The sequence below is a fragment of the Pseudomonas sp. MS01C9 genome (assembly GCF_058202755.1).
In genome coordinates this window covers 2,426,928-2,483,821 of the sequence record NZ_CM177073.1, presented here as the reverse complement: position 1 = coordinate 2,483,821, position 56,894 = coordinate 2,426,928, and the positions used below count along the sequence as shown (strand labels likewise).

Here is a 56,894-nt window from a genome sequence, read left to right as displayed (position 1 = left end):
CTTCCAGTTGCGGGGCGAGGAGGCCAAGGTCGCGCAGGGGGGAGGTCTGCAGCAGGTCATTGGCATGGGTATTCATGTCGCCCATCAGTACCTGATGCTTGTAGCCACTGATCAACTCACGAATGTAGGCCAATTGCATCGTTCGGGTCCGAGCCCCGAGGGCCAGGTGCATCATCACCACCACCAGCGCCTCCGGACCTTCACCGAAACGCGCCAGGATCGCCCCGCGCCCCTTGGGCCCCGGTAGCGGATGATCTTCGATGGCCCAGGGCCGCAGGCGACTCAACACACCGTTGCTGTGTTGGCCGAGACGACCGAGATTGCGATTGAGTTGCTGGTACCAATAAGGAAAGGCGCCCAGTTGAGCGAGGTGTTCGACCTGATTGACGTAGCCGGAGCGCAGGCTACCGCCGTCGGCCTCCTGCAGGGCCACCAGGTCGAAATCCTTGAGCAGCTCACCGATCTTCTGCAGGTTGTCGGCCCGTCCGGTGTGAGGCAGCAAATGCTGCCAGCCCCGGGTCAGGTAGTGCCGGTAGCGCTCGGTGCTGATGCCCACCTGGATATTGAAGCTGAGCAGCCGCAGACGATTGTCAGCGGGCAGGCCCGTAGACGCGATGTGATGCTCGTTGACCCGCGGCTCATGCAGGCCAACGATGCGTTCGGTGCTCCAGCGGGCCATGGGGGTGGGGCCGCGCTTAGTTGGCGGCAGCCTTGGTGGCCGCTCGCTCTTTGGCGATCAGTTGGTCGGCCAGTTGAAGTGCTTGTTCGGCACCGCCAGCGGAGCCGATATCAAAGCGGTACTTGCCGTTGACGATCATGGTCGGTACGCCGGTGATCTCGTACTTCTTCGCCAGATCCTTGGCCTTGACGATCTGACCCTTGATGGCGAATGAATTGAAGGTCGCCAGGAACTTGTCCTTGTCGACGCCTTGTGTGGCAAGGAACTCGGCCATTTCCTCAGGATTGGTCAGGCGCTTTTTTTCATTCTGGATCGCGTTGAACACTGCGGCGTGAACCTTGTGCTCGACGCCCATGGATTCCAGGGTCAGGAACATCTGGCCGTGGGCATCCCAGGGGCCGCCGAACATGGCAGGGATACGCACGAAGTTGACGTCAGACGGCAGTTTCTCGACCCATGGGTTGATCACCGGTTCGAAAGCGTAGCAATGCGGGCAGCCATACCAGAACAGCTCCACCACTTCGATCTTGCCAGGCGCCGCCACCGGAACGGGGTTGGCCAGTTCGACATAAGGTGCGGCTGGCTTTTCAGCCGCTTGGGCAGTCATGCCGAACAGGCTGGCGACGACGAGCGCGGCGCTGATGATCAGATTACGCATGCTTTACTCCTGGACAATAAGTGGCCTCGCGAGGCGTGTTTTTCAGACAGGCCGTGGCGGGTTCAAGTTCGTAGTGTAACGGCAGCGGCCACAAAAAAGGGCGGCCAAAGCCACCCTTTTGATGTTTGCATCGACAGATTAATCGAGCGTTAACGTTGCGAGGGCCAGGCGCCCTCGCAACGCAGGAAAATGCACTCAGTGCAGGCCCTGGATGTAGCTGGCTACTGCCGCGATGTCTTCGTCGCTCAGTTTGCGGGCGATGGTGCGCATGGTCATCGCATCGCCGTCGTTGGCGCGGCCGCCTTCTTCCTTGCGGAAATCGGTCAATTGCTTGGTCACGTACTGGGCATGCTGGCCGCCCAGGTGCGGGAAGCCGGCAGCGGCGTTGCCCTTGCCGTCAGGGGAGTGGCAGCCAGTGCAGGCTGGCAGACCTTTGCTCAGGTTGCCACCACGGAACAGCGCTTCACCCCGTGCCACGAGCTTTGGATCGGCAGCACCCACGCTACCTTTCTGGCTGGCGAAATAAGCCGCGATGTCCGCCAGGTCCTGATCGCTCAGGTTGTTCAGCAGGCCGGTCATTTCCAGCACGACACGCTTGCCGTCCTTGATGTCCTTCAACTGCTTGGTCAGGTAACGCTCGCCCTGGCCCGCCAGTTTCGGAAAGTTAGGCGCCATGCTGTTGCCATCCGGGCCATGGCAGGCTCCGCATACGGCGGCTTTCGCCTGGCCGGCGGCGGCATCGCCAGCGGCATGGGCTATACCGGATATCCCCAAGGTCAACAGCAGACTCACGATCAGTTTGTTCATCAGCTAATCCAACTACGGCTAAGGGTTGAAGAGTTATGGACCGGGTTCACTCGCTCATCCACTGGATGATGGCTCGGTAATCCTCGGCACTGCAGTCCATGCACAAACCACGCGGCGGCATCGCCTTGAAACCCTGGGTCACGTGTTGCACCAGCGTCTCCATACCTTTCGCCAACCTCGGCGTCCAAGCTTCCTGATCACCCTTGCGGGGTGCCATGGGGAGTTGGCCGGAATGACAGGCACCACAAACACGGTTGTACACAGCTTCCGGATCCTGTGTAGCCTGAGCGCTGTAAAGCGGTATCAGGACACCGGCAGCTAGCAGCCATTTCGTCATAAAACGACCTTTTCAGGGTTGAGAGCGAGCTGCGTTCTGATGCGCAACTTCAGTCTATCGCTCTCGTGAGCCTCATCCTACGCTGGGACAAAGCGCACACAAAATCTGCGGCATTATATACTGGCGTCACTGAAACGGAAACGACACAGCTTGCCGCGTCCATTCCCGACGCCGCTCACATCGGAAATCCCATGCAACTGAAGAACCCCATCCTTGGCCTGTGCCAACAGTCCACCTTCATGCTCAGCGCCGCCAAAGTCGATCAATGCCCTGACGACGAAGGCTACGAGGTGGCTTTTGCCGGGCGTTCCAACGCTGGCAAATCCAGCGCGCTGAACACCCTGACCCATGCCAGCCTGGCGCGAACCTCCAAGACGCCGGGTCGCACGCAGCTATTGAACTTCTTCAAGCTAGACGATGAACGCCGTTTGGTCGACCTGCCTGGCTACGGCTATGCCAAAGTACCGATTCCCCTCAAGCAGCATTGGCAGCGCCACCTGGAAGCCTACCTGGGCAGCCGCGAGAGCCTCAAAGGCCTGATTCTGATGATGGATATCCGCCATCCGATGACTGACTTCGATACCCTGATGCTCGATTGGGCCGTTGCCAGCGGCATGCCGATGCACATCCTGCTGACCAAGGCCGACAAACTCACCTACGGCGCGGCAAAGAACACCTTGCTCAAGGTGCAGTCGCAGATCCGCAAGGGCTGGGGCGAGGCGATCACGATCCAATTGTTCTCGGCGCCCAAGCGCATGGGCCTGGAAGAAGCCTACGGCGTTCTGGCCAACTGGATGGAACTGGCGGACAAGGGCAGCGAAACGGCCGAATAGCCGAATCGCAGGCAAAAAAAACCCCGGACTTCGTATGGGGAGGGGGAAGTTCGGGGTCCAAGTTCCGGACCGCTAGGGCGGGGTCCAGATATCTGCCAACACTTAACACAACATAGGAGCATTGAAGGGCTTCACCAGCCATTCAGAATCTCTGAGTAGCAATTCACGGGTTTAGTTCAGATTATTTTTGGAAATAACCTTAGGAATTTTCCGAACTAACCCGGATTCTCACGTGGCGAGGGGATTTATCCCGTTGGGCTGCAGAGCAGCCCAGGTGCCTGCGGGACATGCCCGGCGGTGGCGGAACACTGATTTGGGGCCGCTGTGCCCAATGGGGATCAATCTCCTCGCCAAGGGGGTGATTGCTGGGCTCAGTGCGCCTCGTCCCAGTTGTTCCCCACGCCCACTTCCACCAGCAGCGGTACGTCCAGTGTGGCGGCGGCACTCATGTGCCGGCGGATGTCCTCGCGCACTTGATCCACCAGATCCTCGCGCACCTCCAGTACCAGTTCGTCGTGAACCTGCAGGATGACCTTGGCATCCAGCCCCGAGGCAGTCAGCCAGCGATCCACGGCCACCATCGCTTTCTTGATGATATCGGCCGCCGTGCCTTGCATCGGCGCGTTGATCGCCGTGCGCTCGGCGCCCTTGCGCAGCGCGGGGTTCTTCGCGTTGATGTCCGGCAGGTACAGCCGGCGGCCGAAGATGGTTTCGACGAAGCCTTGCTCGGCGGCCTGGGTGCGGGTGCGCTCCATGTAGGCCAGTACGCCTGGGTAGCGGGCGAAATAACGATCGATGTAGGCCTGGGATTGCTTGCGATCGACGCCGATCTGCTTGGCCAGGCCAAACGCGCTCATGCCGTAGATCAAGCCGAAGTTGATCGCCTTGGCGCTACGGCGCTGGTCATGGGTAACCGCGTCCAAGTCGACGCCGAACACCTCGGCGGCCGTGGCCCGGTGCACGTCCAGATCATTACGAAACGCGTGAAGCAACCCTTCGTCCTTGGCCAGGTGCGCCATGATCCGCAGTTCGATTTGCGAATAGTCCGCCGCCAGCAGCTTGTAGCCTTTCGGCGCGACGAACGCCTGGCGGATGCGTCGGCCTTCGGCCGTGCGAATCGGGATGTTCTGCAGGTTCGGATCGATGGACGACAGACGACCGGTCGCGGCGACGGCCTGCTGATAATTGGTATGGACCCGGCCTGTGCGACTGTTGATCTGCTCCGGCAGGCGATCGGTGTAGGTGCTCTTTAGCTTGCTAAGGGAGCGGTACTGCATCAGCACCTTGGGCAGTGGATAATCCTGCTCCGCCAGCTCGGCCAGCACCGCTTCGGCGGTGGACGCCTGGCCCTTGGCGGTCTTGCTGAGCACCGGCAAGCCGAGTTTTTCGTACAGGATCACGCCCAGTTGCTTGGGCGAGCCCAGGTTGAATTCCTCGCCAGCGATGGCAAAGGCCTCACGCTCAAGGGCCACCAGCTTCTCGCCCAATTCGACGCTTTGCACCCCCAGCAGGTTGGCGTCGACCAGCGCCCCCTGACGTTCGATACGCGCCAGGACCGGCATCAGCGGCATTTCAATTTCAGTGAGCACCTTGTTCAGGCTCGGGATCGCCACCAGTCTTTCCTGCAAGGCCTGATGCAGGCGGAACGTCACGTCCGCGTCTTCGGCTGCGTAGGGACCGGCCAGTTCCAGGGCGATCTGGTCGAAGCTCAGCTGCTTGACCCCTTTGCCGGCAATGTCCTGGAGATCGGTCTTGCTCTGCCCCAGGTACTTGAGCGCCAGGCTGTCCATATCGTGACGGGTCGCCGTGGAATCCAGTACATAGGATTCGAGCATGGTGTCGAACGCGATGCCCTGCACCATGATGCCGTTGCCCTGATCTCCACCGATTGCACAGTTGGCCAGGATGTTGGTCTCGAACTTGGCGTGCTGGCCGACCTTGGGTTTGTCCGGGTTTTCCAACAGCGGCTTGAGAGCCTTGAGCACTGTGTCGCGGTCCAGTTGCTCGGGCACGCCCATGTAGGAGTGGGTCAGCGGGATGTAGGCGGCTTCGAAGGCTGCGACGGAAAACGACAGCCCCACCAGTTGCGCCTGCTGGGCGTCGCCGCCATTGGTTTGCGTGACGAAAGCGAACAGCGGCGCCTGATCGAGCTTGGCCAGCCAGGCATCGAAACGCGCCTGGTCGAGAATGACCTCGTACTTCGCTTCGGCGCCAGCGGGCTGTTCGTCAGCGATTTCGACGATCTCCTGGCCGGCGCGCTTGGCGTCACGCTGGTTTTCCTCGAACCAGCTCTTGAACTCCAGCAGCGTATACAGCTCAGCCAGCTTCTCGTGATCCGGTGCGCCCATCTGCAGGTCGTCGAGGCCGATATCCAGCGGGACATCGGTCTTGATGGTGGCCAGTTCGTAGGAAAGAAACGCCATTTCCTTGTGCTCTTCGAGCTTGGCCGGCAGGGTCTTGGCGCCTCGTATCGGCAGCGTGGGCACGATATCCAGTTGCGCATACAGCTCGGTGAGGCCGCCGTTGACGCCCACCAGCAAGCCGGCCGCGGTCTTCGGACCGATACCCGGCACGCCGGGGATGTTGTCGGAGGAATCGCCCATCAACGCCAGGTAATCGATGATCTGCTCCGGAGCGACACCAAATTTCTCCTTCACGCCAGCCACGTCCAGCGAGCTACCGGTCATGGTATTGACCAAGGTAATGTGCCCGTCGACCAACTGCGCCATATCCTTGTCGCCAGTGGAGATCACCACCGGGCGATCGGCCGCGGCGCTGCTGCGGGCCAGGGTGCCGATTACGTCATCGGCCTCGACGTTGTCTACGCACAGCAGCGGGAAACCCAGGGCCTTGACGCTGGCATGCAGCGGCTCGATCTGCACGCGCATGTCGTCGGGCATGCTCGGGCGGTTAGCCTTGTATTCGGCGTACAGCGCATCGCGAAAAGTCCCACCCTTGGCGTCGAACACCACGGCGAACGGGCTGTCCGGATACTGCTTGCGCAGGCTCTTGAGCATGTTCAACACGCCCTTGACCGCGCCAGTCGGCAGGCCTTTGGACGTGGTCAGCGGTGGCAGCGCATGAAAGGCGCGGTACAGATAAGAAGAACCGTCCACCAGGACGAGGGGGGCTTGGCTCATGAGCAGGATCAACCTTTTCGGCGGGTCCGGGGCTAGAATAGCGGGACCGTTGACGACAAAGGGACAAGGTTATCATGCGTACACTAAATCGCCTGTTACTGGCTGGCTTGTTTGCAATGACACCGCTGGCCATCATGGCGGCGGACGAAGCACCTTCGGCGGACCCGGACGTGACCATTCGCACGGAAGGCGACAAGACGATCCAGGAGTATCGGCAAAACGGCTTTCTGTACGCGATCAAGGTCACGCCCAAGAACGGCAAGCCTTATTTCCTGGTGCGTGCCGATGGCAGTGATGCAAACTTCATCCGCTCGGATCAGCCGGATATGCTGATTCCGTCGTGGAAAATCTTCGAGTGGTGATGCCGCTCCCGACTTCAACAACCGGCGCCCACTGAAGGGCGCCCGTACTGGCAGTTTTTAACCATGTCTGTGTTCACGCCCCTGGCTCGGCCCGAGCTGGAAACCTTTCTTGCCCCTTATGGGCTCGGCCGCCTGCTTGATTTCCAGGGGATCGCCGCCGGCAGCGAAAACACCAATTTCTTCATCAGCCTGGAGCAGGGCGAATTCGTCCTGACCCTGGTCGAGCGCGGTCCGGTGCAGGAGATGCCGTTCTTCATCGAACTGCTGGACGTTTTGCACGAAGCCGACCTGCCCGTGCCCTACGCCTTGCGCACCAGCGACGGCATCGCCCTGCGCGAGCTGGCCGGCAAGCCGGCGCTGCTGCAGCCCCGCCTGGCAGGCAAGCACATCAAGCAGGCCAACGCACAGCACTGTGCCCAGGTCGGCGAGCTGCTGGCGCACCTGCACGTGGCCACGAAGGACAACATGATCAAGCGCAAGACCGATCGTGGCCTGGACTGGATGCAGGAAGAGGGCACGAAACTGCTGTCACATCTCGATGCGCAGCCGCGTCGGTTGCTTGAGGCAGCACTGGCGGAAATTTCAGCGCAGAAAACAGGCATCCTGGCATTGCCGAGGGCCAACATCCACGCGGACCTGTTCCGCGACAACGCAATGTTCGAAGGCACCCACCTGACTGGCCTGATCGACTTCTACAACGCCTGCTCCGGGCCGATGTTGTATGACGTTGCCATTGCCTTGAATGACTGGTGCTCGGATGACGACGGCGTGCTCGATGGCCCTCGGGCGCGGGCGCTGCTGGGGGCCTACGCGGCTCTGCGGCCCTTCACCGCCGCCGAGGCGCAGCTATGGCCGACCATGCTGCGCGTGGCGTGCGTGCGGTTCTGGCTGTCGCGACTGATCGCCGCCGAATCGTTTGCCGGGCAGGATGTGTTGATTCACGACCCGATGGAATTCCAGCAGCGCCTGGCGCAGCGGCAGAAGGTCAGCACGTTGCTGCCCTTCGCCCTGTAACAGCAGACAAGCCGAACTGGTTTCTCTTGTGGCGAGGGGATTTATCCCCATTGGGGCGCGCAGCGGCCCCCAAGAAATATCTGCCGCCACGGTCCCTCAGATCGAAAGCATGGGCTGCTTCGCAGCCCAACGGGGATAAACCCCCTCGTCACAGGTTTGTGCATCGACGACGTTATAGCGACTCCAGGCACCCCGCCAGATCATTCCCCAATTTCTCCAGCAGTTGCTCGTATCCCTGTGCCGTCGCCGGGGTATAACCGCCAAGTGCGTCCAGTTCTGCCAACTTCACCGGCAAGCCGGCCACCAGGGTTTCAGCCAGGCGCGGGCGCAAAGGCGGTTCGCTGAACACGCAGGTCTTGCCCACGGCCTGCAATCGCGTGCGCATCGCCGCCACATGCTGGGCCCCCGGCTGCACCTCGGCGGCCACGGCGAAGACTCCGGCGTGCTTGAGGCCGTAAGTGTCCTCGAAATAGTCGAACGCTTCGTGGAAGACGAAATATGGCTTGTCCGCGATACCGGCCAGACGCGACTTCAGGCGGGCGTCCAAGGCGTCGAGACGCTGGTTGAATCCCTTGAGATTGCTCTGGTAGCGGGCGGCATTGGCAGGATCGGCACTGCTCAGGTCCGCCGCCATCCTGGCGGCGATCACCCGCGCATTGGTCGGCGAAAGCCACAAGTGAGCATCGATCGTGCCGGGGCGATGGTCGTGGTCGTGCTCGTCGTCATGATCGCCTTCGGCGTGGGAATGGCTGTCTTCGCCGAAGTGCCGAAGCTTGAGGCCCGGCAGTTCCTGCACCGCCACGGAGGGCAGCGTACGACCGTTCAGCACACGGGGCAGGAAACCTTCCATGTCCGGGCCGATCCAGTAGAGCAGGTCTACTGATTGCACTTTCCGTACGTCGGATGGGCGCAAGGCGTAGTGGTGGGGCGATGCACCGGGCGGCAACAGCACCTCCGGGACGGCCACGCCGTCCTGCACCGCGGCGGCAATCAGCTGCAGCGGCTTGATGCTGGCAAGGACTTTCACTTCGGCCTGGGCTGGACCGATCAGCAGAAAACTTGCGACAAAAGCGACAAAGATCGAAAAAAGTCGGGACACGATGACCACTCAATGAGGCGAGAACGGGTAACATAATAACGTCTCTCACTAAACTCGTCGCTGCCCATGCCTATTACACCCCTTGCCAGTCGCCCCCACGATCACTCTCATTGCGTGCACAGCGCGCTGTCCGAGGCCGACGCCATCTGCGCACGCCAAGGGTTGCGCCTGACCGCCTTGCGTCGGCGCGTGCTGGAACTGGTCTGGCAAAGCCACAAGCCACTGGGTGCCTATGACATCCTGGCGGTACTCAGCGAGCAGGACGGCCGTCGCGCCGCGCCACCCACGGTTTACCGAGCCCTGGATTTCCTCTTGGAAAACGGCCTGGTGCATCGCATCTCCTCCTTGAATGCCTTTATCGGTTGCAACCATCCGGAGCACGCCCACCAAGGCCAGTTCCTGATCTGCCGCGAATGTCACACCGCCATCGAGCTGGAGCAGAAGTCCATCAGCGATGCCATCGTGACCAGCGCCGAGGAAGTCGGCTTCCAGGTCGATGGCCAGACCGTCGAAGTGGTCGGCCTCTGCTCCGGTTGCCGGGAGGCCTGATGAGCAACGCGTTGATCCGCCTCGAGCAGGTGGCCGTGACGTTCGCCGGGCAGAGCGTGCTGGACAATATCCATCTGAGCGTCGAACCAGGACAGATCGTCACCCTGATCGGCCCCAACGGCGCCGGCAAGACCACCCTGGTGCGCGCCGTGCTGGGGTTGCTCAAGCCGGACAGCGGCAGTGTCTGGCGCAAGCCCAAGCTGCGGGTCGGCTATATGCCGCAGAAGCTGCATGTCGACCCGACCTTGCCGCTGTCGGTGTTGCGCTTCCTGCGCCTGGTGCCCGGCGTGGATCGCGGGCGGGCCTTGGCGGCACTCAATGAAGTGGGTGCCGAACAGGTCATCGACAGCCCGGTGCAGAGCATTTCCGGTGGTGAAATGCAGCGTGTGCTGTTGGCCCGGGCCCTGCTGCGCGAACCGGAGCTGCTGGTACTCGACGAGCCGGTGCAGGGCGTCGATGTGGCCGGCCAGGCCGAGCTGTACAGCCTGATCACTCGTCTGCGCAACCGTCATGGCTGCGGCGTACTGATGGTGTCCCATGACCTTCACCTGGTCATGAGCACCACCGATCAGGTGGTCTGCCTCAATCGTCACGTCTGCTGTTCCGGGCATCCGGAGCAAGTCAGCGGCGACCCGGCGTTCGTCGAATTGTTCGGCAAGAACGCCCCCAGCCTGGCGATCTACCACCACCATCACGATCACGCCCACGACCTGCACGGTTCGGTGGTCGTGGATCCTTCCGCTTCTACCCATGTGCATGGAGACGGCTGCAAGCATGGCTGATTTTCTGTTGTATGCCCTGCTCGCAGGCCTGGCCCTCGCGCTGGTGGCCGGTCCCCTGGGCTCGTTCGTGGTCTGGCGCCGCATGGCCTATTTTGGCGATACCCTGTCCCACGCGGCGTTGCTCGGCGTGGCCCTGGGGTTCCTGCTGGATATCAGCCCCACGGTGGCGGTGACCGTCGGCTGCCTGCTGCTGGCGGTGGTGCTGGTGACCTTGCAACAGCGCCAGCCACTGGCGTCCGATACGCTGCTGGGGATCCTCGCACCCAGTACCCTGTCCCTCGGACTGGTGGTGCTGAGCTTCATGCACGACGTGCGAGTCGACCTGATGGCCTACCTGTTCGGCGACCTGCTGGCGATCAGCCCGATGGACCTGTCGTGGATCCTGGGCGGCAGCGCCGCGGTCCTGTTGTTGCTGGTTGCACTTTGGCGTCCATTGCTGGCCGTCACTGTGCACGAGGAACTGGCGCGGGTCGAAGGCCTGCCCGTGGTGGGCCTGCGGCTGGCGTTGATGCTGCTGATCGCGGTGGTGATCGCCGTGGCGATGAAGATCGTCGGTGTGCTGCTGATCACCTCGCTACTGATCATCCCGGCAGCCGCGGCCCAACGTCACGCCCGCTCTCCGGAGCAAATGGCCCTGGGCGCCAGCCTGCTGGGCATGCTCGCGGTGTGTGGCGGGCTGGCGCTGTCGTGGTTCAAGGACACCCCGGCCGGCCCGTCGATCGTGGTCAGCGCCGCCGCGTTGTTTCTGCTGAGTTTTGTCCTGCCCCGCCGAGGGGTGTAGACTTGCTCGCTTTTTGCGCAAATAGAGAGTCGCAGGAATGAAGCCGTTCGCCTCCCGTTATCTGCTCCTTGTCGCATTTTCATTGTTGCTGGGCGCATGCAAGAGTTCGCCGCCGGTGACCCAGGCCCCCGATACACGGGGTCCGGCCATCGCGCAGCTGGAACAAAGCCTGGCCAGCAACGAACTGGCCACCGCTGAAGACCAATTGGCTGCCTTGCAGGCCGGTACCCCCGCGGATCCGGCGCTGGAACCCTATCAACGGCAACTGGCCGAGGCCTACCTGCGCCGCAGCCAGATCGATCTGCAAAAAGGTGACGTAAACGCCGCCGCCACTGCCCTGAGCCGTGCCCGTGCGCTGATGCCCAAGGCGCCAGCCCTGACCGGTGAGGTCAACAGCGCGATCGCCGAGGCCCGCAAGGCCGAGCTGGAAAAAGCCGAGGCCGACCTCAAGGCCGCCGAAGCCAAACCGGTGGCCAAGGTGCTGGATCTCAGCGCCGCAAGCACGACGGTGACGCTTAACCTCGGGGATATGCAGCAGATGCGTCGGCAATTGGATGCCATTGCCGCCGATACTGTTAATTTCAATTGCGACGTCAGCATCCAGGCACCGCGCACCGACGATTACCCGTGGTTGGCGACATTGCTGACCAAGCGGGTCAGGAAACTCGATCCGGACTTCGATTTGAAGGTGCAGAAGCAGATCCTGCGCAGTGTGCCGGCGCAGGTGGTGCTGACTCCGCGTAACCCCTAGCAGCATCGCAAGCCAGCTCGCCTCCACAGAAAAATGGCATTACTGTGGGATCGAACCGGCTCGCGATAGCGTCCTCCAGGCTTGCGCTTAGGCCGGAATCGCCTTGGCCTTGGGCTCCCGCGCCCACACCCGATGCTGGGCAATCGCATCGAAGAACGCCTTGAACTTGCCGGCATCCACATCCGCGATCAACCCCGCATCCGCCTCCAGCTTCAACAACACCAGCAATTGCCGGGCTTCGCCGTTAAGGGCGATGGCCTTCAGGTGCTTGTAGGCTTCCAGTATGTAATGCAAGGCCACGCCGTCGCTGCTCAGGGCCTTGATCGATTGCGCTCCGCCCGGGACGAACACCGCGTCGAAGGCGATCGATGGCATCCCCTCCATGGAAGCATCCACCGCCAGGGTTTTCCCATCGAGGGTGGTGACCGGCGCGCTGGTCGGTCCAAGAATCTTCGCATGGGCGCCGTTGGCCTCAAGCTCCTGTTTGAGCGCATCGATGATTGTCCCATCGACACCGTCGGCCACCAATACCGCAACCTTGCGAGTCTTGATGTCGCCGGAGAGCAGGTTCGCCTGGCTCAAGGCCGGGGATTTCTCCAGGGATGGGGTAGGTACATCGACGGTGCCGCAGGTCGGTGCCGGCAGACCGAGGTTTTTCGCCACCCGGGCGGCCAGTTCCAGATCGATATTGGCAAGGATCTCGTTGACCTGCCGCGCCCTGATGAACTCACGTTCCACCTTGCCCAGCTCGAAGCTGTAGGCCGCAATGATGTGCTCCTGCTCGTGGGCGCTCATGCTGCGATAGAACAGCCGTGCCTGGGAGAAGTGATCGCCGAACGAATCGCTGCGCTGGCGGATCTTGCAGGCATCGATGCGTTCCGGGTAGCTCTCGAAACCGCCGTCCTGCGGGCCGGAAGGGGTTTCCTTGGGCCACCCGCCATCGATGGAATTGGGCTCGTAGGACGTACGCCCCTTGTCGATGGTGGTGCGGTGCATGCCATCACGCTGGCCGTTGTGCACCGGCGTGATGGCGCGGTTGATGGGCAACTCATGAAAATTCGGTCCGCCGAGTCGGCTGATTTGCGTATCGGTGTAGGAAAAGAGTCGGCCTTGCAGCAGCGGATCGTTGCTGAAATCGATACCCGGCACGATGTGCCCCGGGCAAAACGCGACTTGCTCGACCTCGGCAAAGAAATTGTCCGGGTTGCGATTGAGCACCATCTTGCCCAGCGGCGTAACGGGTACCAGTTCTTCCGGGATGATCTTGGTTGGGTCGAGCAGGTCGAAGTCGAACTTGTGTTCGTCTTCCTCGGCGACAATCTGTACGCCAAGTTCCCATTCGGGGTAGTCCCCCATCTCGATCGACTCCCAGAGATCGCGACGGTGATAGTCCGTATCTTTCCCGGCCAGTTTCTGCGCTTCGTCCCAGACCAGCGAACAGGTGCCGGCCGTTGGGTGCCAATGGAACTTGACGAAACTGCTCCTGCCCTCGGCGTTGATCATGCGGAAGGTATGCACGCCGAAACCCTGCATGGTGCGCAGGCTTTTGGGGATGGCCCGGTCGGACATCGCCCAGATCACCATGTGGGCCGATTCGGGCACCAGGGAGACGAAGTCCCAGAAGGTATCGTGGGCCGAACCGCCGGTGGGAATCTCGTTGTGGGGCTCGGGCTTCACCGCGTGGACGAAGTCAGGAAACTTCACCGCATCCTGAATGAAGAACACCGGCATGTTATTGCCCACCAGGTCGAAATTGCCTTCTTCGGTGAAAAACTTCACCGCGAAGCCCCGTACGTCCCGTACCGTGTCGCCAGAGCCGCGTGGCCCTTGGACGGTAGAAAAACGCACGAATACCGGCGTTTTCTTGCTCGGGTCCTGTAGGAAACCCGCTTTGGTCAGCGCTGAATGCGCCTCATAGGCTTGAAAATAGCCATGAGCACCGGTACCGCGGGCGTGAACGATACGCTCGGGGATACGCTCATGGTCAAAGTGCGTGATTTTTTCACGCATGATGAAATCTTCCAGCAGCGAAGGCCCGCGGGCCCCGACGCGGAGGGTGTTCTGGTTGTCGGCGATCTTCACGCCCTGGTTGGTGCGCAGCGCCTGCTCGGTAGCGTCGGAACGAAACGGCTCCAGGCTTTCAAGCTTGTCGTTGGTGTTGCCGCGGTCCAGGGTGTCGGTCCCGGCCAGTTGGCTCTTGTTGACCGGTGGCTTGTTGGTACTCATCAGATAACTCCTCGTTTCGGTCCTTTCCAGACAGAGGCCTCCAGACGGGCTAGCGCCAGGCGGTGGCATCCAGGCATTGGGAGTGGCTTTTGCAATGGCTTATGTAGTGACTGATGAGGGTCCGAGCCGTTCCATCGCAACGCTCACGGATTTTCAAGGACGGCGCCAACCGCCCCATGATCGATACCGGGCATGGGGCGGCAGGGCGAGGGCGGGGGGATCAGATGCCATCTCGCAGGATTTCGATGCGCCACCTCTGACGGGTGTCCACGCCTTGGTACCTCTCGACCCATTCCGGGCTGATCTGCGGCGAATTGCCCAGGTGGTTAGGCATCACATCGTGCAAGGACGGCGCTCGCGGATAGCTGGCCCAGGGAATGTTCAACGGGTTGAACACGTTCTTGGGCGTGTCCTGAAAGTGCATGGAATCATCCGGAATGACTTTCAGGCGGCTGTTTTCGGAATACAGGCGCCAGTCACGGTTGTACAGCGAATGGAGACGGTCTGCCTGCCATTCCCATTGCTGGCGGTTATCCAGGGCACAGGTCTGGGTGACCAGGGCGCCGTCCGTTTCGCGCACACTCAGGCATCGCTGCGACGCCCTGTTGACGTAACGGTTCTCGGAATCCAGGCCCCATAGCTGACTGGCATTCGAGGCCGCGCATGATTGGAGGGAAACATGAGCATCGGCCCCTTCGGCCATGCACTTGCCAACGCCCTCGGCAGAACGAATCAGCACGGTCATCTCCCGAGTCAGGAACGGGCTGTTCAAGTCCAGCGTGTACTGTTCAGCGGCTTCGTAGAGATCGGTCACCTGGCGAGATCGCACCTGAGTCCTGTCCCACCACCATTCCCGACGGTTCAGGTCGTAACCGCCGCCGATACTGACGGTTGCCTGGCCTGTGTAGTTGCCAGGCAATTCCCACAATGTGTAGGACTCCAACGGCGCCGAGCGCATCATCGGCGTCATGCGCTCTTCGGACAGAATGGGCATGCCAGCGGTAAACCGATCCACCAGGATGCCCTTGAGCTTGGGATCGATTGGCGCGTTCCAGGTCAGCTTCGAACCATTCTGGGAAGTGATCAGAGAGTAATCCTTGAAGTCATAACTCAGCGACTTGGAATGCGAATAGTTGAGGCCGAAGTTGACATTGAACGGTGACTTGGCGGCATAGGTGATGTTTTCCGCTTTCGTCGCACCAAACTCGCTGCCCAATGTTCCGCCGATGGCCAGCCCGTTGGTTTTAGTTTCGCTGAACTTGAACTCGGTTCTTGAATCACTGGCGGGTGCCGAGTTGACCAATACCGGAACAATCTGTTGCGCGCTCAGCTGATGAGTAAACCGATAGGCATGGGGCAGGTAGGCGCCCCATAGATTTTCTCCGGTGCCACCGGGCCCGGATCCGCCAATGGTGATTCCGTTTTTCATGGAGCGAACAGTGGTCGGTGAAGTCTTTATGGAAACGAATTTCTTGTCCTGACTACGCTCCGCACTGCGAATGACATCGATATTCACCACGGACGTCATTTCCTGGCTCGGGCTCTGAAGGTTGATGTTGTAAGTCAACTTTGGCAGCCCGATGAACTCGCTTTCATCCTTCAACGACCTGCTCTGCACCTGCAACTGGGTAATCAACTGCCGCACGGCATCCAGGATGGCCTCGTCCTCATAGCCCTCCAGGCGGTAGACGTTGATCTGGGAACCGTTCGCCCGATGGAACAAGGCATAGTCGAACGCACCGGAAATCCCAAACATACTGCCGACTTTTTCCATGGCTTCAGGGGTTTGCTTGCCCATTTTCAACAATACCGGCCTGCCCGAGCGAAAGATGTCCGTGGCTTTCTCGATCGCTGATTCGTCTTGCCCTGTCGCAGCAATGTCCAGATAAGCCATGGACGAAAAAGCGTCATTGGCCAGCAGTTCATTGAACGCTTCCCTGGACAGATTGGATATCGACATTTCCTTGAACTGAGAAGACTCAGGATGTTTGCCAGGAAGTTGGCCGAACGTCATCAGCGTGTTAAAAAATACAGAACTTTCAGCCATTGCACTGGCCGTTAGGCTCAGCGCAAACAATCCTGCAAAAACAGCGTTATGCCTTTTCACATTTAATTCCCTTTAATAGTTATCCATCAGCAACGTGTTAGTTGCACTTTACTGCCGTTGTCAGCGACGGGCCGTAAACTACCAGATTGCATTTCCCGTGCAATTGGAAGTGCGCCTCAAAAATGAAACCGGTTATGTGGTTATATTCAACAACACACTTTCATTATTTGGAAAAGCGCAGGGGGACGGGAGCCTGCCAAATATCCTTGGGCGTCAGTTCGGATCATTCGCTGGCTGGATGCGGCCCCAACGGTCCCTCACAGCCTGGCCACCTTCCATCGCCTTATTGCCAAAAGGCAGCGTCGCCGTGAAATTAATGCTAATGCCCTCTATACAGACAGGCTAAAATGCGCGGCCGGCTAACCGCTGATTCTTTTCCAACGCGCCCCACAAGGTTCGCTACGTGATCGAGTTTCAAAACGTCCATAAAACCTACCGCGTCGCCGGTAGGGACATCCCCGCGCTGCACCCGACCAGTCTGACGATAGAGAACGGTCAGGTCTTTGGTCTGATCGGCCACTCCGGTGCGGGAAAAAGTACCCTGCTACGTCTGATCAATCGCCTGGAAGACTCCAGCGGCGGCAAGATCATCGTCGATGGCGAGGAAGTCACCGCCCTGGACGCCAGCGGCCTGCGGCGGTTCCGCCAACAGGTCGGGATGATTTTCCAGCACTTCAACCTGCTGGCATCCAAGACCGTGGCCGACAATGTGGCTTTGCCGCTGACATTGGCCGGGGAATTGTCCCGCAGCGAAATCGACCAGCGTGTCGCCGAATTGCTGGCGCGGGTGGGCCTGTCCGACCACGCCAGGAAATACCCGGCGCAGTTGTCTGGAGGCCAGAAGCAGCGCGTCGGCATCGCCCGCGCCCTGGCCACCAAGCCCAAGATCCTGCTGTGTGACGAAGCGACCAGTGCGTTGGATCCGCAAACCACGGCATCGGTGCTGCAGTTGCTGGCGGAAATCAACCGCGAGCTGAAGCTGACCATCGTGCTGATCACCCATGAAATGGACGTGATCCGCCGGGTCTGCGACGAAGTCGCGGTGATGGACGCCGGTGTCATCGTCGAGCAGGGGCCGGTGGCCGAAGTTTTCCTGCACCCCAAGCATCCGACTACCAAGCGCTTCGTCCAGGAAGACGAGCAGATCGACGAGAGCGAGCAGCGCGACGACTTCGCCCATGTACCGGGGCGCATCGTGCGTCTGACGTTCCAGGGCGAAGCGACCTACGCGCCATTGCTAGGCACCGTCGCCCGCGAAACCGGCGTGGACTACAGCATTCTGGCCGGCCGCATCGACCGCATCAAAGACACCCCCTACGGACAATTGACCCTCGCCATCACCGGCGGTGACCTGGAGGCGGCATTTGCCCGCTTCACCGCGGCCGATGTCCACATGGAGGTGCTGCGCTGATGGAACTGTTGACTGCTTTTTTTGCAAATATCGACTGGCTGGAAATCTGGCTGGCGACCGGCGACACCCTGTTGATGCTGTTCGGCTCGTTGCTGTTCACCGTATTGCTCGGCCTGCCACTGGGCGTGCTGCTGTTCCTGTGCAGCCCCCGGCAACTGCTCGAGGCCCGCGGTGTGTATGCGCTGCTGTCGTTGATCGTGAACATCCTGCGCTCGCTGCCGTTCATCATCCTGCTGATCGTGATGATTCCGTTCACCGTATTGATCACCGGCACCTCCCTGGGCGTGGCCGGGGCGATCCCGCCACTGGTGGTAGGGGCAACGCCGTTCTTCGCACGGTTGGTGGAAACCGCCCTGCGCGAAGTCGATCGCGGCATCATCGAAGCGACCCAGGCCATGGGCGCGACGACCCGGCAGATCATCGTCAACGCCTTGCTGCCGGAAGCCCGTCCGGGCATTTTTGCGGCAATTACGGTGACAGCGATTACGCTGGTTTCCTACACGGCCATGGCCGGTGTGGTGGGAGCCGGTGGTCTGGGCGACCTGGCGATCCGTTTCGGTTACCAGCGTTTCCAGACCGATGTGATGGTGGTCACGGTGGTGTTGCTGCTGGTGCTGGTCCAGGTGCTGCAAACCGTGGGTGACAAGCTGGTTGTGCATTTCTCTAGAAAATAAGGCCTCGCGCCAATAAACCATGAGCCAGCCATTCGCTGGCAGGCGCCGAGAGCGGGCGCCTCACAAGGAGTTAGCTGAATGAAGAAACTACTGGTTGCCTTTGCTGCCGCTGCAGCTTTTTCCGCCCATGCCGCCGACACCCTGACCGTCGCGGCCACACCGGTCCCGCACGCGGAAATCCTCGAATTCGTCAAACCGGCATTGGCCAAGGAAGGCGTAGACCTCAAGGTCAAGGTCTTCACCGACTACATCCAGCCGAACGTGCAGGTTGCGGAAAAGCGCCTGGACGCCAACTTCTTCCAGCACCAGCCGTACCTGGATGAATTCAACAAAGCCAAGGGCACCCACCTGGTGAGCGTGGCCGGTGTGCACCTGGAGCCTCTGGGCGCGTACTCCAGCAAGTACAAGGCACTTACAGAACTGCCAGGCGGCGCCAACGTGGTGATCCCGAACGACGCCACCAACGGCGGCCGTGCGTTGTTGCTGCTGGCTAAGGCTGGGGTGATCAAGCTGAACGATCCGGCCAATATCCTGTCGACAACCAAAGACATCACCGAGAACACCAAGGATCTGAAGTTCCGTGAACTGGAAGCCGCGACCATTCCTCGTGTGCTGACCCAGGTGGACCTGGCCTTGATCAACACCAACTATGCATTGGAAGCCAAGCTCGATCCCTCCAAGGATGCCCTGGTGATCGAAGGCAATGATTCGCCGTATGTGAACATCCTGGTGGCCCGCGAGGAAGACAAGGACAGCGACGCGATGAAGAAGCTGGCGGCGGCCTTGCACACTCCGGAAGTGAAGGCTTTCATCTTGGAGAAGTACAAAGGGGCGGTTCTGCCGGCGTTTTGATTTGACCAGGTGGTGAAAAAACGGGGCTGCATCGAAGTGCAGGCCCGTTTTTTTTGCTCGCCATAAATGACCTGTCTCCTCGTCACAGGATCTGCTTCATAGTTCTACGAGCCCCATGCTAAATTCTTCGCCGCAACCTCTAATGAGTAGAGGGCATTCAGGGAGAGAAGTGTGTGATCAAGTCTTTGTTGGTTGGGGCATTGCTGGCAATGGCATCAGCATCGGCATCTGCGATGAGTTGCGATAACCCTAGAAACGCCTATGACAGAACATATTGCGCATCGCTGAAAATGGTTCAGTCGGATCAGGAAATCAATGATCAATACAAAAAGACCATGAGTGCCCTGAACCCGGATCAAAAGAAGACAGTGAAAGCGGCTCAAATCCAGTGGATCAAGATTCGTGACAACGCCTGTTCCAACGATGGCCTGCTCTACCTGGACTGTGCCAACGAGAAGACCGAGGCACGCATCGTCATACTCAAAGCGATCGAGCGCGAATGCCGTGCTGCCGGTTGCGACGATGCCAAGCTGTCGCAAGTCGAGTAACCCGTAAACAACGTCGGGCTTGCAGGCGTATCCCACGAAAACCCGACGTAAAGCGCCGGGTTTTTCTTTGGTGGGTTCATCCGTTACCCAATCCGATTCACCAGCAACGACCCCAACACACCCTTGCCCCTTCTTTCAGCCTGGCGCAGGTAAGTCATGATCGGTGCTGCGCAGCGCCACGCTCGACCATGGCACGCCATGCCTGGACGCTGGGGCGCTCCTGCATCCTGGCATGCCAGGCTCGAAGCGCCACGCACTCTTCAGGTACCGGAAGCTGCACCAGTGAGGCGAAGATCATGCCGCCCAGTACCGCAATGTCAGCCATCGAAAACTTCTCGCCCGCCACAAAGGGCTGGTCGTTGAGAAGTCTGTCGAAATAACGCATGCCTCTGATCGCCTTATCGCGCATCCGGGCGCCCCACTCGGCGTTCTGGTACAGCTCGACATCTGGGCCGAGTCCTGGCGTGGCATGGTGGAAGTACACACTGACGGCATCGAGAAACTCGATTTCGGCACGTTTGGTCATCATATGGATGATGCCTTTTTCAACAGGCGTTTGCCCCGTCAGCGTCGGGTGTCCGTCCAGGCTATCCAGGTATTGGGTAATCGCCGTGCACTCAGCGATCTGAGTCCCGTCTCTAAGCTCAAGCACGGGGAGCGTGCCGGAGTAATTGATGGCCAGGAATTCAGGTTGCTTGTGCTCACCGGCCCAGAGATTGACCGATACGAATTCAACGTTCGACAGCAAACCCTTTTCCGCCAGCGCGATGCGCACCCGGGCAGGGTAGGGTCCGTTGAACCAATCGTAGATTTTCAGTGTGGAAGTCGTTGGAACAGCGTCGCTGCGTTCCTGTGGAAAGGTCATGAGCCGATACCTGCCTGTCAGTTGGTAGGTAAAGACTGGATCGTTTTTTTCTCATCGTCAACTCCCTACCTGACAATTGGCAGGTAGCCAGTCGTACGCGTAGAATCCATGCCCCTGATCCATTTGGTCTCGAAGCGAGGGTGGCAACGTGAACGAAAATGCTCGAGAAGCCATTTTGGCAGCGGCCAGATCCGCAGCCCAACTGCATGGTTACAGCGGTATCAATTTCCGAAGCATTGCTGAAGAAGTGGGCATCAAGAATGCGAGCATCTACTACCACTTTCCGAGCAAGGCGGCCCTGGGCGCTGCGGTCGCCGAACGTTATTGGCAAGAAGCGCAGCGGGCGCTTGAAGCGATACGTGAGGCCAACCCTGACCCGAATCGGTGTCTGCAGCTTTATCCATCGATTTTTCGAAAGTCTCTCCAGGATGGCAACAGACTCTGTCTGTCCAGCTTCATGGCGGCCGAGTACGAAGACCTTCCCGAGGAAGTCATGTGTGAGGTCAAGGCGTTTGCGGACCTCAACGTGATGTGGCTCGCCCAGATGCTGGCGAATGCCAGCACAGGCAGCACCGAGAAATGTGAACGTCGGGCCCTCGCCATCTACACCGCAGTAGCGGGCGCCCAGTTGATTGCGCGAACCCGGATGGACATCAACCTGTTCGACGATCTGATAGAGAGCTATAAAGAGGCGGGATTGATTCCAGCCTGACTGTGTACGCCGCTTTTCTTCTCAAACCGGGCCGTTCTCCAAAGCTTCACGAAGGCCAAGCTTAATCTGGGTTGTGAGCGTTGCTGGCAGGGTGCCACAATCGTTCCTTTAGTTGCATCACGATCAGGTGGATCACATGCATGGCCAAGGATCTCGGAATGATCAGGATTTTTTCATAGCCGAGCAGGTGCGAACCGACCGACTGCAGCAACTGTTTCGCCAATCGATCACGGCGGTATTTGGTAGCTATCTCGCGGCCGTCATGTTGTGTTGGCTGTGCTGGGACCGCTTTGAACACAGCGTCGTCCTTGTGTGGCTAGCCTTACTGACGGGATCGACGCTTTTACGCATCGCGTTGTTCGTTGCCTATGTCCGCAGCGATGAAAGCAAGCGCACACCTCAACGCTGGGAGCGCAAGTACTGGATCACGTTGGTGTTGTCCGCCAGCATCTGGGGGGGAGGTGCCCTGGCGGTCATGCCGGCGGACGATCTTCTGTCCCAGGCACTGGTCATGCTTTTTACTGTGGGGATGTCCGTCAGCGCGGTGTCCTGCTACTCGGCCTACCGCGATATGACGCTCGTCTCCATTGGCCTGGTCCTGTTGCCCTGCACCGCCTGGCTGCTGTTGCAACCATCGCAGCTTCAGGTCGGCATGGCGTTCTGCATCCTGGTGTTCGCGGCGTTCGTAGCCCGCGCAACACACAAAATGTCCCAGGCACTGGAAACCGCCTTCAGGCTCACCCGTGAAATGGAGCAGGCTAACAGCATTTCAACCCGTGCCGCGCAAACCGATGAACTGACCGGCCTCAAAAGCCGGCGCGCTTTCTTCGAACATGCCCAGCAGCTCTATAACGAGTGCAGAACCAATCGGTTGGAACTGTGTGCCGTCATGTTGGACATGGATCATTTCAAGCACATCAACGACACCTACGGCCATCAAGTGGGCGACCAGGTTCTGCGGCAGATGGGCATGGTCATCAATTCATCCTTTCGCGCCACGGATATCCACGGCCGGTTAGGCGGAGAAGAATTTGCCATTCTGCTTCCCAACACCTCGATCGAGGTCGCAACCGAGATTGCCGAAGAGCTTATCCAGACCATCGGCGGATTGATGATCGAGCCCGTCAACTGCGTGACGGCCAGCCTTGGCGTGGCGTCCACGCAGGCGGGACACAAGGATCTGCATGGCCTGATGAATAACGCTGACCAGGCGCTGTATAGGGCCAAGGCGTTGGGGCGCAATCAAGTCGCGGTTGCCCGATAGCGCGGCTCCTGGTTGAACATATCCTCCTTGGTGGCCGTCTTTGCGACAAGCAGATATCCAGCTGGATTCGATGCGGTTTCCAGACTTGTCGACGCAGCTCGCTTCGCCCTGTAGCCATCGCCCGCCTTTGACTTTCCCTCTCTGCGAAAGCCTGTGTTGCTTGGCTGATCCCCTCATGCCTTGCGCGTCCCCGGCTGAGGCGGGGAGATATCTCGCAGATAAGGAAATAAATTTCCTTATCTATCAATCTCTTAGCAATAAAGCAGAGAATTTTTAAAAAATTATCTTGCGCACAAAGTATTTGAGCGTTAACTTTATCTCAACTGGTTAGCGCACAAACATTTGGCGCATACCAAACTAAGACTCGATCAGCCCATTCAGCAAGAGGAAACATCATGAACGTTCTCTATACCGCAGTCGCAACCTCCACCGGTGGCCGTGATGGCCGTGCTGTTTCCAGCGACAAGATTCTCGACGTGAAACTGGCCACCCCAAAAGCCCTAGGCGGTACCGGTGGTGAAGCCACCAACCCTGAGCAACTGTTCGCAGCCGGCTACTCGGCCTGCTTCATCGGCGCACTGAAGTTTGTCGCCAGCCAGAGCAAACGCAGCATTCCTGCCGATGCCTCGATCACCGCACACGTCGGCATCGGCCAGATCCCTGGCGGTTTCGGTCTGGACATCGACCTGCACATCAACCTGCCAGGTCTGGATCAAGCCGATGCCCAAGCGCTGGTCGACGCGGCTCACCAGGTTTGCCCGTACTCCAACGCGACTCGCGGCAACGTCGACGTCCGCTTGCACGTCACCGTCTAACTCACTTCATCTACGAATAAAAAGGATCAGGACATGAACACTTTCCGCAAAACGCTCGTTGGCTCGCTTCTGGCTCTGTCCCTCGGCAACGCGTTCGCAACTTCTTTTGTTCAACCTGCGTTCGCTGAGGGTGGTTCGGATCGACTGATCGAAAACCGTGTAGCCGAAGGCGGCTCGGACCGACTCATCGAAAACCGGGTAGCCGAAGGTGGCTCGGATCGACTGATCGAAAATCGTGTGGCCGAAGGCGGCTCGGACCGACTCATCGAAAACCGCGTGGCCGAAGGCGGCTCGGATCGACTCATCGAAAACCGCGTGGCCGAAGGCGGCTCGGATCGACTCATCGAAAACCGCGTGGCCGAAGGCGGCTCGGATCGACTCATCGAAAACCGCGTGGCCGAAGGCGGCTCGGATCGACTCATCGAAAACCGTGTGGCCGAAGGTGGCTCGGATCGACGGATGGAAAACAGAGTGGGCTGAAAAAACCCTTCACCACTTCAAAGCCGGTCGAATCACCCCATGTTGCTTCCAAAACAAAAGACGCCGCTTATCTCTCACGAGGAAGCGGCGTTTTTTTGCAACGTGTCATAGGCATCCTAAACGATGCTATCCACCACACCACCATCGACACGCAGCGCCGCTCCAGTGGTGGCCGAGGCCTGCTCCGAACTGGCATAGATAATCATGTTGGCAACCTCCTCGACGCGTGCCGCGCGCTGGATGATCGAGGTGCTGCGGTGCTGGTTGACGAAGTCTGCCGCGACCTTTTCCAGGCTTTCCCCAGTGCGCTCGACGTCTGCCTTGAGCATCTGGGCAACCCCTTCGGAAAGCGTCGGCCCGGGCAATACCGAGTTCACCGTCACGCCCGTACCAGCGAGGCGCTTGGCCAGGCCGCGAGCGATGGACAGTTGGGCGGTCTTGGTGAAGCCGTAGTGGATCATGTCGGCAGGAATGTTCACGCCCGATTCCGACGAGACAAACACGATCCGTCCCCAACCACGCTCGACCATGCCCTGCGCGTAGGCCCTGGAAACACGCACACCCGACATGACGTTGGTTTCGAAGAAGCGTTGCCATTCGCTGTCCGGCGTTTCGAAAAAATCTTCCTGTTTGAAGATGCCCAGGTTGTTGATGACGATATCGAAGCTGGGGTGCTTGGCTATCAGTGCCTGGCAGCCCGTCGAGTTGCTGAGATCGCCCACAAAGCCGGTCGCCCTTGAGGCAAGCGCGCCCAAGCGCTGCAGCGCGTCCGCCACGCTGCTCTCGCTTCGACCGTTGATGACCACGTGAGCACCGGCTTCGAGAAAGCCTTTGGCGGTAGCGAAACCGATACCGCTGGTGGATCCGGTGACCAGGACCTGACGTCCGGTGAAATCGATGTTCATGAGGGGGACTCCTTGATTAATGAACCAGAGGAAGTGCGATATTTCTGACTGGACGGTAGTCCGACGGATTTGCAGATGGCTTTGCCATTCCAACGTCGCCGATATCGCAGGTCCTTAATCATGGACACGATTGAGGCTTTGCGCCTCCTCTTGGTCAATCAACCATCAGGAAGCCGGCCGCACCGCCAGTTCATAGTCGGTCCTGGGGGAGCAAGCGTCCTCGCCACGAGACTCGGTAGACCCGGCTTTCAGGCCTGCGCGCTGAATCGCTGCGCAGCACGCCGTTCAAGCATCGCGGCTTCCGTTTCTTGGGTCGCCAGTTCGCCTTTGTGCGCCAGTTGGTTGAAAAACAGCCCGTCCGAAAATTCCTGGGGCGGCACCGAGCCGGCGCGCTTGAGCAGCGGTGCCAGGTCGATGGTGCTGGCGAAGTTTTCCTTGGTCAGATTGTAGCGGCCCAGGTAGCTGCCAGACCAAGGCGAGTCGGCATCCACCATGTCGATGGAGGCGTCGCGCAAGGCGCTGGCTGCGGCTTTCAAATCAGTGGATTCATTGAGCAGATCGGTGAGGCGCTGGGTCTGCGAGGTGCTGAGCTGCCCGGCGGTGTTGAGCACTTTCAACTTGCCATCGGCCTCGACGGTGAAGCCGTATTTCTTGCTGGCCAGATCCGGGTCGGTTGCCGACAGCGTTGACTGGAATGCCTCGAAGGAGGTTTTCAAGGTGTTTTTCGCGCTCTCGGTGATCGCGACATAGCGAGGAAAATCTGGCGATTGGGATCGACCGACCCAGGTGGTAATGGCCACCAGTGGTTGCTCCACGGTCTGGGTTTCTTCACTGGGGTGGTAGATGGCTGCTGGGCCAGCGCTTGCCAGTTCCTTTACAGAGCCTGTTGGAGGATGAGTGACCAACTTCTGATCGGAGCGGGTGAGGTGGGTGTTGGGGGGTGCAATAGAGGCAGCGCTAAGAGAGAGTTCCATTTCATCGGTCCATGATTGGCGGATACATCGGGTTATCGACAGCCGCGGACCGAGCTTTAGGAAGTGAGAGGACATGGGGTGAGGTCAATTAGTCATGTGGCGGCTGTTAGGGCGCTATCGCGAGCAAGCTCGCTCCCACAGGAATTCATGATGGGCGCAATGTCTGTAAACAGCCCGGAAAAAACGGTGGAAGCGAGCTTGCTCGCGATAGCGTTGGGCCTGCTTGCATCGATGTTGAGTGTGCCGCCGTCGTCGCGAGCAAGGGCTCCCACATAGGGACTTGGGTGTTCACAGATCCTGCATTCACCACCAGATCCCCGCTTATATGAAGCAACAGATCTTCAATACCACCGCGCCTCACCCGGCGGGCGCTTCTTGAAGCGTTTCATGCTCCACATGTACTGGCTGGGATAGGCCCGTACGTAGCGTTCCACCACCTGGCTCATGGCCGCGCAGGCGGTTTCGGTGTCGGTGCTGTACATGGCTTCGGGCGCGGCTTCGAGGATAACCTTGTAGCCGGAGCCGTCCGGCAGGCGCAGGGCGTGGAGGAAGACGCCGACCGCCTTGCCGCCGGCGAGCATGTTCGGTACGAACTTGCTGGTCAGGGCCTGAGTGGCGAAGAAGGGCACGAAGATGCCAGCGGATTCGGCCGGTTCCGGGTCGGCGGGGATGCCCACCTGGCCGCCCTTGCGCACTTCCTTGATGACACTGAGGATGCCTTCCTTGGTGGACGCCGCGACTTTGTTGCCCAACTGCACCCGCTGCTTCTGCAGCAGTTCATCCACCGCCTTGAGCTTGGGCGGCCGATAGAAAATGATCGGTTTGCACTGGCTGCAATAGAAGTGGTTGAGCACCTCCCAGTTGCCCAGGTGGCTGGTGATGCCCACCACGCCCTTGCCCGAGGCCAGCGCCTCCTTCAACACCTCCAGGCCCTCGACTTCGCGCACCAGTTCGATGGAACGCTGGGCCGGCCAGATCCAGGCGCAGGCACTTTCGGTCAAGGATTTGCCGATGTCCTTGAGGCTCTGGCCCACCAGGCGTTCGCGCTCGGCCGGGTCCATCTCGGGAAAGCACTTGGCGAGGTTGATCCGCACCACGTCGCGGGAGCGATTGGGAAATTTCCACATGAGCCAGCCAATGGCAGAGCCCACCGCCTGCACCGCCCGCCAAGGCAGCAGCGCAAACAACCGCAGAGCGCCGACCAGCAAGGCGCCTTTCAACTTATCCACAGGTCACTCCTGAATTCTTCGGTCGTGTTGCGAGCCGGCTATTCTAACCACCGTTTGCCAGCTCAGCGTAGCGGTCGCAATCCCTTGTGTGGTCCATCACCATGCCCGAGGCCTGCATGAAGGCGTAGCAAATGGTGGGGCCGACGAACGTGAAGCCGGCTTTTTTCAGACCCTTGCTCATTTCGATGGCCTGGGGGGTGATGGCCGGTACTTCGGTGCGGTCCCTGAAGTGGTTGATGACGGGTTTATCACCCACGAACGACCACAGGAACTCCACCGGGTCTTCCAGCGCCAACCAGGCCTGGGCATTGCGACGGGCGGCCTTGAGCTTGAGGCGGTTGCGGATGATGCCAGGGTCGAGCATCAGATCATCGATTTCGGCATCGCTCATCTGCGCCACCCGCTGCACATCGAAGCCATAGAGCACCTTGCGGTAATGTTCACGCTTGCGCAGCACGGTGATCCAGGACAACCCGGCCTGGAACCCTTCGAGCAAAAGCAACTCGAACAAACCCTGCGCATCGCGCAGCGGCGTCCCCCACTCCTGATCGTGATAAGCCATGTACAACGGATCGTCAGAACACCAAAAGCAGCGTGGCATAAGGCTCCAGGGGGCGTGCGCACGAACGAATCGGGTATACTCCCGCTCTTTAAATCGCAGCCCAAGAAACAGGTGAATTTCGTGAGCCAGCCTACGCCAGCCGTGCGTACCTTCCAAGACTTGATCCTCGCCCTCCAGCAATACTGGGCCGAGCAAGGTTGCGTGGTACTTCAGCCCTACGATATGGAAGTAGGCGCCGGCACTTTCCACACTGCCACGTTCCTGCGTGCCATCGGCCCGGAAACCTGGAACGCCGCCTACGTACAGCCCAGCCGCCGCCCGACTGACGGCCGCTACGGTGAGAACCCGAACCGCCTGCAGCATTACTATCAGTTCCAGGTGGTCCTGAAGCCCAACCCGGACAATTTCCAGGAGCTGTACCTGGGATCGCTCAAGCACGTGGGCCTCGACCCGTTGGTGCATGACATCCGTTTCGTCGAAGACAACTGGGAGTCGCCGACCCTGGGCGCCTGGGGCCTGGGCTGGGAGGTCTGGCTCAACGGCATGGAAGTGACCCAATTCACCTACTTCCAGCAGGCGGGCGGCATCGAGTGCTACCCGGTGACCGGCGAAATCACTTACGGTCTGGAACGCCTGGCCATGTACCTGCAAGGCGTGGATTCGGTCTACGACCTGGTGTGGGCCGACGGTCCGTTCGGCAAGGTGACCTACGGCGACGTGTTCCACCAGAACGAAGTGGAGCAGTCGACCTACAACTTCGAACACGCCAATGTCGAGAAGCTGTTCGAACTGTTCGATTTCTATGAAAGCGAGGCCAAGCGCCTGATCGAGCTGGACCAGCCGTTGCCGTTGCCGAGCTATGAAATGGTGTTGAAGGCCTCCCATACCTTCAACCTGCTGGACGCACGCCGGGCGATTTCGGTGACCGCGCGTCAGCAATACATCCTGCGTGTGCGCACCCTGGCGCGTTCCGTCGCGCAAGCCTACCTGATGGCCCGTGCCAAGCTGGGCTTCCCGATGGCGACCCCGGACCTGCGTGATGAAGTGTTGGCTAAGCTGGAGGCTGCACAATGAGTGCTCAAGATTTTCTGGTTGAACTGGGCACCGAAGAACTGCCACCCAAAGCCCTGAATACCCTGGCCGATGCGTTCCTGGCCGGTATCGACAAAGGCCTGCAAGCCGCCGGACTGAACTTCGAGACCAAGCACGTCTACGCCGCGCCGCGTCGTCTGGCCGTGCTGATCACCGGCCTGGCGACCCAGCAGCCGGATCGCAGCATCAACCTCGACGGCCCGCCACGCCAGGCCGCATTCGATGCAGACGGCAACCCGACCCAGGCTGCCCTGGGCTTCGCCAAGAAGTGCGGCGTGGACCTGAGCGAAATCGACCAGAACGGTCCGAAGCTGCGCTACAGCCAGAGCATCAAGGGCAAGCCGACCGCCAGCCTGCTGCCGACCATCGTCGAAGACTCCCTCAATGACTTGCCGATCCCCAAGCGCATGCGCTGGGCCGCGCGCAAGGAAGAGTTCGTGCGTCCGACCCAATGGCTGGTGATGCTGCTCGGTGACCAGGTCATCGACTGCACCATCCTGGCCCAGAAGGCCGGTCGCGATTCCCGCGGCCATCGTTTCCACCATCCACAGAGCGTGCGCATCACTTCGCCGGCCAACTACCTGGCCGACCTGCGTGCCGCCTATGTGCTGGCCGATGCCAACGAGCGTCGCGAGCTGATCAGCAAGCGCACCGAAGAGCTGGCGACCCGCCAGGAAGGCACCGCCATCGTGCCGCCGGACCTGCTGGACGAAGTGACTGCCCTGGTGGAATGGCCAGTGCCGCTGGTGTGCTCGTTCGAGGAACGTTTCCTGGAAGTGCCGCAGGAAGCGCTGATCACCACCATGCAGGACAACCAGAAGTACTTCTGCCTGCTGGACGCCGAAGGCAAGTTGCTGCCGCGCTTCATCACGGTCGCCAACATCGAGAGCAAGGACCCGCAGCAGATCGTCGCAGGTAACGAAAAAGTCGTTCGCCCGCGCCTGACCGATGCCGAGTTCTTCTTCAAGCAAGACAAGAAGCAGCCGCTGGAAAGTTTCAACGAGCGCCTGCAGAACGTGGTGTTCCAGGAAAAACTCGGCAGCGTCTACGACAAGGCCGAGCGGGTTTCGAAGCTGGCCGCGTTCATCGCTCCGCGTATCGGCGGCGATGCCCAGCGCGCAGCCCGCGCCGGCATCCTGTCCAAGTGCGACCTGTCCACCGAGATGGTCGGTGAGTTCCCGGAGATGCAAGGCGTCGCCGGCTACTACTACGCCCTCAACGACGGCGAGCCACAAGACGTTGCCCTGGCCCTGAACGAGCAATACATGCCTCGCGGTGCCGGTGCTGAACTGCCGACTACCCTGACCGGCGCGGCCGTGGCCATCGCCGACAAACTCGACACCCTGGTCGGCATCTTCGGCATCGGCATGCTGCCCACCGGCAGCAAGGACCCGTATGCCCTGCGTCGTGCGGCACTGGGGGTGTTGCGTATCCTGATCGAGAAGCAACTGGACCTGAACCTGAACGACGCCGTGGCCTTCGCCGTCAACGCGTTCGGCAGCAAGGTCAAGTCTGCCGGCCTGGCCGATGCGGTGCTGGAATTCATCTTCGACCGCCTGCGTGCGCGTTATGAGGACGAAGGCGTCGATGTGGCGACCTACCTGTCGGTGCGAGCCCTCAAGCCAGGTTCCGCACTGGACTTCGACCAGCGCGTACAAGCCGTACAGGCCTTCCGCAAACTGCCGGAAGCCGCTGCGCTGGCCGCTGTGAACAAGCGCGTGTCGAACCTGCTGTCCAAGGCCGAGCCGACGGTCAATGCGCCTGAAGCCCGCTACTTCGATAACGCCGTGGAATTTTCGCTCAACTCGGCGATTCAACAGGCCTATGCGTCGGTGCAACCGCTGATGGAAAAACGCGAATACGCCGAAGCGCTGGCGCGCCTGGCGGCATTGCGCGAGCCTGTCGATGCGTTCTTTGACGCCGTGATGGTGAATGCGGACAACGAAGACGTGCGCAGGAACCGCTATGCATTGCTGGCCCGCCTGCGCGGGCTGTTCCTCAACATCGCCGATATTTCCGTGCTGGGTTGAGGAGCCGCTGTTGAAACTGCTGATTCTCGATCGGGATGGGGTGATCAATCACGACTCCGACGCTTACATCAAATCGGTGGAGGAGTGGTTGCCGATCCCCGGCTCGATCGAAGCCATCGCGCAGTTGAGCAAGGCCGGCTGGACGGTGGCGGTCGCCACCAACCAGTCGGGCATTGCCCGCGGTTATTATGACCTCGCGGTACTGCATGCCATGCATGAGCGCTTGCGCGACCTGGTGGCCGGGCAGGGCGGCGAAGTCGGCCTGATCGTCTACTGCCCCCACGGGCCGGATGACGGTTGCGATTGCCGCAAGCCCAAGCCAGGCATGCTCAAGGCCATAGCAGCGCATTACGACGTGCCGCTTGCGGGCGTGTGGTTCGTTGGCGACAGCCTCGGTGACCTGGAGGCGGCCAAGGCCGTCGATTGTCAGCCAGTTTTGGTAAAGACCGGGAAAGGCGAAAAGACTCTGGGCAAGACCCTACCGGTGGGCACTTTGATTTTTGACGATTTGGCGGCGATTGCCGCTGAACTTATCCACAACTAGGGCTCCCAAGACATCCTGATCAAGGATTGTTCGGGAAGCGCTTGAACAGGCGGGCACCGCCCCGCAACGGTAAATGCCGCCATGTCGATATTGCAGGCCATCAGAACCTTTCTCTTTTACCTGCTACTGGGCACCAGCTCCCTGCTGTGGTGCACCCTGAGTTTCTTTATCGCGCCGTTCATGTCGTTCCGGGCGCGCTACCGTTTCATCAATGTGTACTGGTGCCGCTGCGCGCTGTGGCTGAGCAAGGTATTCCTGGGCATCCGCTACGAAGTGAAGGGTGCCGAGAACGTGCCTGACAGGCCCTGTGTGATCCAGTCCAACCACCAGAGCACTTGGGAAACCTTCTTCCTGTCGGCTTATTTCGAGCCGTTGAGCCAGGTACTCAAGCGCGAATTGCTGTTCGTGCCGTTCTTTGGCTGGGCCATGGCGATGCTCCGTCCGATCGCCATCGACCGCGACAATCCCAAGGCCGCGCTCAAGCACGTGGCGAAGAAGGGCGACGAGTTGCTCAAGGACAATGTCTGGGTATTGATCTTCCCTGAAGGCACCCGTGTTCCCTATGGAACCATCGGCAAGTTCTCCCGCGGCGGTACCGCATTGGCGGTCAATGCCAACCTTCCTGTATTGCCGATTGCACACAATGCCGGCAAATTCTGGCCCAAGGCGGGCTGGGTCAGGAAGCCAGGCTTGATCACCGTAGTGATTGGCCCCCCCCTGTACGCCGAAGGTAGCGGGCCTCGGGCTATCGCCGACCTCAACGACCGTGTCCAAGCCTGGAATGAACAGGCACAACGGGAAATGGGTTCACTTCCTCCGGCACCGGCAGCCCCCATTGCTTCGGACCAGATCGCTGTCTGATTTCTGTGGATAAGCTGTGTACCGATTTTTCTGAAAGCCTTTCCAGTTTCATATAACTATTTGTTTTTTATACATATTTCATAAACACATAAAACCTCGGGAAAGGTGCATAAGTTTTTTATAGCACCACCGAAGGTTGTGCCTTTTCAGTGTCTAGCAAGGCCAAACCAAAACTGAACGTCGTGCCTTCACCGACCACACTACGGCATTCGATCTGTCCGCCGTGACGGTCCACAACCGCCTTGACCATGGACAACCCCAGGCCTACGCCGTCTACACCATGAGCCGATGAGAACCGTCGATACTGACTGAACAGATCCGGCAGCTCCCCAGCCTCGATGCCTTTGCCCTGGTCCACGAGATCGCAGGTCAAACGCCCCTCGGCGCAACGAACCCGCACCACGATGCGGGTGGCGGGTGGGCTGTACTTGATGGCGTTCTCCAGTAGATTGAACAAGGCGCGGGTCAACAAGGCCTGGTCGGCACTCACCATCGCTTCTTCGTCGTCGATGTCATGGGCGATCTGGATATGCTTGGCCTGGGCCAGAGGCAGGGCTTGGTCGAGCACGTCCAGGACCAGCATGGCGAACAGTGTCGGTCGGAACTGATAGACCTCCGATTCGGCCCGCGCCAGTTGCACGAAGCCGTCTGTCAACGCCAGGGCACGCCGCACCTGACGTTCGATCTGGTCGAATACAGGATCGGTCGTACCTGCCTGGTGCCGCTGCACGTCGAGCAGCGCCAGGATCGCAGAATGTGGGGCGCGCAGGTCGTGGGACAGGAAACGCAGCATGATATTGCGCTGCTCTTCAGCCTCCCGCTCCGCGCTCAGGTCAGTCAGGCTCAGCAACCAACCCACGGGCACATCACCATCGGCCGGCAACAGGGAGGCCCGTTCCAGGCGCAGGCTGCGGTCCCGGACATCGCGAAACTCCAGCAACGGCAATGTGGATAACCGGTGCGGGCAGCCGGGTACCAACCCCGGATAACCCAGCTGTGCGAGGTGTTCCACCACATCTTCACCGGCCAGGCCATGACCGAAGAGCTCCCGCGCCTTACGGTTACCGAGCAAGACCTTGCCATGGGGATCGCTGATCATGGTCGCCACCGGCAGGTATTCCAGGCCATCGGCTATGAAGCGCCGGGTATCCCGCGTGCGACTCATGGCCTGTTCAAGAGCCATGACCTGGCCTTGCAAGCGATCGCTGCCGGTGTAGGGCGCGCGACGACGCTCCGGGAACACCTTCGGCTCCGCGTCCAGGCGGGCCAGCTCCCAACCGAAATACGCCAGCACGACGCTCAGCCGTCGCCAGTTCCAGATCAGGTAGCCAAACAACATGCCCAGCACACTGGCCAGGGGAGACCACCACCAGCCCTGCGCGCCCAGCACGGCGCTGAGGGTCAGTGCCAGGCCCATTCCACCCACTGTCGTCCATAACGCCAGACGCGGACGCAGGAGCAGCAACCCCAGCACACAGGCCACCAGACACACCGACAACAGTGCAGCAGGCCCGTTGCGTGTCGGTTGGGCGCTGAACGACAACAGAGCCGTCAGGGGCAGCAACAACAGACTTATCCACAACCATTCGCGCACCAATTGTCGAAACAGGCGTTGGGCTTGGGTCGGTTCACGGCTTTCACGGCGGCGCTGATGACTCATAAGGTCCTTGTACGAGCAAAAGGGCAGAAGGGATTGTTCATTTGATAGGCGACGAACCCACGAGCTGGGCAGCTCGAGACTATAGCGGACTCGATAGGCGGCGTGCTGCTGCCTTTCCCTCCACGGCTTGAGCCGGTATTGTCGCAGCCTGCGACAGCAAGCCTCGCCGCTAGCCAGCCAAGGCTGGACCGTTTGGGTGGCCTGCTGATGATGTTCGTTACTTTCGAGATCAAGGAATCGCGTCCCATGCGTGTCGCCATACTGGATGACGAACCGGCCGAGCTGCGCCGGGTGGAGCAGACATTGCAACAGATCCCCGGCCGGGGTGAGCAAGCCTGGACCCTGCACAGTTTCGAGCGCGGCGAAGACCTGCTGCGGCAACTGCGTCGGGAAACCTTCGACCTGTTGATACTCGACTGGCAGTTGCCCGGTATCAGTGGCCTGTCGCTGCTGCGCTGGACACGCGAACACATGGACTCGCCTCCGGCCGCCATCATGCTCACCAGCCGCGACGGCGAGCAGGATATCGTCCAGGCCCTCAATGCCGGCGCCGACGATTACGTGAGCAAACCCTTCCGACCCAACGAGCTCAAGGCCAGGGTCAGCGCCGTGCTACGCCGGCACAACCTGCAACGTGCTCCGGCCAGCGATGTACGAGTCTTCAATGACCTGGCGTTCGACGATGCCGAACTGACGGTCACCCGCGCCGGCGTGCCCATCAACCTGACCGAGCGGGAATACCGACTGGCCCGCTGCCTGTTCGCCAATCTGGGGCGTCCATTGTCCCGGGAATATTTCTACGAACGTTTCTGGACCCACGAGGAAATGACCTCGTCCCGCCCCCTCGACACCCACATCTATCGCCTGCGCAACAAGCTTGGCCTGACGGCTGATCGAGGTTGGCAGTTATTGACTATCTATGGGTATGGGTATCGCCTGGAAAGCGTATCGGCGGACAGCGAAACGTCGGTAGCGAGTTGAGCCAGGCAAGCTCCGCGTCCCGAAAGCGAACGCGGAGCTTGTGTTGAAGCGTCCCACGCGTGGCGTGGGAAGCATGACTAGTTGGCCATCTGCAGTGCTTTGCCAGCCTTCCCGACCCGACGACGCTGCACCAGCAACCCGGACGCGACCACCAGCAGGCTGAGCAGCCCCGTGGCGAGGATCTCCACCCGGTGGGCTTCCTGGAACAGCATGATCGTCAGGGCACCGATGATGAATACGATTACCAGGTACGTCAGGCCCGGGAACACCCACATGCTGAAGGCAATCTTTTCCCCACGAGCCATGCGCTGCTTACGCATGCGCAGCTGCGAGAATGCGATCACCAGGTAAACAAGCAGTGCGATGGCGCCGGAGCTGGCGAGCAGGAATTCGAACACGGCAGCCGGGGCCACGTAGTTGGCGAACACCGCCAGGAAAGCGGCTGCGGTGGACAGCATCACAGCCCAGTAAGGGGTGCCGCTCTTGTTGGTACGCTGGGAAACCGCCGGCGCATCGCCACGCTTGCCCAATGAGAACATCATGCGCGAGGCGGTGTAGAGCGCGGAGTTGAGGCAGCTTGTCACCGCGACCAGCACGACGATATCGACAATCAGCTTGGCATTGGGGATACCCATGCGCTCCAGCACGGTCTGGTAGGAACCCACGCTGGCCAGCAGCGGATCGTTCCATGGCACCAGGGCCACGACGATAAAGATGGAAACCAGGTAGAACAGGCCGATCCGCCAGATCACCGAGTTGGTCGCCTTGGAGATCTGTTGGCCTGGGTTCTTCGACTCAGCGGCCGCGATGGTCACGATCTCGGTGCCCATGAACGAAAACATGGTGGTCAGGATCGCTCCCAGTACCGCGCCCATGCCGTTGGGCAAAAAACCCTGAGTGTCGAATAGATGGGAAACACCGCTGACCTGGCTGCTGGGCAGCCAACCGGAAATTGCCAGGATCCCAAGGACGATGAAACCGATGATCGCCACCACCTTGACCAGGGCAAACCAGAACTCGAATTCACCATAGTTCTTCACACTGAACAGATTGGTGGCCGTCAGCAGCAGGGTGATGACCAGGGTGAACGCCCAGATCGCCACGTCCGGGAACCAGGCGTGCAATATGGTCGCTGCAGCGTTGGCCTCCAACGGGATTACCAGCACCCAGAACCACCAGTAGAGCCAACCGATCGTGAAGCCAGCCCAGCGCCCGATCGCCCGATCAGCGTAAGTGGAAAAGGAACCGGTGTCCGGAGACGCGACCGCCATTTCGCCCAGCATACGCATCACCAACACCACCAGCGCGCCGGCGGCGGCGTAGGCCAACAGCACGGCCGGGCCTGCCGCTGCGATAGCGTGGCCGGAGCCAACGAAAAGGCCGGCGCCGATCACACCAGCGATAGAGAGCATCGTCACATGTCGTGACTTGAGCCCTTGTTCCAGGTTGTTGGAAGTTTGCGTACCGCTCATTGAGACTACCCTTGGTATTTAGATTTATTCATTCCATCTCGGACTGTCGCTTCTTTTGTAAAAATAAAAAAACGACATGTAATTTATTTAACACGCAAGATCTGCGCCAGGCTTCCTGTGGTCCCCGTATTCCGGGGGCCAAGCAGATATTCCAAGTCCTTGAGATTAAAAGCTTTTGCCTGAGGTGTTACTGGGTTACACGCTTTCTGACCCATAGGTCTGGTAGGAAACAGGCTGAACTGGGGGTGTAAAAAAAGGCCAACGCTTGCGCGTTGGCCTTTTTTTTGGAGGGGTGTTCTGCTTGGTATCAGAAGTCCAGGTTGGACACCGCCAGGGCGTTGCTCTCGATGAAGTCACGACGAGGTTCAACCGCATCACCCATCAGGGTGTTGAAGATCTGGTCCGCACCAATGGCGTCTTCGATGGTGACCTTCAGCATCCGACGCGAGCCCGGGTCCATGGTGGTTTCCCACAGCTGATCCGGGTTCATTTCCCCCAGCCCCTTGTATCGCTGGATGGTGTGGCGTTTGGTGCTTTCTGCCATCAACCACTCAAGGGCTTCCTTGAACTCGGTCACGGACTTCTTGCGCTCGCCCCGCTGGATATAGGCACCTTCATCCAGCAGCGTGCTCAACTGTGCACCGAGAGAGACCACAGTCTTGTAGTCGTTGCTGCTGAAGAAGTCGCGGTTGAAGGTGACGTAGTTCGACAGGCCATGGGAAATCAACTCGACTTCCGGCAGCCAGACGTTACGTTCACGGTCTTCGCGCAGGCTGGCCTTGTAGACCAGGCCAGACTTCTCGACAGTGCGCAGGCGGACTTCGTACTGGGCCAGCCAATCCTGCATCGCTGCGTGGTCGGACAGTTGCTCCATGCTGACGGCCGGCAGGTAGATGAAGTGCTCGGTCAACTCCTGTGGGTAAAGTCGCGACAGGCGCTTGAGCGTCTTCATCACCAGGCGGAAGTCGTTGACCAGGCGCTCGAGAGCTTCCCCGGAAATGCCTGGGGCGTCTTCGTTCAGGTGCAGGCTGGCATCTTCCAGGGCCGACTGCGTCATGTATTCTTCCATGGCGTCGTCGTCCTTGATGTACTGCTCCTGCTTGCCTTTCTTGACCTTGTACAGCGGCGGCTGGGCGATGTAGATGTAGCCGCGCTCGATCAGCTCGGGCAACTGACGGAAGAAGAACGTCAGCAGCAGGGTACGGATGTGCGAACCGTCGACGTCAGCATCGGTCATGATGATGATGTTGTGATACCGCAGCTTGTCGATGTTGTACTCTTCACGACCGATGCCGCAGCCCAGGGCGGTGATGAGGGTGCCGACTTCCTGGGACGAGATCATCTTGTCGAAACGTGCCTTCTCGACGTTCAGGATCTTGCCCTTGAGCGGCAGGATGGCCTGGGTCCGGCGGTTACGGCCTTGCTTGGCAGAACCACCGGCGGAGTCACCTTCCACGAGGTACAGCTCGGACAGGGCAGGGTCCTTTTCCTGGCAGTCAGCCAGCTTGCCTGGCAGGCCAGCGATGTCCAGCGCGCCTTTGCGGCGTGTCATCTCGCGGGCCTTGCGCGCGGCCTCACGGGCACGGGCGGCGTCAATCATCTTGCCGACCACCAGCTTGGCTTCGTTCGGGTTCTCCAACAGGAAGTCGGAAAAATACTTGCCCATCTCCTGTTCGACCGCGGTCTTCACTTCGGAAGACACCAGCTTGTCTTTGGTCTGGGAGCTGAACTTCGGATCAGGCACCTTCACCGAAATGATCGCCGTAAGGCCTTCGCGGGCATCGTCACCCGTGGTGGCGACCTTGTGCTTCTTCGCCAGGCCTTCCTGCTCGATGTAGTTGTTCAGGTTACGGGTCAGCGCCGAACGGAAGCCCACCAGGTGAGTACCGCCGTCGCGTTGCGGAATGTTGTTGGTGAAGCACAACAGGTTCTCGTTGAAGCTGTCGTTCCACTGCAGGGCGATTTCCACGCCGATGCCATCTTCACGCTGGACATTGAAGTGGAACACCTGGTTGACCGCGGTCTTGTTGGTGTTCAGGTATTCAACGAACGCACGCAGGCCACCTTCGTACTTGAACAGCTCTTCCTTGCCGCTGCGCTCGTCCTTGAGGACGATGCCGACACCGGAGTTGAGGAAAGACAGTTCACGAATACGCTTGGCCAGGATGTCCCAGCTGAAATGGATGTTCTTGAAGGTTTCGGCCGATGGCTTGAAATGGATCTGGGTACCGGTGGTTTCGCTGTCGCCAACGATTTTCATCGGCTCCTGCGGAACGCCGTGGACATAGGTCTGTTCCCAGATCTTGCCGCTACGGCGAACGGTCAGTACCAGCTCTTCGGACAGCGCGTTCACGACCGAAACACCTACCCCGTGCAGACCGCCGGAGACCTTGTAGGAGTTGTCGTCGAACTTACCGCCGGCGTGTAGCACGGTCATGATGACTTCGGCAGCGGAAACGCCTTCTTCCTTGTGCACATCGACCGGGATGCCACGGCCGTTGTCGCGTACGGTGATCGACTCGTCCGGATGGATGATGACGCTGATGTCGTCACAATGGCCGGCCAGCGCTTCGTCGATGGAGTTGTCGACCACCTCGAACACCATATGGTGCAGACCGCTGCCATCGTCGGTGTCACCAATGTACATACCGGGACGTTTGCGTACGGCATCCAGGCCTTTCAGCACTTTAATGCTCGTTGAGTCGTACGTATTTTCTTCGCTCAATGCCTTCACTCCCGATGGTCGTGGGTCTGGGTGATACGGCCCTGTTCCACGTGGAACAGGGCGACTGGCGTTTCCGTCTGCCAGCCTTCCCTCAATAATTCGTGGTCTACACAGGTGATGAAAACCTGGCAGCGTAAGTCTTCCAGCAAACGGCAAAGCGCTCGACGGTGGGCCTCGTCCAGTTCGGACGGCAAGTCATCCACCAGATAAATACACTGACCGCGACGGGCCTGGCTTACCAGGTGCCCCTGGGCGATACGCAAGGCACACACCACCAACTTCTGCTGCCCCCGGGACAAGATATCCGCGGCGTTATGCGCGCCCAAGCGAAGGCGCAAGTCAGCGCGTTGAGGGCCAGCCTGGGTGTGTCCCATTTGCTGGTCCCGTTGCAGCGAGCCGGCCAGTACGGCGCTCAGTTCCCGGTCCTTGTCCCAGCCTCGGTAATAGCTGAGCGTCAGGCCCTCAAGCTCAACCAGTTCGCTCAAGGTCTGCTCGAAGACCGGTTTCAGGGCTTTGATGTAAGCGCGGCGGTATTCATCGATTTCAGCGCTGGCCTGGCACAGTTCCCTGTCCCAAACCGCTTGCGAAACGGCGTCAAGTGTACCATGTCGCAGCCAAGAGTTTCGCTGGCGCAGCGCCTTCTGCAAGCGCTGCCAGGTTGCCATGAAACGAGGCTCGACATGGAACACCCCCCAGTCGAGGAATTGCCGGCGAATCTTGGGTGCCCCTTCCAGCAGACGGAAGCTGTCGGGGTTGATCAATTGCAACGGCAGGATTTCAGCCAGTTGCGCGGCACTGCGGGCGTTCTGTCCGTCGATGCGAATCTGGAACTCGCCTTGACGGTCCCTTGAAATGCCCAGCGCGCTATGCCCCCCTTCCGCCAGCTCCACCTGCCCGAACACGGTGCAAGCCAACTGATCGTATTGGATAACGGGTGACAGGCGGGTGCTGCGAAACGACCGGGCAAGCCCCAGCAGGTGGACAGCCTCCAGGACACTGGTCTTGCCGCTGCCGTTGGCGCCGTAAAGGATATTGATACGGGGGGAGGGGGCGAAGGTCACCGGGTGCAGATTGCGCACCGCGGTGACCGAGACGCGACTTAAGGACATCCAGTGGCCTGTACGGTTAATTGAGTACTCGAATTAGCCACAGGCCACTAATTACAGACGCATCGGCATGACAACGTAGGCCGAATCGTCGTTGTCGGACTCCTGCAGCAAGGCACTGCTGTTGGAGTCAGACAGGATCAGGCGAACCTGTTCGGTGGTCATTACACCCAGCACGTCGAGCAGATAGCTGACGTTGAAGCCGATTTCCAGGGAACCGCCGTTGTATTCAACGCCGACTTCTTCTTCCGCCTCTTCCTGTTCCGGGTTGTTCGCCTGGATCTTCAGTTGACCGTTGGCCAGTTGCAGACGGATACCACGGTACTTTTCGTTGGAGAGAATGGCAGTACGGCTGAACGCTTCACGCAGCGCCTGACGGTCGCCCAGGACCAGCTTGTCGCCCCCCTTGGGCAGTACGCGCTCATAGTCTGGGAATTTGCCGTCTACCAGTTTCGACGTGAAGGTGAACTCGCCGGTAGTGGCACGGATGTGGTGCTGGCCCAGGACGATGCTGACGTTGCCATCCGGCTCGGTCAGCAGACGCGCCAGTTCCAGGATACCCTTGCGCGGCACGATCACCTGGTGGCGATCCGGCTGACCGATATCGGCCTGCATCGAACACATGGCCAGGCGATGCCCGTCGGTGGCAACGGCACGGATAATGCCGGCAGAGACTTCGAGCAGCATGCCGTTGAGGTAATAACGCACGTCCTGCTGAGCCATCGCGAAGCTGGTGCGCTCGATCAAACGGCGCAGACGGCTCTGCTCGAGACTGCAGGTCAGCGAGCCTGGGCCTTCTTCCACGGTTGGGAAGTCGTTGGCCGGAAGGGTCGAGAGAGTGAAACGGCTGCGACCTGCCTTGACCACGAGTTTCTGGTCGTCGACCTTGATGTCGATCAGCGCATCGTTGGGCAGGCTCTTGCAGATATCCATCAGCTTGCGCGCCGGCACCGTGATGGAGCCCGGATCGGCCGGCTCTTCAAGTTGCACACGACCCACCAGCTCGACTTCCAGGTCGGTACCGGTCAGCGACAGTTGCTGGCCTTCGACAACCAGCAGCACGTTGGAAAGTACCGGCAAGGTCTGGCGGCGTTCGACGACGCCTGCGACCAGTTGCAGGGGTTTCAACAGGGCTTCGCGTTGAATGGTGAAATGCATGGTCTAGTCCCTTGCCTTAATAAGCTGCGCTGGTGGTCATCAAGTGGTCAATGTACGCAGCAGGTTCTTGTAGTCCTCGCGGATGTCCGCGTCGGATTCCTTCAGTTCGTTGATCTTGCGGCAGGCGTGCAACACGGTCGTGTGGTCGCGCCCGCCAAACACATCGCCGATTTCCGGCAGGCTGTGGTTGGTCAGTTCCTTGGACAAGGCCATGGCCACTTGCCGTGGCCGGGCTACCGAACGCGAACGGCGTTTGGAGAGCAGGTCGGAAATCTTGATCTTGTAATACTCAGCAACGGTTCGCTGAATGTTATCCACAGAGACCAGCTTGTCCTGGAGTGCCAACAGATCCTTCAAGGACTCGCGAATCAATTCGATGGTGATATCGCGCCCCATGAAGTGAGAGTGAGCGATAACACGCTTGAGCGCACCCTCGAGCTCACGCACGTTTGAGCGAATACGCTGGGCGATGAAGAACGCCGCATCGTGAGGCAGCTCGACCTTGGCCTGATCGGCCTTTTTCATCAGGATCGCAACCCGGGTTTCCAGCTCAGGCGGCTCGACAGCCACCGTCAGGCCCCAGCCGAAACGCGACTTCAGGCGTTCTTCCAGGCCTTCGATTTCCTTCGGATATCGGTCGCTGGTGAGAATTACCTGTTGCCCGCCTTCGAGCAGGGCATTGAAGGTGTGGAAAAACTCCTCTTGGGAGCGTTCCTTGCGTGCGAAGAACTGAATGTCGTCGATCAGCAAGGCGTCCACCGAACGGTAGAAGCGCTTGAACTCGTTGATCGCATTCAGTTGCAGGGCCTTGACCATGTCCGCCACGAAACGCTCGGAATGCAGGTACACGACCTTTGCATTCGGATTCTTCTTCAACAGATGGTTGCCCACCGCATGCATCAAGTGGGTTTTACCCAGGCCCACGCCACCATAAAGGAACAGGGGGTTGTAGCCATGCTTGGGATTGTCGGCAACCTGCCAGGCCGCGGCACGAGCCAGTTGGTTGGACTTACCCTCGACGAAGTTCTCGAAGGTGAAGGTGCGGTTCAGGTAGCTGGTGTGCTTGAGCGCGCCTTCGACCTGGACGGTGCGCTGCTCTGCGCGTACCGGTGCCTGTTGTGAGCTGGCGCCGGCCATTGGATCGAAGCTGTCTCGGGAAGGCTCTTCGCTGGTTTCGGCGACTTTCTGTGCGCTTCGCTTGCTCGGAGCCGGCGTTGAAGCCGCAGGGGCAGCGTGGACCGGCGCCGGAGCAGCCTGGACCTGGGAAGCCGCGGCAGCCGCCAACGGGGCGTTCGGCGCGGCGCGGGGTGCAGAACTGCGTTTGCTACCTATTAATAAGGACAGCGCTGGTGCCATGCCATTGCCATGCTCGTCGAGCAGTTCCAGGACCCGGCCCAGGTACTTTTCGTTGACCCAGTCGAGGACGAAACGGTTCGGTGCATAGACACGCAACTCGTCGCCTTCGGCTTCGACCTGTAGTGGACGGATCCAAGTGTTGAATTGTTGGGCAGGCAGCTCATCGCGCAAAAGCTCCACGCACTGCTGCCAAAGTTCCACTGACACGGATATCCCCTAAGTTGAAAGCCGGTGAGGCAAAAACAAGCGGCCATTGTAGCGAGCAGACGTTCACTTATCCACACGCAGGTTGATCATCGACCATGATTTATCAAAGCCTTAACCACAAAAAAGGTGACAGGCGGTCGGTGGATAAGCTCTGTGGATAACCACCGTTGAGAGCATGGGACAAGTGCTACCGAAACCCAGTGGATAACCTACCTGTGGATAACCCGCCATTCCGCGCACAGCTTATCCGATAGCGCAGCACAGCCTTACCACCGCTTTCCCGCCTAGTTGTCCTTCTCTGTACATATTGATTCATAAGGGCTCAGGGCAGTTATCCACAGATGGCTGCCAGCGTTGCTTTTATAAGCTCTACAGAAAAGCTTTAAATAATTCCCTTCTTTTTATATCTATGAGCGGGCGCTTTGCGAACCGATTCGTCGACGCGTATCTATTTAAAGGAAACGCTGGTTGGAAATTGACCTAGGGTCTTGCTTTCTCTAGAATCCCCGGTCTCTTAAAACAGGGGCCATTCCGGCCCGTTGTGGACGAACCAGGTAACACGACATGAAACGTACTTTCCAACCAAGCACTATCAAACGCGCTCGTACCCACGGTTTCCGTGCTCGCATGGCTACCAAGAACGGTCGTGCCGTCCTGTCGCGTCGTCGCGCCAAAGGTCGTGCACGTCTGGCAGTTTGATAATCCGGCACTGGAGGTGAGTCAGGACTTCAGTCGGGAAAAGCGTCTGCTTACACCCCGGCATTTCAAGGCAGTCTTTGACTCCCCTACCGGCAAGGTTCCGGGGAAAAATCTCCTGCTCCTTGCGCGCAGCAACGATCTCGATCACCCCCGTTTAGGGCTGGTTATCGGGAAAAAGAGCGTCAAGCTCTCCGTGCAGCGCAATCGCCTCAAACGTCTGATGCGCGAATCGTTTCGCCTGAACCAGGATTCTCTGGTCGGCTGGGACATCGTTATCGTCGCGCGCAAAGGTTTGGGTGACGTAGAAAACCCCGAATTGATTCAGCATTTCGGCAAGCTCTGGAAACGCCTGGCGCGCAACAAGCCAGCTCCGGCGGTCAACACCGAAACTGTAGGGGTAGACAGTCCCGATGCGTAAACTGGCACTCGTTCCGATCCAGTTTTATCGCTACGCCATTAGTCCCCTGATGGCCAGTCACTGTCGTTTCTACCCCAGTTGTTCCTGCTACGCGTACGAAGCCATAGAAAAACATGGCCTTTTGCGCGGTGGCTGGCTGACCTTTCGTCGTTTAGGTCGCTGTCATCCGTGGAATCCCGGTGGCTATGACCCGGTTCCGCCTATCCCTACCTCCCGTTCTTCTTCGATGGCCGAGTAATCATGGATATCAAACGCACGATCCTGATCGTCGCCCTGGCAATCGTGTCTTACGTCATGGTTCTTAAATGGAACCAGGACTATGGCCAGGCTGCCCTGCCGACTCAGAATGTTGCAGCCAGCAATACCGCACCGAGCCTGCCAGACACCGTTTCTGGCAACAACGCTGCCAGCAGTGATGACATTCCGCGCGCGACAAACGATACCAGTGCTCCTGCTGAAGCCCCTGTGGCTGCGAGCAAGGATCTCATCCAGATCAAGACCGACGTGCTGGAACTGGCAATCGATCCACAGGGCGGTGACGTTGCCCAATTGAAGCTGCCGCTCTATCCACGCCGCCAGGATCATCCGGATATCCCGTTCCAGCTGTTCGACAACGGCAACGAGCGGACCTACCTGGCCCAGAGCGGGCTGATTGGTAGCAATGGCCCCGATGCCAACCCGGCGGGTCGCCCGGTCTACTCGGCCGAGAAGAAGACTTACCAACTGGCCGATGGGCAGGATCAACTGGTCGTCGACCTGAAGTTCAGCAAGGACGGCGTCAACTACATCAAGCGCTTCACACTCAAACGTGGCCTGTATGACGTGGTCGTGTCCTATGTGATCGATAACCAGAGCGCGCAGCCCTGGTCCGGCGCTATGTTCGCCCAGCTGAAACGCGACGCCAGTGACGATCCTTCCTCCAGCACGGCCACCGGCACCGCGACTTATCTGGGCGCCGCCCTGTGGACAAGTTCCGAGCCCTACAAGAAAGTGTCCATGAAAGACATGGACAAGGCTCAGCTCAAGGAAACCGTTCAAGGTGGCTGGGTGGCCTGGCTGCAGCACTACTTCGTGACGGCCTGGATTCCGCAGAAGGGCGAAACCAATGTCGTCCAGACTCGTAAGGACAGCAAAGGCAACTACATCGTCGGCTACACCGGCCCGGCGTTGACCGTGGCCCCAGGCGCCAAGGCCGAGACCAGCGCCATTCTGTATGCCGGCCCGAAAAGCCAGGCTGTGTTGAAAGAGTTGTCCCCAGGTCTGGAACTCACTGTCGACTACGGTTTCCTGTGGTTCATTGCGCAACCGATCTTCTGGCTGCTGCAACATATCCACAGCATTGTTGGTAACTGGGGTTGGTCGATCATTTTCCTGACCATGCTGATCAAGGGCATCTTCTTCCCATTGTCGGCAGCCAGCTACAAATCCATGGCCCGCATGCGCGCCGTGGCACCGAAGCTCGCTGCCTTGAAAGAACAACATGGCGATGACCGGCAGAAAATGTCCCAGGCCATGATGGAGTTGTACAAGAAAGAGAAGATCAACCCCCTGGGTGGTTGCTTGCCGATTCTCGTACAAATGCCCGTATTCCTGGCGCTCTACTGGGTTCTGCTGGAAAGCGTGGAGATGCGTCAGGCACCGTTCATGCTGTGGATAACCGACCTGTCGATCAAGGATCCGTTCTTCATCCTGCCGATCATCATGGGCGCGACCATGTTCATCCAGCAGCAGTTGAACCCGACGCCTCCGGATCCAATGCAGGCGAAGGTCATGAAAATGATGCCGATCATCTTCACCTTCTTCTTCTTGTGGTTCCCGGCCGGTCTGGTGCTGTACTGGGTTGTGAACAACGTGCTGTCCATTACTCAGCAGTGGTACATCACGCGTAAGATCGAAGCGGCTACGAAAAAAGCCGAGGCGTAACTTGCACTGTGGATAACCACACAAAACGCCCCCTAGTGGGGCGTTTTGCTATCTGCCACTTTTGTCTGGATATCGGTTATGAGCGCACCTCGTGAAACCATCGCCGCCGTTGCCACTGCCCAGGGGCGAGGCGGCGTCGGCATCGTCCGAATTTCCGGTCCCCTGGCCAGCGTCGTGGCCAAGGCCATCAGTGGGCGCGAGCTCAAGCCACGGTTCGCTCACTATGGCCCATTTTTCAGCGATGACCGGCAAGTGCTCGATGAAGGACTCGCGCTCTATTTTCCAGGGCCAAACTCTTTCACTGGGGAAGACGTGCTGGAACTGCAGGGCCATGGCGGCCCAGTAGTGCTGGATATGTTGCTCCACAGATGCCTTGAGTTGGGCTGCCGCCTGGCGCGGCCGGGTGAATTCAGCGAGCGAGCTTTCCTCAACGACAAACTCGACCTGGCCCAGGCTGAGGCGATCGCCGACCTGATCGAAGCCAGTTCAGCGCAGGCTGCGCGCAACGCACTGCGTTCCCTGCAGGGCGCTTTTTCCCAGCGTGTGCATAACCTCACCGAACAGTTGATTGGCCTGAGGATCTATGTCGAAGCGGCGATCGATTTTCCCGAGGAAGAAATCGACTTCCTTGCCGATGGCCATGTGCTGAGCATGCTCGACAAAGTACGCGATGAATTATCCACAGTCCTGCGGGAAGCCGGACAAGGTGCCTTATTGCGAGACGGCATGACCGTGGTGATCGCCGGACGGCCCAACGCCGGCAAATCGAGCTTGCTCAATGCCCTGGCCGGTCGTGAGGCGGCGATTGTCACCGAGATCGCCGGTACTACCCGGGATATCCTGCGCGAACATATCCACATCGACGGCATGCCTCTGCACGTTGTGGACACCGCAGGTTTGCGCGATACCGACGACCAGGTGGAGAAAATTGGCGTCGAACGGGCGTTGAAAGCCATTGGTGAAGCTGATCGAGTACTGCTGGTAGTCGACGCGACCGCCCCGGAAGCAGACGATCCTTTTGCCTTGTGGCCTGAATTTCTCGAAGTGCGCCCGGATCCGGCGAAGGTTACGCTGATCCGCAATAAAGCCGACCTTACGGGAGAAGCGATAGCACTCGAGGTCAGCGACGACGGCCACGTGACCATCAGCCTGAGCGCGAAAGCCGCAGGAGAGGGCCTGGAGTTGCTGCGTGAACACCTCAAGGCTTGCATGGGCTATGAGCAAACCTCGGAGAGCAGCTTCAGCGCCCGACGCCGGCACCTCGAGGCGTTGCGCCATGCCAGCGCGGCGTTGGAACACGGTCGTGCTCAGCTGACATTGGCTGGCGCCGGTGAGCTGTTGGCCGAGGATCTTCGTCAGGCCCAGCACTCATTGGGTGAGATCACGGGCGCCTTCAGCTCCGATGACCTCCTGGGAAGGATCTTTTCCAGCTTCTGCATCGGCAAATAGCACTAGGGCTGTGGGCAGTCTATCCACAGTCCTGGTTTGAATAATTGCCCGTAGGAATCCCACAGGCCTGCTCGCTGGCCGTCATAACGCCCTGGATCGTTATCCCAATCTTCTCTAGCCGGTCCTGGCAACCCGGGCGGCACTCCCTCGCCCATCTTTCTTGGCGGGTGTGGTTACGCAGCACATCGATCCTTCGATGCTGTTACCCGCCAAATAGTCTGCATTCCCTCTCCCAGGCCTGTTCGATGACAGGATCAAGCCCTGTGAATAACCGCGCCTGAGATCCGTTGATAACCCCGCTGAAAAGCCGAGGATAATCGCATCTGTGGATAAGCTATCTACTAATCCACAGGCTTACGGCAGTTATCCAGCCCCCTCCCAGCTACATGACCACAGACTTTTTAAACTCTGTACACCTTGAAAATCGTAGCCTACAGAGATTTATCCACAGGCGGGTGGTTGCATAAGAATAAACATAAAAACAAAGGTTTTATAAATTTCTCTCTTTTTTAATTTTTTAACCGCGAGTTCTCCACAGCTGGTTAAATTTTGTGCAAAGGGTTCTTTAGGAAGGGCGAAGTCCCTATACTTGCCGACCTGGTTCAGAAAACACCCAGGCTAGACTCATAACCTTTTCCGAATTACCTGAATTAAGCAGGCACGAGGTGCGTGGTGGATTTCCCTTCCCGTTTTGAAGTGATCGTCATCGGCGGCGGTCATGCCGGTACCGAGGCAGCACTCGCCTCAGCACGCATGGGCGTCAAAACCCTGCTGTTGACGCATAACGTGGAAACCCTTGGGGCCATGAGCTGCAACCCGGCCATTGGTGGTATAGGCAAGAGCCATCTGGTCAAGGAAATCGATGCCCTTGGCGGCGCGATGGCCATGGCCACCGATAAAGGCGGCATTCAGTTCCGCGTATTGAACAGCCGCAAGGGCCCGGCGGTACGGGCGACTCGCGCCCAGGCCGATCGGGTCCTGTACAAGGCGGCTGTCCGTGAAATCCTGGAAAACCAGCCGAACCTGTGGATATTTCAACAAGCGGCAGACGACCTGATCGTTGAACAGGATCAGGTCCGAGGTGTCGTGACCCAGATGGGTCTGCGTTTCTTCGCCGAATCCGTGGTATTGACCACAGGGACTTTCCTTGGCGGACTTATCCACATTGGCTTGCAGAATTATTCTGGTGGTCGCGCGGGTGATCCGCCGTCCATTGCACTGGCCCAGCGTCTGCGGGAGTTGCCACTGCGTGTCGGACGCCTGAAGACAGGCACCCCGCCGCGTATCGATGGGCGGTCTGTGGATTTCTCGGTCATGACCGAACAGCCGGGCGATACCCCAATACCGGTCATGTCGTTCATGGGTTCGAAGGAGCAGCACCCGAAACAGGTGAGCTGCTGGATCACCCATACCAATGCCCGTACCCATGAAATCATTGCTGCCAACCTGGATCGCTCGCCGATGTATTCCGGTGTGATCGAGGGGGTGGGGCCCCGTTACTGCCCGTCCATCGAAGACAAGATCCATCGTTTTGCAGACAAGGAAAGCCATCAGGTCTTCATCGAGCCGGAAGGCCTGACTACCCATGAGCTTTACCCGAACGGGATTTCCACTTCCCTGCCGTTCGATGTGCAGCTGCAGATCGTGCAATCGATCCGGGGCATGGAAAACGCCCACATCGTTCGCCCAGGTTATGCCATCGAGTATGACTATTTCGATCCACGTGACCTGAAGTACAGCCTGGAAACCAAGGTCATTGGTGGTCTGTTCTTCGCTGGGCAGATCAACGGCACCACCGGCTACGAAGAAGCCGGGGCCCAAGGCCTGCTGGCCGGGACCAACGCCGCACTGCGGGCCCGCGGCCAGGACAGCTGGTGCCCACGACGCGATGAAGCGTACATCGGTGTTTTGGTGGACGACCTGATTACCCTGGGTACCCAGGAACCGTATCGGATGTTCACTTCCCGTGCGGAATATCGCCTTATCCTGCGTGAAGACAACGCCGACTTGCGCCTGACCGAGAAGGGACGCGAATTGGGGTTGGTGGACGATGTACGTTGGGCGGCGTTCTGCAAGAAACGCGAAAGTATCGCGCTGGAAGAGCAGCGCCTGAAAAGTACCTGGGTTCGTCCCGGTACCGAACAGGGTGATGCCATCGCGGCCAGGTTCGGTACGCCGCTGACCCATGAATACAACTTGCTCAACCTCTTGAGCCGCCCGGAAATCGATTACGCCGGGTTGGTGGAGGTCACGGGCGAGGGCGCCCAGGACCCACAGGTTGCCGAGCAGGTCGAGATCAAGACCAAATACGCCGGCTACATTGACCGCCAGCAGGACGAGATTGCTCGTCTGCGCGCCAGTGAGGACACGAAATTGCCTGTGGATATCGATTACACGGTCATATCCGGGCTGTCGAAGGAAATCCAGAGCAAGCTCGGTGCGACTCGTCCGGAGACGTTGGGCCAGGCTTCGCGTATCCCTGGGGTGACTCCGGCAGCGATTTCCCTGTTGATGATTCATTTGAAAAAACGCGGCGCGGGCCGTCAGTTGGAGCAAAGCGCTTGAGTTCGTTGGTCACCTCGCAACACGCCGAAGAGTTATCCACAGGTGCTCGCCAACTTGGGGTATGCCTGAGCGAAACCCAGCATGCGCAACTACTGGATTATCTGGCGCTGTTGATCAAATGGAACAAGGCTTACAACCTGACTGCCGTGCGCGATCCGGATGAAATGGTGTCTCGGCATCTGCTCGACAGTCTCAGTGTGATGTCTTTCATCGAAAATGGCCGGTGGCTTGATGTCGGCAGCGGTGGAGGCATGCCCGGGATCCCCTTGGCGATCCTGTTTCCAGAGGCGCAAGTGACGTGCCTGGACAGTAACGGCAAGAAAACCCGTTTCCTCACGCAGGTCAAACTCGAGCTCAAGTTGGATAACCTCCAAGTTATCCACAGTCGCGTGGAAGCGTTCCAGCCTGCTCTGCCGTTCGACGGGATCATTTCCCGGGCATTCAGCAGCATGGAAAACTTCACCAACTGGACTCGCCACCTCGGCGGTGGGAATACGCGCTGGCTGGCAATGAAGGGCGTTCATCCGGCCGATGAGCTGGTAGCATTGCCGGCAGACTTCCACCTCGATAGCGAACACGCCTTGGCCGTACCTGGTTGCCAAGGCCAACGCCATCTGCTGATACTGCGCCGCACGGCATGATTGGGAACACAAGCAAGAATGGCTAAGGTATTCGCGATAGCGAACCAGAAAGGTGGTGTGGGCAAGACCACCACCTGCATCAACCTCGCAGCATCCCTGGTCGCGACCAAGCGCCGGGTGTTGCTGATCGATCTCGATCCACAGGGCAACGCCACCATGGGCAGCGGTGTGGATAAACATGGCCTGGAAAATTCCATCTACGACGTTCTGATCGGTGAATGCGATCTGGGCCAGGCCATGCATTTCTCCGAACACGGCGGTTATCAGCTGCTCCCGGCGAACCGTGACCTGACGGCGGCCGAGGTGGTACTGCTGGAAATGCAGATGAAGGAAAGCCGCCTGCGCAGCGCCCTGGCGCCCATCCGGGAAAACTACGACTACATCCTGATCGACTGCCCACCATCGTTGTCGATGCTGACGCTGAACGCCCTGGTGGCCGCCGATGGGGTCATTATCCCGATGCAGTGCGAATATTTCGCATTGGAAGGGTTGAGCGACCTTGTGGATAACATCAAGCGCATCTCCGAATTGCTGAACCCGGACCTGAAAGTCGAAGGCTTGCTGCGGACCATGTACGACCCGCGCCTGAGCCTGATGAACGATGTTTCTGTCCAGCTCAAGGAACATTTCGGCGAGCAGCTCTACGATACGGTCATTCCGCGTAACATCCGCCTGGCCGAAGCGCCGAGCTACGGGATGCCGGCCCTGGCCTATGACAAACAATCCCGTGGCGCGCTGGCTTACCTGGCCCTGGCGGGCGAAATGGTTCGCCGTCAGCGCCGTAATCCACGCACCGCCGCCGCCCAGCCAACTTAAGGAAACCCCATGGCCATCAAGAAACGTGGGCTCGGACGTGGACTGGATGCGCTGCTCAGCGGTCCCACCGTCAGTACGCTGGAAGAACAGGCCGTGCAGGCCGACCAGCGCGAATTGCAGCACCTGCCGCTGGACCTGATCCAGCGTGGCAAATATCAGCCGCGCCGGGACATGGACCCGCAGGCGCTGGAGGAACTGGCTCAATCGATCAAGAGCCAGGGCGTGATGCAACCCATCGTGGTGCGCCCGATAGACGGCGGCCGGTATGAGATCATCGCAGGCGAACGCCGCTGGCGTGCGAGCCAGCAGGCTGGTCAGGAAACCATTCCGGCGATGGTACGCGACGTGCCGGATGAAACCGCCATTGCCATGGCGTTGATCGAAAACATCCAGCGTGAAGACCTCAATCCGATCGAAGAGGCAGTTGCCCTGCAACGTTTGCAACAGGAATTCCAGCTGACCCAGCAACAGGTCGCCGAAGCGGTGGGCAAGTCCCGCGTGACCGTGGCCAACCTGTTGCGGCTGATCGCCTTGCCGGAGGTTATCAAGACCATGCTGTCCCATGGCGACCTGGAAATGGGTCATGCACGGGCTCTGCTCGGTTTGCCGGAAAATCAACAGGTTGAAGGGGCGCGACATGTTGTCGCACGAGGCCTCACCGTGCGCCAAACCGAGGCACTGGTTCGCCAGTGGCTCAGTGGTAAACCGGCCCCTGTCGAAGCCCCCAAACCCGACCCGGATATCGCTCGCCTGGAACAGCGCCTGGCCGAGCGCCTGGGCTCTGCGGTGCAGATTCGCCACGGCAAGAAGGGAAAAGGCCAATTGGTGATTGGCTATAACTCCCTCGACGAGTTGCAAGGCGTTCTTGCGCACATCCGCTGAAACAATTGCTCTTGTAGCGCCCAGTCGGAAATCACTACCCGGCAGTTGAATAGGGGCAGAACCGCCCCTATACTCTGCGCGCATTTTGTCGGCACAAATTATGCCAAGTTATTGATTTCAGGCAGCCGACCACTGGAGAGCAAAAGCGATGGAAACCCGCACGCCAAACCGCTTGCCGTTCCATCGTCTGGCAGTTTTTCCGGTCTTGATGACACAGCTCGCCGTTGTACTGATCGCCACGTTGGCGCTCTGGCAATGGAAAGGAGTCGTCGCCGGATACTCGGGTCTTTGCGGAGGCCTGATAGCCTTGCTTCCCAATATTTACTTCGCTCACAGGGCATTTCGGTTTTCCGGCGCCCGAGCAGCCCAGGCTATCGTCCGGTCTTTTTATGCCGGCGAGGCGGGGAAACTGATTTTGACGGCAATGCTGTTTGCATTGACGTTCGCAGGTGTGAAGCCATTGGCGCCGCTGGCTGTATTCGGCGTCTTCGTGCTGACCCAACTGGTCAGCTGGTTCGCTCCCCTGCTGATGAGAACAAGACTTTCGAGACCTTAGGGCGTTTGAGGCACACATGGCAGAGACAACCGCTTCGGGCTATATCCAGCACCACTTGCAGAACCTGACCTTCGGTCAGCTACCCAACGGCGGCTGGGGCTTTGCCCACACCGCAGCAGAAGCCAAGGAAATGGGCTTCTGGGCTTTCCACGTCGATACCCTCGGCTGGTCGGTCGCGCTGGGTCTGATCTTCGTCTTCCTCTTCCGCATGGCAGCGAAGAAGGCCACTTCGGGTCAGCCAGGTGCGTTGCAGAACTTCGTCGAAGTCCTGGTCGAGTTCGTCGATGGCAGCGTGAAAGACAGCTTCCATGGCCGTAGCCCGGTCATCGCGCCATTGGCATTGACCATCTTCGTCTGGGTGTTTCTGATGAACGCCATCGACCTCATCCCGGTCGACTGGATTCCTCAACTGGCCATCCTGATTTCCGGTGATTCGCATATCCCGTTCCGCGCCGTGTCGACCACCGACCCGAACGCGACCCTGGGCATGGCGTTCTCGGTCTTCGCACTGATCATTTTCTATAGCATCAAGGTCAAGGGTATCGGCGGCTTCATCGGCGAACTGACCCTGCATCCGTTCGGCAGCAAGAACATCCTCGTTCAAGCCCTGCTGATCCCGGTGAACTTCCTGTTGGAATTCGTGACCCTGATCGCCAAGCCGATCTCTCTGGCTCTGCGTCTGTTCGGCAACATGTATGCCGGCGAGCTGGTGTTCATCCTGATCGCCGTGATGTTCGGCAGCGGCCTGCTCTGGCTCAGCGGCCTGGGCGTTGCACTGCAGTGGGCGTGGGCTGTGTTCCACATCCTGATCATCACCCTGCAGGCGTTCATCTTCATGATGCTGACCATCGTCTACCTGTCGATGGCGCACGAAGAAAACCATTAAGGCCAGTCTCGACTAGTCTGATGTCCTTCCCGGTCAAACGGGAGGGGGCCGGAACAGGCCACGATGAAACGATTTGTTTTACCGCTTTAAATTAAAAAAACCTAAACCATACGACGTAAAAGTCGGGAGGAAAGATGGAAACTGTAGTTGGTCTAACCGCTATCGCTGTTGCACTGTTGATCGGCCTGGGCGCACTGGGTACCGCAATTGGTTTCGGCCTGTTGGGCGGCAAGTTCCTGGAAGGCGCTGCTCGTCAGCCAGAAATGGTTCCAATGCTGCAAGTCAAGATGTTCATCGTTGCCGGTCTGCTCGACGCCGTAACCATGATCGGTGTTGGTATCGCTCTGTTCTTCACCTTTGCGAACCCGTTCGTTGGTCAGATCGCTGGCTGATTACTCGGATTCTCCGAGTAGATTGGTGTGATGGACAACGTAACTGCGAGGTGTTGGCGTGAACATTAATGCGACCCTGATTGGCCAGTCCGTTGCGTTCCTGATTTTTGTATTGTTCTGCATGAAGTTCGTATGGCCTCCGGTCATCGCGGCTCTGCACGAACGTCAAAAGAAGATCGCAGATGGTCTGGACGCTGCCAGCCGTGCAGCTCGCGACCTGGAGTTGGCCCAAGAGAAAGTGGGTCAGCAACTGCGCGAAGCGAAAGCCCAGGCAGCTGAAATCATCGAGCAAGCCAAGAAACGCGGTACTCAGATTGTCGACGAAGCCCGTGAACAGGCTCGCGTCGAAGCTGAACGTGTGAAGGCCCAGGCTCAAGCCGAGATCGAACAGGAACTCAACAGTGTCAAAGACGCGCTGCGTGCCCAAGTGGGTAGCCTGGCCGTTGGCGGTGCTTCGAAGATCCTGGGTGCCACAATCGATCAAAACGCGCACGCAGAGCTGGTAAACAAACTGGCTGCTGAAATCTAAGCGAGGGCGATCATGGCAGAACTGACCACGTTGGCCCGACCTTACGCTAAGGCGGCCTTCGAGCACGCTCAGGCCCACCAGCAACTGGCCAATTGGTCAGCCATGCTCGGCCTGGCGGCAGCGGTGTCGAAAGATGACACCATGCAGCGCGTGCTCAAGGCCCCGCGACTGACGAGCGCAGAAAAGGCCGCCACGTTCATTGACGTGTGCGGCGACAAGTTCGATGCCAAGGCACAGAATTTCATTCACGTCGTTGCCGAAAACGACCGTCTCCCGCTTCTGCCGGAGATCGCCGCCCTGTTCGACCTGTACAAGGCCGAGCAGGAGAAGTCGGTAGACGTGGAAGTGACCAGTGCTTTTGCATTGAACCAAGAACAGCAAGACAAACTCGCCAAGGTTCTCAGTGCACGACTCAACCGGGAAGTGCGTCTGGACGTTACGGAAGACCCTGCCTTGATTGGTGGTGTCGTTATCCGCGCCGGTGACCTGGTTATCGATGGCTCGATTCGCGGCAAACTCGCGAAACTTGCCGAAGCATTGAAATCTTGAGTTTGAAGGGGCAGCAGAGCAATGCAGCAACTCAATCCTTCCGAAATAAGTGAAATTATCAAGGGCCGCATCGAAAAGCTCGATGTGACCTCCCAAGCCCGTAACGAAGGCACTGTCGTCAGCGTATCTGACGGCATCGTGCGGATTCACGGTCTGGCCGACGTCATGTACGGCGAGATGATCGAGTTTCCGGGCGGCGTCTACGGTATGGCCCTCAACCTGGAGCAAGACTCCGTAGGTGCCGTTGTACTGGGTGCCTACACGACTCTGGCTGAAGGCATGAGCGCCAAGTGCACCGGCCGCATCCTTGAAGTTCCGGTAGGTAAGGAACTGCTGGGTCGCGTCGTCGATGCGCTGGGTAACCCTGTTGACGGCAAAGGTCCGCTGAACAACACCGAGACCGATGCGGTCGAGAAAGTTGCTCCAGGCGTGATCTGGCGTAAGTCGGTAGACCAGCCTGTACAGACTGGCTACAAGGCAGTCGATGCCATGATCCCTGTCGGCCGTGGCCAGCGTGAGCTGATCATCGGTGACCGTCAGATCGGTAAGACCGCTCTGGCGATCGACGCGATCATCAACCAGAAGAACAGCGGTATCTATTGCGTATACGTGGCAATCGGTCAGAAGCAATCGACCATCGCCAACGTGGTTCGCAAGCTGGAAGAGAACGGTGCACTGGCTAACACCATCATCGTTGCCGCCAGCGCCTCCGAATCGGCCGCACTGCAATTTCTGGCACCATACTCCGGCTGCACCATGGGCGAGTTCTTCCGCGATCGCGGTGAAGACGCGCTGATCGTCTATGACGATCTGTCCAAGCAAGCAGTGGCCTACCGCCAGATTTCCCTGCTGCTGCGCCGTCCGCCAGGACGTGAAGCCTACCCAGGTGACGTGTTCTATCTCCACTCCCGTCTGCTGGAGCGCGCATCCCGCGTTTCGGAAGAGTACGTAGAGAAGTTCACCAATGGCGCCGTCACCGGCAAGACCGGCTCCCTGACCGCCTTGCCGATCATCGAAACCCAGGCTGGCGACGTTTCCGCGTTCGTTCCGACCAACGTGATCTCCATCACCGACGGTCAGATCTTCCTGGAATCGGCCATGTTCAACTCGGGCATCCGTCCTGCTGTGAACGCCGGTGTTTCGGTATCCCGTGTGGGTGGTGCCGCTCAGACCAAGATCATCAAGAAGCTGTCCGGTGGTATCCGTACCGCCCTGGCCCAGTACCGTGAACTGGCGGCATTCGCCCAGTTCGCTTCTGACCTGGACGAAGCGACCCGTAAGCAACTTGAGCATGGTCAGCGCGTTACCGAGCTGATGAAGCAGAAGCAATACGCACCTATGTCGATCGCTGACATGGCGCTGTCGCTGTATGCCGCTGAGCGTGGGTTCCTGACTGACATTGAAATCGCCAAGATCGGCAGCTTCGAACAAGCGCTGATTGCTTTCTTCAACCGCGATCACGCCGATTTGATGGCCAAGATCAACGTGAAGGGTGACTTCAATGACGAAATCGACGCTGGCCTCAAAGCCGGTATCGAGAAGTTCAAGGCCACCCAAACCTGGTAAGCCGCAGCGGGAGCCGCAAGGCTCCCGCTTGCTAACCTGATAGGTGTTACATGGCAGGCGCAAAAGAGATTCGCAGTAAGATTGCGAGCATCAAAAGCACGCAAAAAATTACCAGCGCCATGGAAAAAGTGGCGGTCAGCAAAATGCGCAAGGCACAAATGCGCATGGCTGCTAGCCGTCCTTATGCGGAGCGCATCCGCCAGGTGATTGGTCATCTGGCCAACGCCAACCCGGAATATCGCCACCCGTTCATGATCGAGCGCGCCATCAAGCGCGTTGGTTACGTTGTGGTGAGCAGTGACCGTGGTCTGTGCGGTGGCTTGAACACCAACCTGTTCAAGGCCCTGGTCAAGGACATGGCGGTAAACCGCGAACAAGGCGTCGAGATCGATCTGTGCGTGGTCGGTAGCAAGGG

55 protein-coding genes (2 of these 55 cut by a window edge) are annotated in these 56,894 nt (G+C 59.2%); 36 read left to right on the top strand and 19 right to left on the bottom strand.

Going from position 1 to position 56,894, the window contains the following annotated elements; genetic code table 11:
* From AC1M7R_RS11425 to AC1M7R_RS11410, 4 genes are all read right to left on the bottom strand, one after another.
* Positions 1 to 679, bottom strand: the 5' portion of a protein-coding gene (locus tag AC1M7R_RS11425; protein WP_072398286.1) for an endonuclease/exonuclease/phosphatase family protein. The gene continues 200 nt to the left of window position 1, outside the view; 679 of the gene's 879 nt are visible here — the first part of the coding sequence; its start codon is at positions 677 to 679; its stop codon lies off the left edge, out of view.
* Positions 680 to 695: 16 nt separating this feature from the next.
* Entirely contained in the window at positions 696 to 1,337 is a 642-nt protein-coding gene (locus AC1M7R_RS11420) for a thiol:disulfide interchange protein DsbA/DsbL (protein WP_072398287.1), read from the bottom strand.
* Positions 1,338 to 1,532: 195 nt separating this feature from the next.
* Positions 1,533 to 2,144 carry a c-type cytochrome gene (locus tag AC1M7R_RS11415; RefSeq protein ID WP_072398289.1) on the bottom strand — a complete coding sequence of 204 codons (612 nt, stop codon included), beginning with the start codon at positions 2,142 to 2,144 and terminating at the stop codon, positions 1,533 to 1,535.
* A 46-nt stretch (positions 2,145 to 2,190) separates the two neighbouring features.
* Entirely contained in the window at positions 2,191 to 2,481 is a 291-nt protein-coding gene (locus tag AC1M7R_RS11410) for a c-type cytochrome (protein WP_072398290.1), read from the bottom strand.
* 191 nt (positions 2,482 to 2,672) lie between these two features.
* Between AC1M7R_RS11410 and yihA the strand changes: the two genes are divergently transcribed.
* Positions 2,673 to 3,314, top strand: a complete 642-nt coding sequence (yihA, locus tag AC1M7R_RS11405; RefSeq protein ID WP_072398291.1) for a ribosome biogenesis GTP-binding protein YihA/YsxC — start codon at positions 2,673 to 2,675, stop codon at positions 3,312 to 3,314.
* A gap of 371 nt (positions 3,315 to 3,685) precedes the next feature.
* On the opposite strand, the gene polA is transcribed toward yihA, so the two are convergent.
* On the bottom strand, positions 3,686 to 6,454 hold the full coding sequence (polA, locus tag AC1M7R_RS11400; RefSeq protein WP_092180523.1) for a DNA polymerase I: 2,769 nt from the start codon (positions 6,452 to 6,454) through the stop codon (positions 3,686 to 3,688).
* Between the two features lie 74 nt (positions 6,455 to 6,528).
* Here polA and AC1M7R_RS11395 point away from each other — a divergent pair, with 74 nt between their 5' ends.
* Together AC1M7R_RS11395 and AC1M7R_RS11390 are read left to right on the top strand one after the other, a co-directional pair.
* Positions 6,529 to 6,816: a DUF2782 domain-containing protein gene (locus AC1M7R_RS11395; RefSeq protein WP_072398293.1), complete on the top strand. Its 288-nt coding sequence runs from the start codon at positions 6,529 to 6,531 to the stop codon at positions 6,814 to 6,816.
* A gap of 63 nt (positions 6,817 to 6,879) precedes the next feature.
* On the top strand, positions 6,880 to 7,830 hold the full coding sequence (locus tag AC1M7R_RS11390) for a homoserine kinase (RefSeq protein ID WP_072398294.1): 951 nt from the start codon (positions 6,880 to 6,882) through the stop codon (positions 7,828 to 7,830).
* A gap of 172 nt (positions 7,831 to 8,002) precedes the next feature.
* On the opposite strand, the gene AC1M7R_RS11385 is transcribed toward AC1M7R_RS11390, so the two are convergent.
* Complete coding sequence (locus tag AC1M7R_RS11385; protein ID WP_072398295.1) at positions 8,003 to 8,929, bottom strand: zinc ABC transporter substrate-binding protein ZnuA; 927 nt, start codon at positions 8,927 to 8,929, stop codon at positions 8,003 to 8,005.
* 66 nt (positions 8,930 to 8,995) lie between these two features.
* Between AC1M7R_RS11385 and zur the strand changes: the two genes are divergently transcribed.
* From zur to AC1M7R_RS11365, 4 genes are read left to right on the top strand one after another with little or no spacing between them, the layout of a single operon-like run.
* The gene (gene zur / locus AC1M7R_RS11380; protein ID WP_076405858.1) at positions 8,996 to 9,478 is read left to right on the top strand and encodes a zinc uptake transcriptional repressor Zur; all 483 of its coding nucleotides are present in this window, start codon (positions 8,996 to 8,998) and stop codon (positions 9,476 to 9,478) included.
* On the top strand, positions 9,478 to 10,260 hold the full coding sequence (gene znuC, locus AC1M7R_RS11375) for a zinc ABC transporter ATP-binding protein ZnuC (RefSeq protein ID WP_072398297.1): 783 nt from the start codon (positions 9,478 to 9,480) through the stop codon (positions 10,258 to 10,260). Before zur ends, znuC begins: the two co-directional genes overlap by 1 nt.
* A complete protein-coding gene (gene znuB, locus AC1M7R_RS11370; protein WP_072431304.1) occupies positions 10,253 to 11,041 on the top strand; it encodes a zinc ABC transporter permease subunit ZnuB in 789 nt (262 codons plus the stop codon). Before znuC ends, znuB begins: the two co-directional genes overlap by 8 nt.
* Before the next feature lie 37 nt (positions 11,042 to 11,078).
* On the top strand, positions 11,079 to 11,792 hold the full coding sequence (locus AC1M7R_RS11365; protein ID WP_072398299.1) for a PA5502 family lipoprotein: 714 nt from the start codon (positions 11,079 to 11,081) through the stop codon (positions 11,790 to 11,792).
* A gap of 87 nt (positions 11,793 to 11,879) precedes the next feature.
* Here AC1M7R_RS11365 and katE read toward each other — a convergent pair whose 3' ends face one another.
* Entirely contained in the window at positions 11,880 to 14,018 is a 2,139-nt protein-coding gene (gene katE / locus AC1M7R_RS11360) for a catalase HPII (RefSeq protein WP_076405860.1), read from the bottom strand.
* Between the two features lie 220 nt (positions 14,019 to 14,238).
* Positions 14,239 to 16,125, bottom strand: coding sequence for an RICIN domain-containing protein (locus tag AC1M7R_RS11355; RefSeq protein ID WP_341965558.1), 1,887 nt, complete (start codon positions 16,123 to 16,125; stop codon positions 14,239 to 14,241).
* Positions 16,126 to 16,528: 403 nt separating this feature from the next.
* Between AC1M7R_RS11355 and AC1M7R_RS11350 the strand changes: the two genes are divergently transcribed.
* From AC1M7R_RS11350 to AC1M7R_RS11335, 4 genes are all read left to right on the top strand, one after another.
* On the top strand, positions 16,529 to 17,536 hold the full coding sequence (locus AC1M7R_RS11350) for a methionine ABC transporter ATP-binding protein (RefSeq protein ID WP_072398302.1): 1,008 nt from the start codon (positions 16,529 to 16,531) through the stop codon (positions 17,534 to 17,536).
* On the top strand, positions 17,536 to 18,210 hold the full coding sequence (locus AC1M7R_RS11345; RefSeq protein ID WP_072398303.1) for a methionine ABC transporter permease: 675 nt from the start codon (positions 17,536 to 17,538) through the stop codon (positions 18,208 to 18,210). Before AC1M7R_RS11350 ends, AC1M7R_RS11345 begins: the two co-directional genes overlap by 1 nt.
* Before the next feature lie 78 nt (positions 18,211 to 18,288).
* Positions 18,289 to 19,062 (top strand): MetQ/NlpA family ABC transporter substrate-binding protein, encoded by a 774-nt coding sequence (locus tag AC1M7R_RS11340; protein ID WP_072398304.1) that lies wholly within the window; start codon positions 18,289 to 18,291, stop codon positions 19,060 to 19,062.
* Positions 19,063 to 19,235: 173 nt separating this feature from the next.
* Positions 19,236 to 19,610, top strand: a complete 375-nt coding sequence (locus AC1M7R_RS11335) for a lysozyme inhibitor LprI family protein (protein WP_083526393.1) — start codon at positions 19,236 to 19,238, stop codon at positions 19,608 to 19,610.
* A gap of 154 nt (positions 19,611 to 19,764) precedes the next feature.
* Here AC1M7R_RS11335 and AC1M7R_RS11330 read toward each other — a convergent pair whose 3' ends face one another.
* Positions 19,765 to 20,475: a glutathione S-transferase gene (locus tag AC1M7R_RS11330; protein WP_072398305.1), complete on the bottom strand. Its 711-nt coding sequence runs from the start codon at positions 20,473 to 20,475 to the stop codon at positions 19,765 to 19,767.
* A gap of 148 nt (positions 20,476 to 20,623) precedes the next feature.
* Between AC1M7R_RS11330 and AC1M7R_RS11325 the strand changes: the two genes are divergently transcribed.
* From AC1M7R_RS11325 to AC1M7R_RS11310, 4 genes are all read left to right on the top strand, one after another.
* Positions 20,624 to 21,187 carry a TetR/AcrR family transcriptional regulator gene (locus tag AC1M7R_RS11325; protein WP_072398306.1) on the top strand — a complete coding sequence of 188 codons (564 nt, stop codon included), beginning with the start codon at positions 20,624 to 20,626 and terminating at the stop codon, positions 21,185 to 21,187.
* A 136-nt stretch (positions 21,188 to 21,323) separates the two neighbouring features.
* Positions 21,324 to 22,451 carry a GGDEF domain-containing protein gene (locus AC1M7R_RS11320; RefSeq protein WP_123595148.1) on the top strand — a complete coding sequence of 376 codons (1,128 nt, stop codon included), beginning with the start codon at positions 21,324 to 21,326 and terminating at the stop codon, positions 22,449 to 22,451.
* A 395-nt stretch (positions 22,452 to 22,846) separates the two neighbouring features.
* Positions 22,847 to 23,266: an organic hydroperoxide resistance protein gene (locus tag AC1M7R_RS11315; RefSeq protein WP_072398308.1), complete on the top strand. Its 420-nt coding sequence runs from the start codon at positions 22,847 to 22,849 to the stop codon at positions 23,264 to 23,266.
* A 33-nt stretch (positions 23,267 to 23,299) separates the two neighbouring features.
* On the top strand, positions 23,300 to 23,746 hold the full coding sequence (locus AC1M7R_RS11310) for a phage infection protein (protein ID WP_490610409.1): 447 nt from the start codon (positions 23,300 to 23,302) through the stop codon (positions 23,744 to 23,746).
* A gap of 116 nt (positions 23,747 to 23,862) precedes the next feature.
* Here the strand turns inward: AC1M7R_RS11310 and AC1M7R_RS11305 are convergent, their stop codons facing one another.
* The 4 genes from AC1M7R_RS11305 to tag form a co-directional block, all read right to left on the bottom strand.
* Positions 23,863 to 24,651, bottom strand: a complete 789-nt coding sequence (locus AC1M7R_RS11305; protein ID WP_072397578.1) for an SDR family NAD(P)-dependent oxidoreductase — start codon at positions 24,649 to 24,651, stop codon at positions 23,863 to 23,865.
* A gap of 248 nt (positions 24,652 to 24,899) precedes the next feature.
* Positions 24,900 to 25,625, bottom strand: a complete 726-nt coding sequence (locus tag AC1M7R_RS11300; RefSeq protein WP_072459076.1) for a hypothetical protein — start codon at positions 25,623 to 25,625, stop codon at positions 24,900 to 24,902.
* 341 nt (positions 25,626 to 25,966) lie between these two features.
* Positions 25,967 to 26,854: a lysophospholipid acyltransferase gene (locus AC1M7R_RS11295; RefSeq protein ID WP_072397575.1), complete on the bottom strand. Its 888-nt coding sequence runs from the start codon at positions 26,852 to 26,854 to the stop codon at positions 25,967 to 25,969.
* 43 nt (positions 26,855 to 26,897) lie between these two features.
* The gene (tag, locus tag AC1M7R_RS11290) at positions 26,898 to 27,455 is read right to left on the bottom strand and encodes a DNA-3-methyladenine glycosylase I (RefSeq protein WP_103894707.1); all 558 of its coding nucleotides are present in this window, start codon (positions 27,453 to 27,455) and stop codon (positions 26,898 to 26,900) included.
* An 81-nt stretch (positions 27,456 to 27,536) separates the two neighbouring features.
* On the opposite strand from tag, the gene glyQ reads away from it, so the two are divergent.
* From glyQ to AC1M7R_RS11270, 4 genes are all read left to right on the top strand, one after another.
* On the top strand, positions 27,537 to 28,490 hold the full coding sequence (glyQ, locus tag AC1M7R_RS11285) for a glycine--tRNA ligase subunit alpha (RefSeq protein ID WP_053253611.1): 954 nt from the start codon (positions 27,537 to 27,539) through the stop codon (positions 28,488 to 28,490).
* A complete protein-coding gene (gene glyS / locus AC1M7R_RS11280; RefSeq protein ID WP_271900214.1) occupies positions 28,487 to 30,538 on the top strand; it encodes a glycine--tRNA ligase subunit beta in 2,052 nt (683 codons plus the stop codon). Before glyQ ends, glyS begins: the two co-directional genes overlap by 4 nt.
* 10 nt (positions 30,539 to 30,548) lie before the next feature.
* Positions 30,549 to 31,082 carry a D-glycero-beta-D-manno-heptose 1,7-bisphosphate 7-phosphatase gene (gmhB, locus tag AC1M7R_RS11275; protein WP_072397560.1) on the top strand — a complete coding sequence of 178 codons (534 nt, stop codon included), beginning with the start codon at positions 30,549 to 30,551 and terminating at the stop codon, positions 31,080 to 31,082.
* 81 nt (positions 31,083 to 31,163) lie between these two features.
* Complete coding sequence (locus tag AC1M7R_RS11270; RefSeq protein WP_072397558.1) at positions 31,164 to 31,943, top strand: lysophospholipid acyltransferase family protein; 780 nt, start codon at positions 31,164 to 31,166, stop codon at positions 31,941 to 31,943.
* A 118-nt stretch (positions 31,944 to 32,061) separates the two neighbouring features.
* Here AC1M7R_RS11270 and AC1M7R_RS11265 read toward each other — a convergent pair whose 3' ends face one another.
* On the bottom strand, positions 32,062 to 33,603 hold the full coding sequence (locus AC1M7R_RS11265; protein ID WP_072397556.1) for a sensor histidine kinase: 1,542 nt from the start codon (positions 33,601 to 33,603) through the stop codon (positions 32,062 to 32,064).
* 246 nt (positions 33,604 to 33,849) lie between these two features.
* On the opposite strand from AC1M7R_RS11265, the gene AC1M7R_RS11260 reads away from it, so the two are divergent.
* Complete coding sequence (locus AC1M7R_RS11260) at positions 33,850 to 34,584, top strand: response regulator transcription factor (RefSeq protein ID WP_072397591.1); 735 nt, start codon at positions 33,850 to 33,852, stop codon at positions 34,582 to 34,584.
* A 77-nt stretch (positions 34,585 to 34,661) separates the two neighbouring features.
* Here AC1M7R_RS11260 and gabP read toward each other — a convergent pair whose 3' ends face one another.
* From gabP to dnaA, 5 genes are all read right to left on the bottom strand, one after another.
* Positions 34,662 to 36,056, bottom strand: a complete 1,395-nt coding sequence (gene gabP, locus AC1M7R_RS11255; RefSeq protein WP_490610408.1) for a GABA permease — start codon at positions 36,054 to 36,056, stop codon at positions 34,662 to 34,664.
* 307 nt (positions 36,057 to 36,363) lie between these two features.
* Positions 36,364 to 38,781 carry a DNA topoisomerase (ATP-hydrolyzing) subunit B gene (gene gyrB, locus AC1M7R_RS11250; RefSeq protein WP_072397589.1) on the bottom strand — a complete coding sequence of 806 codons (2,418 nt, stop codon included), beginning with the start codon at positions 38,779 to 38,781 and terminating at the stop codon, positions 36,364 to 36,366.
* Between the two features lie 5 nt (positions 38,782 to 38,786).
* Entirely contained in the window at positions 38,787 to 39,890 is a 1,104-nt protein-coding gene (recF, locus tag AC1M7R_RS11245; protein WP_072397553.1) for a DNA replication/repair protein RecF, read from the bottom strand.
* Between the two features lie 51 nt (positions 39,891 to 39,941).
* Positions 39,942 to 41,045: a DNA polymerase III subunit beta gene (dnaN, locus tag AC1M7R_RS11240; RefSeq protein WP_072397551.1), complete on the bottom strand. Its 1,104-nt coding sequence runs from the start codon at positions 41,043 to 41,045 to the stop codon at positions 39,942 to 39,944.
* 39 nt (positions 41,046 to 41,084) lie between these two features.
* Positions 41,085 to 42,608 (bottom strand): chromosomal replication initiator protein DnaA, encoded by a 1,524-nt coding sequence (gene dnaA / locus AC1M7R_RS11235; RefSeq protein ID WP_072459073.1) that lies wholly within the window; start codon positions 42,606 to 42,608, stop codon positions 41,085 to 41,087.
* Between the two features lie 564 nt (positions 42,609 to 43,172).
* Here dnaA and rpmH point away from each other — a divergent pair.
* From rpmH to atpG, 16 genes are all read left to right on the top strand, one after another.
* The gene (rpmH, locus tag AC1M7R_RS11230; RefSeq protein WP_003213577.1) at positions 43,173 to 43,307 is read left to right on the top strand and encodes a 50S ribosomal protein L34; all 135 of its coding nucleotides are present in this window, start codon (positions 43,173 to 43,175) and stop codon (positions 43,305 to 43,307) included.
* Positions 43,308 to 43,323: 16 nt separating this feature from the next.
* The gene (rnpA, locus tag AC1M7R_RS11225) at positions 43,324 to 43,725 is read left to right on the top strand and encodes a ribonuclease P protein component (protein WP_197685723.1); all 402 of its coding nucleotides are present in this window, start codon (positions 43,324 to 43,326) and stop codon (positions 43,723 to 43,725) included.
* Complete coding sequence (gene yidD, locus AC1M7R_RS11220; RefSeq protein ID WP_072397545.1) at positions 43,718 to 43,963, top strand: membrane protein insertion efficiency factor YidD; 246 nt, start codon at positions 43,718 to 43,720, stop codon at positions 43,961 to 43,963. Before rnpA ends, yidD begins: the two co-directional genes overlap by 8 nt.
* Positions 43,964 to 43,965: 2 nt before the next feature.
* On the top strand, positions 43,966 to 45,648 hold the full coding sequence (gene yidC / locus AC1M7R_RS11215) for a membrane protein insertase YidC (protein WP_072397543.1): 1,683 nt from the start codon (positions 43,966 to 43,968) through the stop codon (positions 45,646 to 45,648).
* Positions 45,649 to 45,726: 78 nt separating this feature from the next.
* Positions 45,727 to 47,097, top strand: coding sequence for a tRNA uridine-5-carboxymethylaminomethyl(34) synthesis GTPase MnmE (mnmE, locus tag AC1M7R_RS11210; RefSeq protein WP_072397533.1), 1,371 nt, complete (start codon positions 45,727 to 45,729; stop codon positions 47,095 to 47,097).
* A gap of 672 nt (positions 47,098 to 47,769) precedes the next feature.
* Positions 47,770 to 49,662, top strand: a complete 1,893-nt coding sequence (gene mnmG / locus AC1M7R_RS11205; protein WP_072459071.1) for a tRNA uridine-5-carboxymethylaminomethyl(34) synthesis enzyme MnmG — start codon at positions 47,770 to 47,772, stop codon at positions 49,660 to 49,662.
* Entirely contained in the window at positions 49,659 to 50,303 is a 645-nt protein-coding gene (gene rsmG, locus AC1M7R_RS11200) for a 16S rRNA (guanine(527)-N(7))-methyltransferase RsmG (RefSeq protein WP_072397511.1), read from the top strand. Before mnmG ends, rsmG begins: the two co-directional genes overlap by 4 nt.
* 18 nt (positions 50,304 to 50,321) lie before the next feature.
* Entirely contained in the window at positions 50,322 to 51,119 is a 798-nt protein-coding gene (locus AC1M7R_RS11195; protein ID WP_024777783.1) for a ParA family protein, read from the top strand.
* Between the two features lie 9 nt (positions 51,120 to 51,128).
* Positions 51,129 to 52,001 (top strand): ParB/RepB/Spo0J family partition protein, encoded by an 873-nt coding sequence (locus tag AC1M7R_RS11190; RefSeq protein WP_072397508.1) that lies wholly within the window; start codon positions 51,129 to 51,131, stop codon positions 51,999 to 52,001.
* 148 nt (positions 52,002 to 52,149) lie between these two features.
* Complete coding sequence (locus AC1M7R_RS11185) at positions 52,150 to 52,557, top strand: F0F1 ATP synthase subunit I (protein ID WP_072397497.1); 408 nt, start codon at positions 52,150 to 52,152, stop codon at positions 52,555 to 52,557.
* Positions 52,558 to 52,573: 16 nt separating this feature from the next.
* Entirely contained in the window at positions 52,574 to 53,443 is an 870-nt protein-coding gene (gene atpB / locus AC1M7R_RS11180) for a F0F1 ATP synthase subunit A (RefSeq protein WP_072397495.1), read from the top strand.
* A gap of 134 nt (positions 53,444 to 53,577) precedes the next feature.
* Positions 53,578 to 53,835: a F0F1 ATP synthase subunit C gene (atpE, locus tag AC1M7R_RS11175; RefSeq protein WP_003097235.1), complete on the top strand. Its 258-nt coding sequence runs from the start codon at positions 53,578 to 53,580 to the stop codon at positions 53,833 to 53,835.
* A 58-nt stretch (positions 53,836 to 53,893) separates the two neighbouring features.
* Entirely contained in the window at positions 53,894 to 54,364 is a 471-nt protein-coding gene (locus tag AC1M7R_RS11170; RefSeq protein ID WP_072397493.1) for a F0F1 ATP synthase subunit B, read from the top strand.
* 12 nt (positions 54,365 to 54,376) lie between these two features.
* Positions 54,377 to 54,913 (top strand): F0F1 ATP synthase subunit delta, encoded by a 537-nt coding sequence (locus AC1M7R_RS11165; protein ID WP_072397491.1) that lies wholly within the window; start codon positions 54,377 to 54,379, stop codon positions 54,911 to 54,913.
* A gap of 21 nt (positions 54,914 to 54,934) precedes the next feature.
* Positions 54,935 to 56,479, top strand: a complete 1,545-nt coding sequence (atpA, locus tag AC1M7R_RS11160; protein ID WP_072397489.1) for a F0F1 ATP synthase subunit alpha — start codon at positions 54,935 to 54,937, stop codon at positions 56,477 to 56,479.
* A gap of 50 nt (positions 56,480 to 56,529) precedes the next feature.
* Positions 56,530 to 56,894, top strand: the beginning of a protein-coding gene (gene atpG / locus AC1M7R_RS11155) for a F0F1 ATP synthase subunit gamma (protein ID WP_072397487.1). It continues 496 nt past the right edge of the window; only the first 365 of its 861 coding nucleotides appear in the window; it begins with the start codon at positions 56,530 to 56,532; its stop codon lies beyond the right edge, outside the window.

Excerpts from the sequence above, each read along its gene's own strand:
- AC1M7R_RS11195 (WP_024777783.1), top strand. The coding sequence starts at position 50,322 with ATGGCTAAGGTATTCGCGATAGCGAACCAGAAAGGTGGTGTGGGCAAG.
- znuB (WP_072431304.1), top strand. The coding sequence starts at position 10,253 with ATGGCTGATTTTCTGTTGTATGCCCTGCTCGCAGGCCTGGCCCTCGCG.
- yihA (WP_072398291.1), top strand. The coding sequence starts at position 2,673 with ATGCAACTGAAGAACCCCATCCTTGGCCTGTGCCAACAGTCCACCTTC.
- yidC (WP_072397543.1), top strand. The coding sequence starts at position 43,966 with ATGGATATCAAACGCACGATCCTGATCGTCGCCCTGGCAATCGTGTCT.
- AC1M7R_RS11185 (WP_072397497.1), top strand. The coding sequence starts at position 52,150 with ATGGAAACCCGCACGCCAAACCGCTTGCCGTTCCATCGTCTGGCAGTT.
- AC1M7R_RS11420 (WP_072398287.1), bottom strand. The coding sequence starts at position 1,337 with ATGCGTAATCTGATCATCAGCGCCGCGCTCGTCGTCGCCAGCCTGTTC.
- AC1M7R_RS11260 (WP_072397591.1), top strand. The coding sequence starts at position 33,850 with ATGCGTGTCGCCATACTGGATGACGAACCGGCCGAGCTGCGCCGGGTG.
- AC1M7R_RS11330 (WP_072398305.1), bottom strand. The coding sequence starts at position 20,475 with ATGACCTTTCCACAGGAACGCAGCGACGCTGTTCCAACGACTTCCACA.
- polA (WP_092180523.1), bottom strand. The coding sequence starts at position 6,454 with ATGAGCCAAGCCCCCCTCGTCCTGGTGGACGGTTCTTCTTATCTGTAC.
- gabP (WP_490610408.1), bottom strand. The coding sequence starts at position 36,056 with ATGAGCGGTACGCAAACTTCCAACAACCTGGAACAAGGGCTCAAGTCA.
- atpA (WP_072397489.1), top strand. The coding sequence starts at position 54,935 with ATGCAGCAACTCAATCCTTCCGAAATAAGTGAAATTATCAAGGGCCGC.
- AC1M7R_RS11395 (WP_072398293.1), top strand. The coding sequence starts at position 6,529 with ATGCGTACACTAAATCGCCTGTTACTGGCTGGCTTGTTTGCAATGACA.
- glyS (WP_271900214.1), top strand. The coding sequence starts at position 28,487 with ATGAGTGCTCAAGATTTTCTGGTTGAACTGGGCACCGAAGAACTGCCA.
- tag (WP_103894707.1), bottom strand. The coding sequence starts at position 27,455 with ATGCCACGCTGCTTTTGGTGTTCTGACGATCCGTTGTACATGGCTTAT.
- AC1M7R_RS11270 (WP_072397558.1), top strand. The coding sequence starts at position 31,164 with ATGTCGATATTGCAGGCCATCAGAACCTTTCTCTTTTACCTGCTACTG.
- AC1M7R_RS11340 (WP_072398304.1), top strand. The coding sequence starts at position 18,289 with ATGAAGAAACTACTGGTTGCCTTTGCTGCCGCTGCAGCTTTTTCCGCC.
- rpmH (WP_003213577.1), top strand. The coding sequence starts at position 43,173 with ATGAAACGTACTTTCCAACCAAGCACTATCAAACGCGCTCGTACCCAC.
- AC1M7R_RS11415 (WP_072398289.1), bottom strand. The coding sequence starts at position 2,144 with ATGAACAAACTGATCGTGAGTCTGCTGTTGACCTTGGGGATATCCGGT.
- mnmE (WP_072397533.1), top strand. The coding sequence starts at position 45,727 with ATGAGCGCACCTCGTGAAACCATCGCCGCCGTTGCCACTGCCCAGGGG.
- dnaN (WP_072397551.1), bottom strand. The coding sequence starts at position 41,045 with ATGCATTTCACCATTCAACGCGAAGCCCTGTTGAAACCCCTGCAACTG.
- AC1M7R_RS11410 (WP_072398290.1), bottom strand. The coding sequence starts at position 2,481 with ATGACGAAATGGCTGCTAGCTGCCGGTGTCCTGATACCGCTTTACAGC.
- AC1M7R_RS11190 (WP_072397508.1), top strand. The coding sequence starts at position 51,129 with ATGGCCATCAAGAAACGTGGGCTCGGACGTGGACTGGATGCGCTGCTC.
- AC1M7R_RS11315 (WP_072398308.1), top strand. The coding sequence starts at position 22,847 with ATGAACGTTCTCTATACCGCAGTCGCAACCTCCACCGGTGGCCGTGAT.
- yidD (WP_072397545.1), top strand. The coding sequence starts at position 43,718 with ATGCGTAAACTGGCACTCGTTCCGATCCAGTTTTATCGCTACGCCATT.
- AC1M7R_RS11390 (WP_072398294.1), top strand. The coding sequence starts at position 6,880 with ATGTCTGTGTTCACGCCCCTGGCTCGGCCCGAGCTGGAAACCTTTCTT.
- zur (WP_076405858.1), top strand. The coding sequence starts at position 8,996 with ATGCCTATTACACCCCTTGCCAGTCGCCCCCACGATCACTCTCATTGC.
- AC1M7R_RS11345 (WP_072398303.1), top strand. The coding sequence starts at position 17,536 with ATGGAACTGTTGACTGCTTTTTTTGCAAATATCGACTGGCTGGAAATC.
- AC1M7R_RS11300 (WP_072459076.1), bottom strand. The coding sequence starts at position 25,625 with ATGGAACTCTCTCTTAGCGCTGCCTCTATTGCACCCCCCAACACCCAC.
- katE (WP_076405860.1), bottom strand. The coding sequence starts at position 14,018 with ATGAGTACCAACAAGCCACCGGTCAACAAGAGCCAACTGGCCGGGACC.
- AC1M7R_RS11320 (WP_123595148.1), top strand. The coding sequence starts at position 21,324 with ATGCATGGCCAAGGATCTCGGAATGATCAGGATTTTTTCATAGCCGAG.
- AC1M7R_RS11365 (WP_072398299.1), top strand. The coding sequence starts at position 11,079 with ATGAAGCCGTTCGCCTCCCGTTATCTGCTCCTTGTCGCATTTTCATTG.
- atpB (WP_072397495.1), top strand. The coding sequence starts at position 52,574 with ATGGCAGAGACAACCGCTTCGGGCTATATCCAGCACCACTTGCAGAAC.
- AC1M7R_RS11265 (WP_072397556.1), bottom strand. The coding sequence starts at position 33,603 with ATGAGTCATCAGCGCCGCCGTGAAAGCCGTGAACCGACCCAAGCCCAA.
- AC1M7R_RS11305 (WP_072397578.1), bottom strand. The coding sequence starts at position 24,651 with ATGAACATCGATTTCACCGGACGTCAGGTCCTGGTCACCGGATCCACC.
- atpE (WP_003097235.1), top strand. The coding sequence starts at position 53,578 with ATGGAAACTGTAGTTGGTCTAACCGCTATCGCTGTTGCACTGTTGATC.
- AC1M7R_RS11310 (WP_490610409.1), top strand. The coding sequence starts at position 23,300 with ATGAACACTTTCCGCAAAACGCTCGTTGGCTCGCTTCTGGCTCTGTCC.
- recF (WP_072397553.1), bottom strand. The coding sequence starts at position 39,890 with ATGTCCTTAAGTCGCGTCTCGGTCACCGCGGTGCGCAATCTGCACCCG.
- znuC (WP_072398297.1), top strand. The coding sequence starts at position 9,478 with ATGAGCAACGCGTTGATCCGCCTCGAGCAGGTGGCCGTGACGTTCGCC.
- AC1M7R_RS11165 (WP_072397491.1), top strand. The coding sequence starts at position 54,377 with ATGGCAGAACTGACCACGTTGGCCCGACCTTACGCTAAGGCGGCCTTC.